Below are 57671 nucleotides of genomic sequence, written 5' to 3'. Positions count from 1 at the left end.
CCGTCGGTGCGCGTTTTCCCATGGGCTACTACAGAAGAGTTTACCCGCGAGTTTTTATCGATGAAACTGGCAGATGACGATATGGCTATTGCCAAAAAGAACCTTTCGAGATCATCAATTGATGGCTTGATCCAAACACTTCCACGCGACGGACAGGAAATTGGCAGCCAGAATTACCGCTATAATTTCGACAGGATGATTAATAAGAACATGGTGCAAACCAATCCGTTGCTTAATCCTTTTGCCTGGGGTAAGCTGATGCAGCAGATCTTCGATGGAGACAAAAGCAGGGGTAATAATTAGTATGTATTCTTAAGTTCGCAGACATGAGTCTTGAGAACTCCAGCTGTGCAATAGTCATTCACAATTTATTTCAGTATCTTGATGGTGGTAGGTTTGTGGAGATACGAACCAGGACGGCCTGTAATTGCAGAAATAAAAAAAGGGAAAAAGTTTCCATTTTCCCTCATACATCTTCCATCAAACCTATCTTTTCTTGCTTTTATTCGGAAACTTCATTTTGTAATCTGTTTTGATATTTCCTTTCGAAATTGCATCCAGTTTACTTTTCAGCATGGTTTTGCGTAATACACTTACTTTATCTGTAAATAATTTGCCTTCGATATGGTCGTATTCGTGCTGAATTACGCGCGCAGGCATTCCGTCAACATCATCGGTATGCTTTACCCAGTTTTCATCGAAATAGGTAATCTTGATGTTCGGTTTACGCATAATGTTTTCCCGGATGTCGGGGATACTTAAACAACCTTCATTAAAAGCCCACGGCTCGCCGCTTTCTTCCAAAATTTCGGCATTGATGAATACTTTTTTATAACCAGGATTTCCGTCTTCATCTTCACCGGTATCAACAATAAATAAGCGGATAGGTAAGCCAATTTGAGGGGCCGCCAGACCAACGCCGCTGGCATTGTACATGGTGTCGAACATATCGCTGATTAATTGATTTAATTCGGGATAATCTTTATCAATTTCAGTTCCTACCTTTTTTAAAACAGGATCTCCGTAAGCTACTATGGGTAATTTCATCGTATTGTATTTTTTCAGATCTGGGTCTGAGCTCATTAATTGTTGCAAAATGTTGTCAGTATAAGCCTGTTGAAGGCCCAGTGTTAAGCCCTTTGACAGGCTCAGGCTGACAAATAAAAATTTAAACTACAAAAATAGCAATTATTCCTCTATTGGACAGAAAGTAAAGATATTCAGTTGTTCAATATCGAGCACTTCATTAACTACATCGGCCATTTGAAGTGGTGTAACCGCATTGATTTTTTCAAAAACGGTGCTTAAAGAATCTATTTTACCGTGATCGATCAGGCTTTTGGCCATCGAAATAACTAAGCCGATCCGGTTCTCTTCGCTTAAGGCGATTTGCCCGATAAATTTGTTTTTGGCCTTTTGTAATTGCAGTTCATTCAGCGGTTTTTCTCTTAGTTTTTTAATCTCTTTAAAGATTAAGGAGAGTGCCCTGGCCTGTTTTTCCCTATCTGTTCCGAAATAAATGGTAAAAATGCCTGTATCGCTTAGGGGAGAAAAATTTGATTCAATGGTATAAGCGATGCCGTATTTTTCCCTGATCTGCAGGTTTAAAACAGAGCTCATGCCATTGCCACCAAAGTAGTTATTGAGCAGCATCAGTGCAGCTTTCTGCGGTTGATGAGTAGAATAAGCCTGCGTACCCAAAATGCAGTGTGCCTGCATAATTGGTTTATAAATGGTGGTATTGCCTGATGCAAGAATGAGGGGTTTAGTCCGGTTTTTCTGCGGGTTGTTCGCCTCAACATCGGCAAAATGTTTGTTCCCTTTGTTGATGATGCTGTTTAATGTATAGTTTCCTAAAACAGCAATTACAATTTCATTTGTGCGATAATTCGCTTTCCTGAAATTGATCACATCCTCGCGGGTAAAAGCCTGAACAGAATCTGTAGTACCCAGGATATTATTACCAAGCGGGTGCCCGGCGAAAAGCATATCTTCGAAATCGTCGTTTATTGCTTCTTCCGGCTGATCGAGATAAGAAGAAATTTCATCCAAAATCACACTTTTTTCCTTCTCCATTTCTTCCTCAGGGAAAGTAGAATGGAATACGATATCGTTAAACAGGTCTAATGTCCGGTCGAGATATGGATTTAAAAAAGAGGCATGAACACAAGTATATTCTTTAGTGGTGTAGGCGTTTAAGTCGGCCCCAACACTTTCTAAACGGTTTAAAATCTGGTTGGTACTGCGTTTTTCGGTCCGCTTAAAAATTAAATGTTCGATGAAATGTGCCAGGCCGGCTTTATTCGCGGGTTCGTCGCGCGATCCGGTATTAATAATGATGCAAGCGTGCGATATGGCGGAAGCCGAAGGCACATGCAGTAAGCGTATGCCGTTTGGCAGGGTGTGAACATTGTATTCCATTGAGGGGCAAAGATAAGGCTAATTGCTTACAAAGCCTCTGTATCGGGGTATTGCAATTGTAAAGCGGAAATCAATTTATCCTTGGTTGGCCTTTTTAAGACTAAAAAGATAAAATTAGCAAGCCCAAAAATCAAAAAGAAGGAATTACGTGTCATGAAAAAGCCTACAATATTAAAAAGTGCTCCTCCTTCTAAAAGCGCCGAACTGATGATGAAGGCACTTTGATACATATTGATCTTGGTATCGGCCGTGGCAGATTTGTCTATTTTAGCAATTAAATTCCTGAAAAAGAAGATGCTTGCAGATATGGTGATCAGCCCCATAATCGGAAATATTGGATTAAAAGGTGAGGTAGTTTGCGGATTGGCATCAAAGAACATGGTTTCGCGGTTAAGGAAAACAGTTACCAATGCAAATAGGAAAACGCCCGAGCATAATGCAAGATGGATAATCTGTAGTGTTTTTAGTTTGGTGTTCATGCTGAATACGAAGTTAATAAAAGTGTCATGTTGAGCCTGTCGAAACATTATCGGAAAGTTATTCGACACAGGCTCAACATGACAGTATAAATAAGAAAACTACTTATCAATCCCCTCCAGCGCAAACAAAAATGCCCATCTTAACGAAACATCTTTGAGGTAATCGAATCGGCCAGAGGCACCCCCATGGCCAAATTCCATGTTTGTTTTAAGCAGCAGCACATTTTTATCAGTTTTGGTTGCCCTTAATTTGGCCACCCATTTTGCCGGCTCGAAGTATTGTACCTGGCTATCATGCAAGCCTGTGGTAACCAATATGTTCGGATAAGCTTTTTTCTCTACGTTTTCGTAAGGCGAATAGCTTTTCATGTAATTGTAAGCCGCTTTTTGTTTCGGGTTCCCCCACTCGTCAAACTCGTTTGTTGTTAACGGAATGCTTTCATCCAGCATGGTGTTTACCACATCTACAAAGGGAACATCGGCAATGACACCGTTCCATAAATCAGGTGCGATGTTTACTATTGCTCCCATCAATAAGCCACCTGCGCTGCCACCATGTGCATATAAATGCCCTTTTGAAGTGTATTTCTGATCTATCAGGTACTCTCCTGCTGCAATGAAATCGGTGAAGGTGTTTTTCTTTTTCATCAGCTTTCCATCTTCATACCATTGACGGCCCATTTCCTGTCCGCCACGGATATTGGCAATGGCAAAAACAAATCCCCTGTTTAATAAACTTAAACGTGGCGAAGAGAAGTATACATCCGAATTTGCGCCATAAGAACCGTAACCATAAAGCAGCAAAGGTGATTCGCCGTTCTTTTTAAATCCTTTTTTGTACACCAGGGCAATAGGTACTTTAGTCCCATCTTTAGCGGTGGCAAAAACACGTTCTGTTACATAATCTTTGGCATTGTAACCTCCCAGAACCTCCTGTTGTTTCATTAGTTTCTGCTCTTGTTTTGCCAGGTCGTAATCGTAGGTAGAACTCGGGGTAGTTAATGAGGTATAACTATAGCGCAATGTGGTGCTGTTATATTCAGGATTGGCGCCTACACCGGCATCATAAACAGGTTCATCAAATTTAATGTAATAATCGCTGCCATCATTTTTTAGTACACGCAGCTCAGTTAAGCCATTTTTACGTTCCGATAAAATGGTATAGTCTTTAAATTCTTCTACACTTTCCAGTAAAACGTTTGCACGGTGCGGAACCACCTCTTTCCAGTTTTCTTTTTCGGTTTTGTCTAAAGGGCACTGCATCAGACGGAAATTCTTGGCATTCCAGTTGGTGAGAATCAAAAACCTGCCATCAACAGGCATTACATCATACAATACATCTTTGGTACGGGCTGCAAAAACTTTAAAGGGGCTTTCGGGATGGTCTGCATCAATTATTTTATATTCTGAGGTAAGTGTTCCTTGTGAGGCGATAAAAATGTACCGGCCGTTTTTCGATTTCCCTACACCAATGTAATTGGTATTATCTTTTTCATCGTAAACCACTGCATCACTTTTGGCATCGGCACCAAGCACGTGTTTCTTTATTTTTTCGCTTAATAAAGTAACCGGATTTTTTGAAGTATAAAAGAAGGTTTTGTTATCGTTGGCCCAGGCCACTGCTCCCTGGGTGTTGGTAATGGCATCTTTTAAAGTCTCGCCTGTTTCTAAGTTTTTCACCTGGATGGTGTACTGGCGACGCGAAACCATATCCACTCCATAAGCCAGCAGTTTATTATCGGGGCTGATACTAAATCCGGTTGCGCTATAATAAGCATGTCCTTTTGCCAATTGATCTACATCCAGCAAGATTTCTTCAGGCGCGGATAAACTTCCTTTTTTACGGCAATATTTAAAGTATTGCTGCCCATCTTCTGTGCGGCTGTAATAATAATAACCGTTTTTAAAAACCGGAACCGATTCGTCTTTTTCTTTAATCCGGCCTTTCATTTCTTTAAACAGATCGGCCTGAAACTTATCGGTACTTTTCATCATGGTATCCAGATAAGCATTTTCGGCTTTCAGGTAATTTACAACCTTAGTACTGTCGGGACCTTTTTTAAAATAATCGATCATCCAATAATAATTGTCTGTCACCGTATCGCCATGAATAACTCTTTGGTGAGGAATAATTTCTGCTATTGGTGCTTTTGCGTTAGGCCATTTAATCGGTTTCATTTCTTTTTTTTGTGGGTTATTACAAGCCATAATTGTACTGAGAACAACTAGGGCGGGTAAGAGATGTTTCATAGCGGGTTGATTTGGGTTCAACCGCAATTTAACGAAATAGTTCATTAGTTCAATAGGCATTGGTTTATTAGTGGCATGGTGGTTAATTGTTCTGGGCAACTAACACTTCTAACTCCGGACTTATGATAAGTTCATTAGTTCAATGGTCATTGGTTCATTAGTTAGCATTGTGCAGGTTTTTACCAATAGAAACAGACTTATGACTTCACCTTAACCATTGCCATTTTCGTAAAAATCCATCAAGCCTATAGATAATTATCCAAATTAGAAAAATTGATGTTAAATTGCCGCATTCAAACTCCTCCAAGGTAATAATGAAAATTGGTTATAAAAAAATTGTTGTTAAAGTTGGTTCGAACGTAATTACGCAGGCGAATGGTTTGCCTGATGAAACAAGGATAAAACACCTTGTAAATCAATTGGCAGACATTAAAAAACAGGATGTTGAAGTTATTTTGGTGTCTTCAGGCGCAGTAGCATCAGGCAGAAGCTTGATCAAAGTATCAGATAAACAAGATGCCGTAACTACCCGACAACTATTGGCGGCCATTGGTCAGGTTAAACTGATCAATACTTATGCTAATTTTTTTGCCTCCCATGAAATTCAGTGCGCACAGGTTTTGGTTACGAAAGAAGATTTTCGTGATCGGGCGCATTATTTAAATATGAAAAATTGCTTACAGATTTTGCTTCAAAATGAGGTAATTCCTGTGGTGAATGAAAATGATGTAGTTTCAGTTACTGAACTGATGTTTACAGATAATGATGAACTGGCAGGGCTAATTGCCTCCATGTTAAATGCTGATGCGTTGATTATTTTATCGAATGTAAATGGCATTTATAATGGCGATCCGAAAGTTGCGGGTTCAGCCGTTATTGAGGAAATTAATGGCTCGGTTGCTAACCTGGCTTCTTTTATACAAACAGGGAAATCGCAATTTGGTCGCGGTGGAATGATTACCAAATCGACCATGGCACAAAAGGTGGCTAAATTGGGCATTTCTGTACATATTGCCAATGGAACCAAAGATAATGTACTGATTTCTTTGTTGAATAATGATCTGGTGCACACCCGTTTTGTACCGGAAAAAAGCAAATCGGGCAAGAAAAAATGGATTGCCCATTCTGAAACTGCGGCAACTGGGGTGGTGAAGTTAAATGATGGCGCAAAAGTGGTATTAACCTCAGGCAAAGCAACCAGTTTATTGCCTGTAGGGGTTATTGAAATCAAGGCCGACTTTTTAAAAGGCGACATTATTAAGATTGTAGACGAACAGGATCAATTAATCGGCTTGGGAATTGCAGAATACGGATCGGATAAGGCCAGGGAACGCATTGGACTGAAAAAGCAAAAAGCCCTGGTGCATTATGATTATTTTTATTCGGCGATTTAAAATGACCAGCTCGTCGCCCTGAACTTGTTTCAGGGTCTTATCGATAGAAGATGCTGAAATAAATTCAGCATGACGATCAAAATGAAGAAAAAATGGATTATAAACAATACTTCGAAAAAGCAAAGCAGGCAAGCCGTACTTTGGTTAGCCTAAGCAAAGAAACAACAGATGCAGTACTGACCGATCTGGCTGAAGCTTTGGTGGCTAATACAACCGAAATTCTTACTGAAAACGCTAAGGATTTGGCTAAAATGCCTATCGAAGACCCCAAATATGACAGGCTGAAGCTTAGTACAGCACGTATTGCGGATATTGCAAATGACCTTAAAAATGTAGCGGATTTAAACAGTCCATTGGGTAAAATTCTTTCCGATAAGACGCTTGATAATCAGCTGTATATACAGAAAGTGAGTGTGCCGCTGGGGGTTGTTGGGGTAATATATGAAGCAAGGCCAAATGTAACTGCCGATGTATTTTCGCTCTGTTTTAAAACGGGAAATGTAGCGGTATTAAAAGGTGGCAGCGATGCCGAATTTTCTAATCTGTCCATTGCAAGAGTAATACACCAGGTATTGGATCGCCATAAAATTAACCGTGATGTTCTAATCCTATTGCCTGCAGAAAGAGCTGCAACAGAAGCTTTATTAAATGCGCGCGGATTTGTTGATGTGCTGATCCCAAGAGGAAGTCAATCGTTGATCAACTATGTACGCGAAAACAGTAAGATACCTGTTATTGAGACAGGGGCTGGCATTGTACATACTTATTTTGACGAAACGGGCGATTTAGAGAAAGGTAAAGCGATTATTTTTAATGCAAAAACAAGAAGGGTAAGCGTTTGCAATGCTTTAGATTGTGTGCTGGTTAACGAAAACAGGCTGCATGATCTGCCAGTACTTTTATCTCCTTTGGCTGATGGAAATGTAGAATTATATGCAGATGAGAAGAGCTTTGAGGTATTAAAATCTTCTTATCCCGCTCACTTATTAAAACAGGCTGCACCAGAGCATTTCGGAACCGAGTTCTTGTCGCTAAAACTGGCTGTTAAAGTGGTTAATGATTTAATAGGTGCTTTAGATCATATTGCCCATTATAGCTCAAAACATAGTGAGGCCATTATTTCTGAAAATGCCGGTAATATTGCTCAGTTTCTGAATGAGGTAGATGCGGCTGCGGTATATGCCAATGCTTCTACAGGTTTTACCGATGGTGCGCAGTTTGGGCTTGGTGCCGAAATAGGCATTAGTACACAAAAACTTCACGCCCGTGGGCCAATGGGTTTGGAGGAATTGACCAGTTATAAATGGGTGGTAAGAGGCGATGGACAAGTAAGGGGATAATCATGGTTGATGTAAGATGTATAATAGGCGAGGACGAATAATAAGCTAAGAATCAATAGCTACTTCTTGTATCTTTTTTGTTGATGGTTTAATAGATCATGGTTGATGGCTTAAGTGTCTGTGAGCTATTAACAAAAAAAATCAACTAAAAGCCACTAATGAACTAATGGCCAATGAACAACTGAACTAAAGCTCAAATACCGCTCCCCTCTCCGGAACTTCAACATTAAAACCATCTTCCTGCAGCGCCATTGATAAACTTTGCAGGCTTTTATCTTCACCATGTACGAGAAAAACTTTTTTAGGCTGACCGGTTTGTTTAATTGTTTTCACTAAATCGTTATGATCGCCGTGTCCGCTTAACAGATCGGTTTGGCGAATGGTTGCATAAACCATCATTTCGCGGTCTTTAATCCTCACAATCGGCGCCCCGCTTAATAGTTTGTAGCCCAATGTTCCTTTTGCGCAATAACCGATAAAAAGAATGGTACAATAATAATTCTGAATGTTATAATACAAATGATCCTGAATCCTCCCGCCTTCTAACATACCCGCAGAAGAAATAATGATGCAGGGGTCAAAATAATTGGAAACATCTTTACTTTCTTTCATGGTTTGCACGTAGGCCAGATGCTCAAACTCGAATTCGTCGCCCATGGTCCGGTAAAAATCTTTTGCTTCCTGATTCACCAGGTTATGGTGTTTGCGGTAAACATCGGTAGCCTGAACGGCCATCGGACTATCCACAAAAATCTGGATTGGTGGTAAAAGTTTTTTGGTGAATATCTGGTTTAAGGCAAATACCAACGATTGTGTTCTGCCGATGCTAAATGCAGGGATGATCAGGCGGCCGGGACTTTTAATGCAGGCTTCTGTAATTTCCTGAACGAGGCGTTGTTCCAGCGTTTGGTCTTTGGTGTGCATCCTGCCTCCATAAGTTGCCTCGCTTACCACGTAATCTACTTCTGGCAGTGGCTCGGGATTAACCAAAACCGGATAATTTTCTCTGCCGATATCGCCGGTAAAAGCTATTTTTTTCTCTATACCATTATCATTTATGGTTAAAATAGCAGCGGCAGCCCCCAACAAATGGCCAACAGGTACAAAGGTTAAGGTAATATCGCCGTTAATTTTAAAAGGTTTGTTAAAGGCAATGGTTACAAAACGATCGATCGTATCCATTACATGCTTATGCAGATACAAAGGTTTTGGTCCGCTAAAATTGCCGTGTTTGGTACGGGGTTTTCTACCCGCTTTTCTTAGAAACAGCTCTACGGAGTCGAACAGCAGTATCGAAGTTAAATCGGCTGTTGGCGGCGTACAAAGCACCTGCCCTTCAAAACCCATCCTAACAAGTGTAGGTAAATTACCAGAATGATCGATATGCGCATGGGTTAAAATGACCAGGTTAATGCTTGACGGATCGAAAGGAAATTGCTGGTTTTCTTCCTGGTAGGTTTCCTTTTCATAGTCTAATCCGCAATCTATCAATATTTTGTAATGCCCGATTTCGAGTAAATGCATACTCCCGGTAACCTGTTGCGCTGCGCCCCAAAACGTTAACTTCATCTTCTTATCTTTCGCGTAAATTCTTTCGCCGTAAAGTAATATAATTGAAGGGATTTTTAAACAATCAGGCGTAATTTTTTAATTATGTTTGATTCACTGACCAAATTACACTCAGCAAAAAGATTTTTATCTTTGCAAAAAATATCAGCTATGCAAGAACCTTTTGATGTACAAATCGGGCCGGTAAATTATTCGGTATTTCCTGAAGGAAATCAAACTTATACAATCTTTAAAGAGGGTAAAGAATATATGCAGATCCAAAAGGATACTTCATCGATCTGGTTAAAGATGGACTATAAAACCGAGCTTCCGATTTTTGAGGAAGATGAAGAGGTAAATGCGGTGGGACAGGCTATTGAAAACTATGTACCTGAAGAGGATGATGAAGAGGAAGAGTTATAAAAATAACCTATACAGGCTTGTTTAGTGAACCTGTATGGGGGATTAAATTTATGCAAGAAGTTTTGAAAGTTCTTCTGCAACTTTTTCTGATGAGGCCGGGTTTTGTCCGGTGATTAACAAACCATCTACTATTGTATAAGGATTCCAATCTCCTGTTTTGCTGTAGTTTGCGCCGTTTTTAACCAGCATATCTTCTACAAGGAAAGGCACTACTGAAGTTAACTGAACCGCCTCTTCTTCGGTATTGGAAAAACCAGTTACATTTTTTCCTTTTACGAGGTACTCTCCATTTACTTTAACATCTTTTAGCACACCCGGTGCATGACATACGAATACCACAGGCTTATTGGCAGTATAAAACGCTGTAATGAGTTGTTGAGAGGTTGTACTTTCAGCTAAATCCCATAGTGGGCCATGCCCACCGGGATAAAATACAGCATCATAATCGTCCATTTTTACATTGGCCAATGGGAGGGTATGCTTTAATTTATCTAAGAGAACAGTATCCTTGTCCATTCTTTGCGTGCTATCGGTTTGGAAAGCAGGATCTTCGCTTTTTGGATCAATTGGCGGCTGACCGCCTTTTGGCGATGCTAATACAATATCAATACCTTTATCAGTTAAGGCATAATAAGGTGCGGCTAATTCTTCTGACCAAAATCCTGTTTTTAAACCTGTGTTTCCCAATTCGTCGTGGCTTGTAAGCACGAATAAAACTTTCTTATTCATATCTTTTATGCTAAGTGTATCACAAAATTAGGCCAATGCTTTTGGGTGGTAAAGGACTTCAATCACAGATTTCATGTGCGTCAAATCACACTTTTGTGGCAAGCCGGCTCAGTGTTTCTCTCGAAATACCCAGATAGGCAGCAAGTATTGTTTTAGAAACGCGTTGCATAAGTTGCGGGTATTGCAGTGCCAGTTGTTCGAAACGCTCTTTAGGACTAGTGCTGAGCAGCGATAAAATTCTTTGTTGCAGGGCTACATAACCAAAATTGCCTTTTACGCGGAAAAAGTGCTCCATTTTATGGCTTTCAAGGCATAACTTATCTAAATTTTCTTTAGAAATATAAAGCAACTCGGAATTTTCGAGACAGGAGATATTGGTAATGGATTTAACATTTGCATAAAAGGCCCGAAAATCTGAAAGCCACCAGTTTTCCATTGCAAACTGGATAATGTATTCTTTACCATTGGCATCAGTAAATGCCGCTTTTAACAAGCCCTTAACCACGAAATAGATGTTGTGTACAAATTCATCTTCCTGGATAAGGTATTGATGTTTTTTGAGGGTTTTAGATTTGAAATGTGAAGCTATATGTTCAAACTCCTGATCGGTAAGGGAAATGATTTCTTCGAGGTGTGTTTTTAGTTCGAAACTCATGCTATAAATTTAGCTAAATAGCATTAAACCCGTTTAATTTTTTGCCTGTAACGAAACAAGGATAAAAAACAAAGGCCCGATTATCAACCGGGCCTTTGTTTTTTTGAAGTATTACCTGGTACAATTTGCCGTCCAGGTTTGCCCGTCTTTTGAGACCAGCATTTTAAGTGTGCTGGCATCAATAGTGATTCCTGTTACACCAGAGCCGACACTTACATAAGTATTATCGCCCGATTTTTCGAACTTTACACCTGTAATATCCGGAATGTTGTTGCCAAAGTAAAAATTATAGGTTTCGCCTATCTTACTTACAGTTACTTTACCGTCGGTGCTGGTAATGGTCGATTCGCCATTACGGTAAGAAACGGAGCCTTTATAGGTGCCTACAAAGAAATCCCTGTCGGCAGGATCTGTATCCTTTTTACACGAAACCATCACGGTTAATGCTATTAAAAGCATGCTTAAAATTTGAACTGTCTTTTTCATCTCTTTCACTTTTTTAGTTTTAAATAGGTAATTAATGTAACAGGTCTATGACAATGACTGTGCCAAAGAGGAACCGATAGAAGCGAAAAGCGATGCTGAAAGACTTTTGGTTTTTGTTTTAAAATATTGATAGATAGTGTTTTATTTGGTGTCTAAAAATAATTTCAATTATTTTGGGAACAGGGAGAACATTCTGGTTTTTTCCGAAAGAATTGTGATTAATGGACAGATTTTTTAAAATTACCCGGCTCATGGTGGTATCGCACTGAAGATGTTTGTGTGGGCTTCTTACCAATGCTTTCACAATGACAGGGAATGTTTATCTGGAGATACAATTGAATAGATCAGTAGTCAAATTTATTGATCTGAAAGCAACCGCGCAGGGAAAAAAATTATGATATCAGACAAATAGTTGTAAAATGCTCGATTTATCAAGATAAAGTTTTGGTAAATTCGTGTTTTAATGCCATTAACCATAATAAATAAGATACCTTCTAACCAAACAAACTTTCATGCACTTAACAAAGAAAATTGTGTTCACAATAACCAGTTTCAGTAAATATCTGGCCCTTATCCTGCTGGTATACACCGCTACGGCTCAAGGACAGGTATTAAACAGGGATAGTTTTGAGCATTATATATCGGAATTTAATAAAGCTGATGATGAACTATACAAGTTCGGCGATTTCCCGAACGAAAAAGCATGGACGTTTCTTAAGACCAATATTCCTTTCTTTGAATGTCCGGACAAACAGCTGGAGAAAACGTATTATTTTAGGTGGTGGACTTACAGGAAGCATATCAGAAATACCCCTGAAGGCCACATCATCACAGAATTTCTGCCGGATGTTTCATGGGCAGGAAAATATAATTCGATTGCCTGCGCGGCTGCGCTTCAGTTTATGGAAGGAAGATGGTTGCACGCGACAAGTTATTTTGAGGAATATGCGAGATTTTGGCTAAAGGGAAGCGGAGCGAAAACGGTGCGAGGCTATTCGTTCTGGATAGCGAATGCGCTGGAGAATTATACAGATGTACATAACAATGATGCCCTGTTGAAGGAACTTTATCCTTATCTGGAGGAAAACTTTAAATCCTGGGAAAAAGATCACAGGGATTCGACGGGATTCTTTTGGCAGACAGATGACAGGGATGGAATGGAAAAGTCAATATCTGGAGCAATTGCAGGCTGCAAAACCAGGGGCTACCGGGCTACCATAAATAGTTACATGTTTGCTGAGGCACAGTCACTCGAAAGACTATCGCTAAAGCTTGGAAATACCTCCAAGGCTGATTACTACCATCGTAAGAGCGAAGAGATGAGGAAGAAAATCAACAATGGGTTGTGGGATAAAAACAGCTCTTTTTTCAAGGTCATTCCCTGGGGAAGCAAAGACATGAGTTTTTCTGATGCTCTTGAACTACACGGCTATACGCCATGGTATTTCAATATACCTCCGCAAAATTACTCTTCAGCCTGGAAATATCTGATGAATGATAAGTATTTCTATGCGAAATACGGGCCAACCACAGCTGCCCAGAACCATCCAAGGTTTGCTATCTCCTACCAAGGTCATGAATGCCAATGGAACGGGCCAAGCTGGCCTTTCTCGACATCAATCACGCTGACCGCGATGGCGAATCTTCTGAATGATTATAATCAGCGTTATGTTTCGGCGCAAGACTACTACAAGCTGCTCAAAATATATAGCAATTCTCATCAGATCACTTTTGCCAATGGCAAGAAACAGCCATGGATCGATGAAAACATTAATCCCTTTAATGGTGATTGGATATCGAGGACGAGATTGAAATCATGGGAGCAAAATACGTGGAGCAAAAACAAAGGTGGTGAAGAGCGGGGTAAGGACTACAACCATTCTACTTTCAATGACCTCATAATAACCGGACTTGTCGGAATCAGAGTTGGAAAAAACAATGAGCTGATTGTCAATCCTCTGGTGCCTCTAAGTGAATGGGATTACTATTGCCTGGATAATCTCCTTTATAAAGGAAAAATTATAACCATTTATTATGATAGAACTGGAAAACGCTATAATAAAAGAAAGGGATATAATATACTGGTTAACGGCAACAGCGTCTTCACGTCCACTAAACCCATAAATGCAAAAGTTCCATTGAGATCATAACATTGAGGAGGGCAAAAATTAAAATGCTAACATTGCTGCTGTTTTAACCCATTGGTATATCTATCGGTAATAAGCGAGGTCGACGCCTCTAAATCAAGGAGTACGGTGTAAAAGCCTTAAGATAGAAGGGATGGAAAAATTGTGTATTGCATCCCTATAACCATAAATTAGACACAGTTCATCTTTTGCATCACTCAATCAGAGGTTTTTGGCGCTTCTAACGTTTTCAGGGATTCTTTCAGGCGTTGGATGATAGTTGGCGCACACAATTCGTGTAAGAGGAGAATTTACCCCGCCCAACCGTCCCTGTCTAAGCTTCTATAATTAATGGATTCGGCCAGGTGTTCGAGTTCTACATTTTCGCTTCCGGCCAGATCGGCAATGGTACGGGCCACTTTTAAAATCCTGTCGTAAGCGCGGGCAGATAAACCCAGACGCTCCATCGCCGTTTTTAAGAGCATAATCCCATCCTCGCTGATCTCGCATACTTTCCGTACCATTTTGGTGCTCATCTGTGCATTATAGTGCAAGTTGGGTTTATCCGCAAAACGTTTATCCTGTATTTCGCGGGCTTTGATTACGCGGCTCCTGATGGTACCGCTTTTTTCAGCATCGACTGACGAAGCGAGCGAAGTAAAATTAACAGGAGTAACCTCTACGTGCAGGTCGATACGGTCTAACAGGGGGCCTGATATTTTGCTCAGGTATTTTTGAACCACACCCGGGGCACACACACAATCCTTTTCGGGATGGTTGTAAAAACCGCAGGGACAAGGGTTCATTGAAGCGACCAGCATGAAACTGGCGGGATATTCTACAGAGAACCTTGCCCGCGCAATGGCCACCTTACGGTCTTCCAGTGGCTGGCGCATTACTTCTAAAACCGTACGCTTAAATTCTGGCAGTTCATCTAAAAACAACACTCCATTGTGGGCAAGTGAGATTTCGCCAGGCTGTGGGTTTATCCCTCCACCTACCAAAGCTACATCGCTTATGGTATGGTGTGGAGAACGGTAGGGCCTTGAGTTCATTAACGAATCGGCGGCAGATAGCTTCCCGGCGACAGAATGAATTTTGGTGGTTTCGAGTGCTTCGCTTAAATTTAATGGTGGCAAAATGGTAGGCAAGCGTTTGGCGAGCATGGTTTTGCCCGCTCCCGGCGGACCAATCAGTATAACATTATGTCCTCCTGCTGCTGCAATTTCGAGTGCACGTTTTATATTCTCCTGTCCCTTAACATCAGCAAAATCGTGTTCATAACTATTGATGTTTTTTAAGAATTCTGCTTTCGTATCGACTTTCACCTGCTCCAAATTTTCGTGCTGATTAAAAAAAGCCGCTACCTGAGCAAGATTTTCTACACCATAAGCCTGCAGGCCATCTACAATGGCGGCTTCACGTACATTCTGCTTGGGCAGGATAAAGCCTTCAAAACCATCTTGTTGGGCTTGTATTGCAATCGGTAAAGCCCCTTTAATGGGCTGAATACTTCCATCGAGGGAGAGCTCGCCCATAATAAAGTATTTTTCGAGTTCGTTGCAGGGGATCTGCCCCGAAGCCGCTAAAATGCCGATGGCAATGGGAAGGTCGTATGAAGAGCCCTCTTTTTTAATGTCGGCAGGGGCTAAATTGACTACTATTTTTTGCTTTGGCATGCGAAAACCAGAAACAGTAATCGCACTGGCTACCCGTTGTAAACTTTCTTTTACTGCATTGTCCGGTAGGCCCACCATATAATATTTGGTGCCGGCACTGATATTCACTTCGATGGTTATGGTTAGTGCATTTACGCCATAAACAGCACTCCCGTATGTTTTTACAAGCATTGATTTTTAATTAAAATAAATTCGGATGTAAATTATTCGGGATGAATATTGATTACTAATATAAAAATTGTTTAGGTAAAGGTCAAGTTTTAGCCTCATTAGTTATAAGTGAGGTGGTTTCACTCACACTCTATTGGCCACCAAATACCGATTCCTGCTTTTCGGCAACAAAGCCAGAACCCTCAAACAAAAAATCCCAACCATTACTGATTGGGATTTTTATTTTTATGAGAAATAAGGCTCTATAGCCCTGGCTTTTACCTTAAACCTTGAGCTACCTCTTGCCAAATGGCATTTTAGGCATACCTTTCATCATGGCTGCTGCGGCCGCAGGGTTAGAAAACTGTTTCATCATTTTACGCATATCTTCGAACTGTTTAATCAGCTTGGTTACTTCCTCTACCTTGCTGCCCGAACCTTTCGCAATACGTAAACGGCGGCTTTGCTGGATGGCATCCGGGTTTTCTTTTTCAAACGGGGTCATCGAATTGATAATGGCTTCGATCGATTTAAAGGCATCGTCCTGGATATCCACATTTTTCATCATTTTACCCACTCCCGGTATCATGCCCATCAAATCTTTCATGTTACCCATTTTCTTGATCTGTTGGATCTGGTTGTAGAAATCGTTGAAGTCGAATTTGTTTTTGCGGATTTTTTTCTGAAGTTCTGCTGCTTCTTTCTCATCAAACTGCATTTGTGCACGTTCAACAAGCGAAACCACGTCACCCATACCCAAAATACGAGATGCCATACGATCAGGATAAAACACATCAAGTGCTTCCATTTTCTCGCCTGTACCAATAAATTTAATCGGTTTATTTACTACCGATTTAATTGAAAGGGCTGCTCCACCGCGTGTATCGCCATCTAATTTCGTTAAAACTACACCGGTAAAGTCTAACCTGTCGTTAAATACCTTTGCTGTATTTACCGCATCTTGCCCGGTCATGGAATCTACTACGAATAAAATTTCGTGCGGATTGGTTTTTGCCTTCACCTCCGAAATTTCATTCATCAACGATTCATCGATCGCTAAACGACCTGCTGTATCGATAATGATTACATTATTTCCGTTTTGTTTACCATGGGCAATACCCTCTAGTGCAATACCCACCGGATCGTTTGATGCGCGGTTAGCATAAACAGAAACGCCAACTGTTGTACCTAAAACCTCTAACTGATCAACAGCGGCTGGGCGGTACATATCGCCGGCAACCAATAAAGGTTTTTTACCTTTGCCTTTTAAATACAGGGCAAGTTTACCTGCAAATGTGGTTTTACCCGCACCGTTTAAACCTGCAATTAAAATAATGGTTGGATTGGCTTTTGTATCTAATTCGGTAGCTTCGCCGCCCATTAAGGCTGCTAGCTCATCGTTCATGATTTTGGTAAGCAACTGGCCTGGCGAAACCGCAGTAAGTACATTCTGTCCTAATGCTTTTTGTCTTACTTCGTCAGTAAATGCTTTTGCTGTTTTATAGTTAACGTCGGCATCCAATAAGGCTTTGCGAATCTCCTTCATGGTTTCTGCCACGTTGATTTCCGTAATGCTGCCCTGTCCTTTTAATACTTTAAATGCCCTGTCTAGCTTGTCCTGTAAATTATCAAACATCTTTTTTTAAGCTAAAAGCTTCATGCCAAAAAGCAAAAAGCTACTTGTTTTTAATAAAAGGCAAATGTATCAAATTTTGCTTGTAAATCGCTGCACCCCAAAGTCAAAAATCTTTTTTTGAAAATGAGTGGTTTGGTTTTCACAGGGGCTGTATTTCAGCCATCTGTTTCAATCTTTTCTGCCTCCACATGACCGCTTAATTTGAGAGCAATGCAACATTCACTTTGAAAGGCTGTCCCTTATTTAAACCGAACATATACAAATGAAAATAATTTTGAATACTTCCCTGTGCCTTATTTTAATGTTAATGGCGCTATTAACAAGGGCCCAGACCTTTAAGGTTAGCGGTAAAGTTATAGAAAACAATAAACAAAAAGGCCTGAATTATGCATCGGTAACACTGGTTCAGCTGCCTGATTCGGCTGTCATAGGCACCCGGTACAGCAATCAGCAGGGAATATTCGAATTTCAAAACATCAAACCAGGAAAATACACAGTTTTAGCCTCTTATTTAGGCTACGAAAGCGCAAAAACCGCAAGTTTTGAGGTTCTTTATGCCGATTTTATGGTGCCTGCCTTAATATTGAGCAGCAGCGCTGGCAGGCTCAAGGAGGTAACTGTAAAAGGAAGCAGGCCATTAATAGAAAGAAAGATAGACAGAATAGTCTTTAACCTCGAAAATTCAATCGCGGCAAAAGGTACCGATCTTACCCAGGCCCTGGCATTAACGCCTATGGTACGGGTTGACGAGAGTGGAATTTCTCTTATAGGAAAAGGTGGTGTGGCGGTAATGATCAACGAGCGGATGATACAGCTTCGTGGTAACGACCTGATTAATTACCTTAAATCGCTGAGATCAGACGATATCGAAAAAATAGAGGTAATTACCACGCCTCCTGCTAAATACGAGGCCCAAGGCAACAGCGGACTGATTAACATTGTGGTTAAAAGCAACCCGAACCTGGGCTGGAGTGGCAATTTTAGTCCTTCGTTTGTGCAAAATACCTATTCATCTTATGCCAATAACCTTAACCTTAATTATCAATCTCAAAAACTGAGTAGCTCTGTAAAGCTGAGGCAATACCACCGTTTATCACATATTGAAGAGCAGACCAATAACATTGGTGTAAATTCTATTTTGAGCAGCGATCCGAGGAAAACTATTTCCGATGGTGTGGGTGTAAATTTGAGCCTGGATTATAAGGTGGGCAAAAAGGCAAACCTGGGCCTGATTTACGATTTGGGCAAAACCAGCTCAGATATGGATATTGACAACTTAACGGTTTACCAGACCAAGGGCCTGACCGATTCGGTACTTCGTACGGTTTCGTACAATGAAAACCCGAACCTCAATCAGACATTTAGTCTTTATTACGACCAGAAACTGGATAGTTTAGGAAAAAAACTGAGCACGGGTTTCAACTTTTTTGCAACACAGCCAGAAATTACCAATAACTTTCAAACCAGCTCAGATCAAACCGGCCAAACCTACCGTGTGCGGAATTTTAATGCTATCAAGAACAATGTATGGTCGGCACAAGCAGATCTGGTATTGCCCTACAAATGGGCCTCGATTGAAACAGGCTTAAAGTTTATTAATTTTGATAATAACGCGGAGATGGCTTATGCCAATTTTATTCAGAATGTACTCCAGGTAGATCCTTTAAAAAGCAATCAGTTCGAGTACAACGAAAAAAACATGGCTGGTTATATCAGCCTGGAAAAAAATCTGAGCAAAAAATGGACTGCAAAAGCCGGACTACGCTATGAATATACCTTGGTTGATGGCTATTCTCCAACCATAGATTTGCGAAGTAAATCTGAATATGGCAAACTTTTTCCCACAATTTATCTTAGTTATAAACCAAACACCAAAAACACCTTTTCTATTAACTATTCAAAGCGGATCAACAGGCCAAGTTTAAGGGCGATTAATCCGGCCAAATTTTATTCTAATCCATACACCTACTATACGGGAAATCCATTTTTAAAACCCTCCTATAATCATAGTATAGAATTGTCGTACTTGCGGGGCAATTTGTCATTTACTGCTTATGGCCAAAAACTGGTTAATGGATCTGGTTATGTTGTAGAGGTTAAAGATGCCTTTAAGGTCGTAAATGCATACAATTACCTTACCCAATACAATGTGGGATTAACGGTAAGCCTCAACCAAAAAATCTTTCCTTGGTGGGAAAACAGCAGTTACGCTTCTTACAGCTTTTCAAGCGCTGAGTCGATCCTCCCCCAGGTACTTACGCAAAACGGATCGGCCTTCTATTACAGCACCAGTAATACGTTTAAAACCAGCAGGCAGACTTCGGCCTTCGTCAATTTCAGGCAGTCTTTATCTTCAAGACAAGGCAATATGTACAACCAAGGCAGGTATGTACTTTCGGCAGGCGCAAGGGTTACGTTTGCCGAAGATAAATTTCAGATCAATGCTTCTATCAACGATATTTTGAAAGGCGATTTAGAGCGGAATAGGTTGTACTTTGCCGATGCAGTTCAATATGGCAGCACCTATTACGATACCCGTTCTTTTAATCTAAATTTCACCTACACTTTTGGCAAATCGAAAGTAAAGGGAAACCAAAAACAAGTTAATTTTAGAGAAACACAAAGAGCCAACTAACAAACCTATTAATAATACACAATGGTGTATAAACATAACAGGCTGGCAATTAAATTTTTTCTTTTGGTGCAACATTTTATTGCAGATATAGTCTTATAGGTAATCAACCTAAACGAATGAAACGCTGTATCCTCCTTTTTTTCATATTTATTTGTGCTTTTTCTCAAGCTCAGGATATTTCAAAACAAAAACAACTGGATGCTAAAAGAACAATACAAGTACCCAAAATTGATGGTGTTTTGGATGATGAGTGCTGGATTAATGTTCCCATTGCGACTGATTTTATTCAGATCAGGCCAAATCCCGGCAAGGTAGAAACCAAAGACCGCCGTACCGAAATGAAGGTACTTTATGATGACGTTGCCATTTATGTTTACGCCCGTATGTACGATCATCCCGACAGTGTTTTGCACGAGCTGGTTTCGAGGGATGACATAGGTAACGCTGATTTTATTTCGATTATTGTTGATCCTTTTTACGATAAAATGAATGGCAACGGCTTTTTTGTTACGGCCGCTGGGGTGCAGTTTGATGCCAAATACTCGCAGGTAGGTGATGAAGACCCTAACTGGAACGCCGTATGGGAAAGTGCAGTTAAAATAGATGATAAAGGCTGGACCTGTGAAATGAAAATCCCTTATTCGGCTTTACGTTTTTCGGGTAAAGATGTGCAAAACTGGGGATTGAACTTTAGCCGCAGGATACAACGCAGCAACACGCAGACTTTTTGGAATTTTGTTGATCCTAAAGTAAATGGCTTTATTAATCAGGAAGGGCTCTGGATGGGAATAAAAGACATTAAACCGCCTTTAAGGTTATCTTTTTCGCCCTATATTTCAGGTTATATCAATCATTATCCCGTTAATTTGCCTGGGGTAAAAAACACCACCTCGAGGTTTAATGGTGGTATGGATGTGAAGTACGGGATCAACAACAGCTTCACCCTCGACATGACGTTGGTACCAGATTTCGGTCAGGTACAATCAGATAACAGGATCCTTAACCTTACCCCTTTTGAAGTAAAATTTAACGAAAACCGTCAGTTTTTTACCGAAGGAACAGAGCTTTTCAACAAAGGTGACCTGTTTTATTCGAAACGCATCGGTTCCATTCCATCTTATTACGATTACAGCGGGGTGGGTAACGATAAAATTATAAAAGATCAGAAAGAGGCCAAGGTATTAAATGCCACTAAAATTTCGGGTCGGACGGCAAAAGGTCTGGGCATCGGGATTTTTAATGCAGTTACCAATAGTATGGAAACTGAAGTGGAAGATGCGCAGGGCAATACCCGCCTGATAGAAACCCAACCGCTTACCAATTACAACATCCTGGTTTTCGATCAATCGTTAAAAAACAACAGTTCGGCTACTTTTATTAATACCAACGTATTAAGGCAAGGGAGTGCCTACGATGCCAATGTAAGTGCGCTGCTTTTTAATTTAAATAACAAAAGCAATAGATACTTTGTAAATGGTGGTGCTAAAATGAGCTATTTACGAGGCGAAGAAACCAGCACAGGGTATAGCTATACCTTTCGGTTTGGAAAACAGAGCGGCAATTTTACATGGAGTTATAACCAGGTATACGCCGATAACAAATTCGATCCGTCTGATTTAGGATTTTTTACCAATAACAATTTTTTAGATCAGCGGATTGGTGTTGGGTATAATGTATATAAACCCGGTAAATGGTATAACCAATTTGAAAGCTGGTTTAATTTAACCTATTCGCGCAGGGCGATTCCGGCGGCTTACCAGAAAACGGGTCTTAATGGTGGTTACTGGGTCAGGTTTAAAAACCTATGGTCGGCAGAGCTGGATGTAAGCTGGGATAGAAAAAGCAACGACTTTTACGAAGCACGGAACGGGCAGCTTTACCATGCTCCAGAAAATTATGGTATAAGCTTGTATATTAACCCTAACCGTGCCAAAGCCTATAATTTTGGCGGAAATATCCGCTTTTTTGAACAGGAGCTTTTTAAAGGGAAAATGTATAATTTTTACTTTTTCCAGAACCTGAGGCTGAATGATAAAGTGGCGTTTGGACTGGATTTAAACTTTAATCCCAGTTACAATTACGTAAACTGGGTAACAGCGCAGGGCGATAAGGCCATCTTTTCTAAATACGACCGCCGGACGGTTGAAAACTCTTTTGATGCGAAATACACTTTTACGAATTTAATGGGGGTTACGGTGGTTTTGAGGCATTATTGGAGCGACAGAAGGAACAAAGAATTTTTTATACTTAAACCTGATGGCAATTTAACAGATTATGCCGGGGCGCCATTAAGTGGATTGGATAGAAATTATAATGTATTCAATATCGATTTAATTTATACCTGGCAGTTTGCCCCAGGGAGCACACTTTCTGTTTCTTACAAGGATGCTGCAGAGACCTATGATACTTTTTATACACAGCGTTATGGTAAAAACCTGGGGAATATTTTAAATTCTCCGCAAAATAATAGCCTTTCGGTTAAGGTTCTGTATTATGTAGATTATCTTGACCTGAAGAAAAAAAGAAAGAGGATTTAATTCATGGCCAGGGAAAAAGGAACACCAAATTTTGTACTCCTAACTAATTTACCTCGCTTTGCCTGGGCTTACCCCAAATTTTTTGCTAAAAGCAGTACTGAAATGCTGTACCGAAGAATAACCCAGTTCGTCTGAAATGTTTTTGATGTCTTTACTGTTATCAGCTAATAATTCTTTGGCTTTCATGAGTTTATAATCACTTAGATAGCCAAAAACAGTATTTTTAAATACTTCCTTAAAACCATGCTTTAATTTAAACTCGTTTATGCCAGCGATTTTTGCCAGTTCAGCTAAAGAAGGCGGATGGTTTGCATTGGCCAGCAGGTATTCGCGGGCATAATAAATCCTTTCCTTATCGTAAGCCTTTAGTGCGGGTCGCTCTGTTTTTTTTGCTGCTTCTTCAAAAGCCTGGGCTTGTAAAGCCAGTAATTCCAGGCATTTAGACTGAAGAAACAATAATTTTAAGCCACCTGTAAAATGACAGTTCATAATATCATTAATGCAGCTATGCATGGCGAGGGTAATGGGCAGGTTTTCTGATGAAATTTCTACCGAACGGCCATTCATGATATTTTCTGCAAAATTCTTTAACAGTATGCTGCTTTCGCTTGTTAGGTCAATAAAACGCGACCTTTCGAAATTTATCTCAAAAAATTTGTGCTGGTTGCGGGTATCAAATTCGGCCGTGCCGTCAAAGTCCGGACTGTAAATAATGTTATGCTGATTAGCTTTAATATCCAGGCGCTTGTTGGTGAGGTAGTTTTCCATAATGCCGCCGCCCGTAAGCGAAAAATGCAGCTCAACCATATCCGGTTCATCAAAGGATTTAACGCGAAGGCGGCTCTGTCTTACCATCACATCGCCATAAACAATGAAAATACCCGAAAAAGCGATCTGTACAATTTCTGCATCGCCAAAAGGAAAACTGTATTTTTCCCTCTTTTCAGTTACCATTGGCTGATTAAACTGAGAAATGTCGAACTTACTTCCTACAACATAGTATTTATTATCGTTATCGTAAATGTTTAAGGCCATAAAATCCTTTTGATATAAACTTTAATCCTTTTAATATAAAAAGACCGGTTTATTAGACAATTAATTTTGTTCAAAGTTACTAAACAAAAGAATATGATGCCTAAATCACCTTCATGGCTGAACAATACAATGGAAACCGTAATCAGCAATAAAACATTTCATGTAGAAGTTGCAGAAATCAAAATGTTAAGCAGCAACTTAAAGTGCGTTACCTTTAGAGGCGATTTTTTTAATGCCGGATTTATACCGGGAAACTCGGTACTTTTTAAGGTAAATGCCAACGACTACCGCCATTATACTTTATCGGCTTTTGATCAGGCAAAAGATACCTGCGAGGTTATTTTTTATTTAAACCAGCAGGGGCCAGGGTATAATTTTGCAGCCAATATTCAAAAAGGAGATCATTTAGAACTGATCGCCGACTGTGCAAGGGTAAAATACAACGAAGCATCCAACCAGCATTTCTTCTTTGGCGATGAAACCAGCATGGGGCTTTACGAATCGTTAGGGAAAAAAGCAGTTGATGAGGAGGTAGAATATTTTGGCATATTGGAATTGCAGGAAGAAAACTTTGATTCGGTTAATCACCTGAACCTATTAATTGATGTAGTGCCATCAGATTTGAATGCTCCAGCAAAAAATGCCATCACCTGGATGGACAATATGCATCCCCTTTGCTGGAAGATGTGGCAAAATGCAACGTTTTATTTAACCGGAAGGGCAAAATCGGTACAGCAGTTTAAACGCTACCTCAAACAAAGGGGCGTAAGCTTCAGGCAGATTGTTACTATGGCCTATTGGGAAATCGGGAAAGTTGGCGGTGGTTAAAGCTACCTTGGGAAAGTAAAACCAAAACCCAGTGCTAAAGTTTGATTCGCCTGTATTTTATTCGTATCCATATCGGTATCGAACAACAATACACCCGTTAAGCTTGTGTTCATAAAGCGGTTGATTTTTGCCGTTAGTGCAATATCCAGCCTGTGGTCAATTTTACTCGGCTTAAAATCTTCATAAGGTATAAACATGGCATACCTCGCTTTTAGGTTAGTATTGGTAAAAATATCTTTATCAATTGCACTTACAATCTGAAAAGCCAGTTCATTTTTGATTTTTTTGCCTTTGTCTACCGCGTATGCTTGAGTTTTACCTTTTTCGTAAACTGCGGTATCGAGTACAAAAGTCTGCCTAGCGGTACCTGTACCAATTCGAGTAGAGAAGTACTTAACAGGTTTATACTCAAAACCGATTGATTCAGTTAAGTAACCCGGGGCCATAAATTTGGAAATCAGAACCTGCTGTTCGTCCCCGTTTCCATCTCTGTAATACCTGAAACCTTTGTCAAATTGCGATTCGAAACTCACAGATCCAAAGAAGAACCAGCTTTTCGATAATTGAAAAGAGCCCTTGTTATCCCAAAAAATACGGTCGTTGGTTTTCTTTTGCAGCTGGTCTTTGTTTTTGATTTTTCCATACTGTAAAACCACTTCGCTAACATAACTATAACTGTTTTTGCTATATTCTGCTTTCCAGTTAACCAAACCGCCAACAGCTACCGAGTTGGTACCCCCGCCTTTCCAGTTATTGCTAAACTGTGCCTGGTTAACATTTACGCCAATACTGGTTTTGGTTTTCCAGTAATTGATTTTTGCATTAACTACCAAAGGTTTGATTTTTACAGGCTCAAAGTTTAACGGACCCTGCCTGCTCGGCAGCGGGCTGCGTTTTAACTTAATGTTCATGTTTTTGGTATTGATCGGAATAGTATCAATCTCCTGTGCATGTAATTGGTTAGAGCAGAAAGTTAGAATCAGGATGATGGCAGCTAAACAGTTCTTCATTGTTACAAAGAAAAAGAAAAATTTTAGAGATAAAAAGCATTTAACAAAATGATTACCAGATTGACAATAGAAATGGTGCTGAAGATAATACTGTTAGATCTTTCCTATCCATCCATACCAATGTCCGTTTTTGAGGTAATTAAGATCGGTTTCATGATCGTAGGCTTCTTTTTCAAAAATAATGTTGCGATAGGCCCTGTCGTGGTTTTGGTATCTGAAAAGGTTGATGAGGTAGTTAAAAAAATAGAAGATGTAAAAGGGGAAAACAAGCAGTTCTAATTGCTGGCGCAGGTGGATTTTTTCGTGGTTAATCATTTCCATATCATTTTTAAACCTTTCCGATTTTAGCAATATAAAAGGGAATATAGCCATACCGGCCGCCGGAAGTTTTTTTATGATGATAATCGGTGTTCTCACAGTTTATCGATGGTTATTTTGGGCAGTTTAGGTAATTGCAGTGCCTTCGGGTTTAACTTGTAACTTTTATAAGCATTCCGGATAAACTGGTTGAAAGAATAATCTGTCGCATCGAGCACAAACTGGTAAGTTGGACGGTACTGCTGCATAAAATCGGTCAGTTCATCGCCTTGTATGCCCAATACCTGCCGCACCAGGTTGGCGTTGAAACGGTAATCGATCAAATCTTCACGGTAATCTTTTTCGAGGATTTTTTGCAGGTGACGGGCATTTCTTCCCTGACGGCTCAACAGGTTGTAAATGGCATCGATACCCAAACCTACCCCACCATTGCCAAGGTTTAATAAATCTTTGCTGCTTCCTTTCATGGTTTGATAACGGTATTCCTGCACATTTTTTTCATAAAGCTGCTGCGGGGTTAACCTTTTCTGCTGGATTACCACATCGCGCAACCTGATCCCTAGTGTTTTAAGCTGAAAATACATCGCGGTTTGCCCCTTAAATACCATCGTATCTACCCCATAGCCCGATAAAGCGGCAACCAAAGTATCGCCCGGAATGGCAAAGGTGCTAAACTCTCCTTTTGTATTGTTATATAATCCATCGCCGGTGCGGATATTGTAAATATAAACCTTGGCCAGGCGTTGTTTGGTTTCTTTTTCAATAACAATTCCCTGCACAGGTTTTGTTTGTGCATATAACAGCTTAGAGAGCCCCGTAAGAAGAATAAAGGTGAAAATAAATCTCATTAGGCTACAAAACTACAAATATCTGGCAGGCAATGTTTCTACTTAACATTATTTAACCTTAAGTACCTGACCTAATTTAATCCCGTCTGTAGTTATTCCGTTCAGCATTTTTAACTGATCGACTGTTAAGTTAAAACGCTTTGAAATATTATATAAAGTATCGCCTTTAACAACGGTATAAGTACCATCGGCAACAACGGGTTTTGCACCAGGGGGAGGTGTATCAACCGGTGTAAATTTTGCTTTTTCCTGAGGGATATTCTGGTTGATTTCGGTAAAAACGCGGTCTTCTCTTGCAATCTTCTGTTTTTCACTTTCAGGTTGATCATATTTATAAAGCTGGTATTTCTCGATGGTACTGATCAGCAGATCAGGATATTTGGGGTTAGTGGCGTATCCTGCCGTTTTTAAGCCCTGTGCCCAACTTTTATAGTCGTTTTTATCCAGCTGGAAAAGAAAACTGTAGCGTTTGCGTTTTAGAAAATCAGAATGATCCCTGAACGATTCGCGGGCATCTTTATAAACCCTGAAACAGTCGTTTTTTTGGTCATCGTCACGGAAATAGTTTTTTCCTTTCCAATCTGATGTACACTTAATACCGAAGTGGTTGTTGGCATACTTGGCCAGATCGCTATTTCCGCTGCCCGATTCCAAAATCCCCTGCGCCAGCGTAATGCTTGCCGGTATGCCATAGGCGTTCATTTCTTCTATTGCCACGCCTTTAAATTCGTCGATATAACTTAAAGTATTATAGCTTTTGTAATTGTTGTTGTTTGCTTTATTGGCTTCTTTTTCAATCTGTTTATTGTTTCTCGAAAATTTTCTGGTGCCACATGAGCTTAAAAAAACAAGGACAGCTGCGATTAGAAGGTAATGATGGTATGAACGCATATAGGGTTAATTGTTAATCGGTTAACTGGTTAATTGTGAACTGCAAACTACACTAGTCTCAGAACTTCAACTTTTGTCCTGGTTTTAAATTTGCTTTTTTAATGCCGTTTTTCTGCATTAGTTTTTTAACTGTTGTACCTTTCTTTTTGGCAATAATACTGAGGTTATCTCCAGATTTTACGGTATAAGTTTTTGTTATTCTTTTGCTCCTGCTATGGCGGCTTGCCGGCGAAGCATAAACCGGTTCTTCATAGCCTTCGGGTCTTTCATCATATTGGTAAAGCTCATATTTTTTGATGAGCCCGATTACCTGGTTGGCCCACGTCCTGCTACGGGCATAACCACAGCTCCTGATGCCATAAGCCCAACCCCTATAATCGTATTGATCATATTTTTTAAAAAGGTTATTGAAGGGCTCGCGGGTTTCCATGATTTCTACAAAATGACTGTAAGACTCGTCGGCATTTAAATAATCACGGTATGAAGAACGGATTTCTGCACTATTATTGGGCCCTTTTATCCCGAAATGATTGTTAAGGTGTTGTGCAATTTTACTGTTTCCAGAAGCCGATTCGTGTATGGCAACCGCTAAGATAATGCTTGCCGGAATTTTGTGATCGCGCATTAAACCCTGTGCATATTCTACATGTTCTGCAATATATTCGTCTGTATCCTGTGCTTTTACAGCAATTCCTTTTAAAAGGAACAGACAAAAAATTAAGATTTTTTTAGTCATGGTTAACTATACAAATTGTTTAATTGGTTAACTGCACGATTAACCGATTAAAACAGTTAACCGATTAACCACTATATTAAGCTTTCTTCCTGATCACAAACAAACCATCCCTAACGGGTAATATTAATTTCTCAACGCGTTCATCTGCAGCGATTTTATCATTAAAACTAGTAATATTTCTAGTGTCTTTGTCTTGTTTCTCCTGAAGTACTTTTCCACTCCATAACACATTATCCACAATAATTATCCCTCCCGGACGCACGCGCTCAAAAATAAGGTCGTAATACGTGCCGTTGTTTTTCTTATCAGCATCGATAAAAACGAGGTCGAAAACATCATCCAAATCATTTAAAGTAGTGCTGGCATCACCTAAAATGTACTTAATCTGGCTGTTATAGGCTGATTTCGCAAAATTGCTGCGCACCATATCTTCCAGTTCTACATTAATATCCAATGTGTATAAAATTCCGTCAGGGGTTAAGCCTTCGGCGAGGCAAAGGGTAGCATAACCGGTAAAAGTGCCGATTTCTAAAATCCTTTTGGGCGAAACCATTTTACTCAGCAGGCTAAGTACCCGGCCCTGATAGTGGCCGGAAAGCATGCGTGGCATTAAAACTTTCAGGTTGGTTTCGCGGTCGATATGCTGCAGCAGGTCACTTTCAGGCTCGCAATAGGTTAGCAGTAAATCTTGTAAATCGTCGTTTATCAGGCTCATTTGTTGGTTATAAACGGTTACTTTCCATAAAATATTGTAAAATGATGGTTGCGGCAATGGTATCTACCCTTTCCTTGTCCCGCCGGTCGTGCTTTTTCAATCCGCTTTGCATAATGGCTTCATGTGCCATTTTGGAGGTGAAACGCTCATCAACCCAATGCCGTGGAATATCGGGGAACGATTTTTTTAAAAGTGTGGCAAAACCTTTTACATGTTGTGCCGAATCGGAAGGCGTGCCGTCCATTTGTTTGGGATCGCCAATAACAAAAGCTTCAACCTGCTCTTTAAGCAGGTATTTTTTGAGGTACTCGATCACATCTTTGGGGTGCACCGTATCCAGACCGGTTGCAATAATCTGCAAAGGATCTGTTACCGCCATACCGATGCGTTTGGTACCGTAATCAAAAGCTAAAATCCTGGCCATAAGTTAAGCGTTGGGCGTTTGGTGTGAAGTGTCGACCCATCTTTAAATTTTAAAAGCCCAAAGGTAAGGTTTTTTAGGAAATGGGTTTTGAAGCAAAAACGCTTTCTCAGCGCCAATCTAAATCCTATTGCAGCAGCATCCCTAAATTACTTTAATTTGGGATATAGCGGAATAGGGAACACAGCAAAAGCCTTACCGGAACCTGCTTTTCTAAAAATTAAAATGTCGTTTTAATCTAAAAAATGCGGCTTCTGAAACAAGTTCAGAATGGCGAGGCTGTGAATCTCATATCTATTTCTTATTTTGCACCAAATGCAGTTTAAAGAAATCATAGGACAGGAAAGAGTGAAGCAACAATTGGTGCAAACGGTTAAGGAAAACCGCATTAGCCATGCACAATTGTTTTTATCGCCTGCAGGTTCCGGTGCTTTGCCACTGGCTATTGCCTACGCACAGTACATTAATTGCCTGGACAGGCGAGAAACGGACAGTTGCGGGGAGTGCTCAAGCTGTAGGAAATATGAACGTTTAATTCACCCCGATCTGCATTTTTCCTATCCTTTTTTTGCTTCAGCCAGCGTGAAAACTGCAGTTGATGTGCTGGATGAATGGCGCAATATGGTATTGGGCGATCCTTATTTTGATATGGATATCTGGCGCTCTAAACTCGATGCGGCCAATAAACAGGCCAATATTAACATAGCAGAGTGCCATGATATTATTAAAAAACTGAGTTTTAAAGCTTTCGAGGCCGGAACCAAGGTTTTAATTATGTGGCTGCCCGAATATTTGGACAAAGCCGGCAATGCGCTGCTGAAATTAATCGAAGAACCACCTGCCAATACTTTATTTATTTTAATTGCCCAAAGCCAGGATCAGATTTTAAATACGATCTTATCCAGGACACAGATTGTGAAGATCCCAAAACTGTCATCCGAAGAGGTGACGGGATTTTTATTAAACAACAGTGGGTTAACTGAAAACCAGGCCATAGATTATTCATTTTTGGCTGATGGAAATTTAATTGAGGCAAAAGCTTTGGCGGCAGATACGCAGAGCGATAGTTCGGGTACATTTACAGCCTGGCTGCGGATGGGATTTGGCAATAAAGTGCCCGATCTGATCGAGTTTACTGATGAGGTGGCGAAGTGGGGGAGAGAAAATCAGAAGAATTTTTTAAAATATGGCGTAAATTATTTACGCGAATGCTGTTTAATTTTAAGTGGTGCCGAAGAATTGGTAAAATTACCCCCTCTTACCTTCGAAACGGCGAAAAAACTGAGTACTCACGTACTTACATTGCCTATGGCAGAAGCCATAATCGGCGAACTGGAAAGGGCACATTATCACATTGAAAGAAACGCGAACCCGAAAATTCTGTTTTTAGATGTATCTTTACAATTGGTAAAAATTATCAAGTTTAAAACGCTCCCTGCGGGGACTCAATATATATATAATTAATTATGGGATGTGGAAGTTGTTCAACAGGTGGTGGTTGCACCCCTAATGGATGCAAAAGTAATGGCTCATGCGGCACCGGTGGTTGCCAAACAATGGAAGTTCACGATTGGCTATCTAATTTGGATATGCCTTCTAATTATAAACCTTTTCAGGTTACCGAAATCAAATTTAAAGGCTCACGTAAAGAGTTTTTCCTGAATAACGATAACATTTATCTCGAAATCGGGGAACTTGTTGCTGTTGAGGGGCCAACGGGTGGTTTTGATGTTGGTCATGTTTCGCTTACGGGCGAACTGGTAAGGATCCAGATGAAACGCCGTAAAACAACGCTTGATCAGGTAACCAAAAAAATCTACCGTAAAGCTACTGAAGCTGACGTAGAAAAATGGAATGCTGCCAAAGGGATGGAATGGGAAACCATGCACAAAGCCCGAAAACTGGCATTGGATTTACGTTTGCAAATGAAAATAAGCGACGTGGATTACCAGGCCGATAAAACCAAAGCCACTTTCTTTTATACTGCTGACGGACGTGTAGATTTCCGCGAACTGATCAAAAAAATGGCCGAGAGTTTCCGGATCAGGATCGAAATGCGGCAGATCGGGATGCGCCAGGAAGCTGGTCGTTTGGGCGGAATCGGCTCTTGTGGCCGCGAGTTATGCTGCTCTACCTGGTTAACCAATTTCAAAACCGTATCTACGGCTGCGGCACGTTATCAAAACTTATCACTAAATACTTTGAAACTTGCCGGGCAATGCGGTAAATTGAAATGTTGCCTGAACTATGAGCTCGATACCTATTTAGATGCCCTGAAAGATATTCCGGATAAAATCGAAAATTTAGATACTGAGGCAGGTTATGCACGTCACCAAAAAACCGACATTTTTAAAAAAGTAATGTGGTTTAGCTACCAGGGTGATGAAAACTGGATCCCGGTGAAAGCTGCACGTGTTAAAGAAATCATGGCCATGAATAAGGCTGGTAAAAAAGCGCCAAACCTTAAAGAAGATGCCATTCAGGTTGCTGCTCCGTTAGTGGTTGAAAAATCTTTCGATTACGAAAACGTGGTTGGTCAGGATAGTTTAACCCGTTTGGACGAGCGTTCGCGCGGTAAAAACAACCGTAATAATCAGAAAAATAATCGCAATAGCCAGAAAAACAATCGCGATAGAGCATCTGCAGGCGAGAAAAATGGCCAGCATAATAATAACAGACAGCAGCAGCAGGGCGGTCAGAAGCAACAGGGCGGAAAGCAGCAGCAGAAACAGCAACAAAATACTGTAGCACCTAAAGGTCAGCAGCAAGCCGTGCCAAAACCTGCCCATGTTAATGGACCAAAACCTCAAAACAATAAACCCAAGCAACAACCGCAGCACCAGGGGCAAAAACCAGTTGTTAAAGCGGAGGGAAATGTAGTGCAGGGTGAAAAACCAGAACAGGGCAAAAATAAAAGCAGAAATAACCGTAGGAAAAACAATAACCGCCGAAACAATAACAATGGTTCAGAAAATAAACCTGCAGCTGAATAAAAGACAAGTATTTTTGATCGGTTTTTTATTCATTACTTTGCTATTTACTGGCTGTACATCCAGCATAATTGATAGTAATATAGGAATTGCCAACCGCAGGTGGACCTACCGTAACCATATTTTGGCACCGTTTGAAATTAAGGATAATACCAAAGCCTACAATATTTATTTTAAGTTAAGGCATACTGCTGATTATAAATATGCCAACATATTTATCCTGGCCCATTTTAAAGATGGCAAAAAGATGGTAACACGGCGTTATCAATATAAGTTGGCTAAAAATGATGGCGAATGGCTGGGTAGCGGCTCTGGAAATGTATTCAGTTATACTTTACCCATGCTTACCAACTATCATTTTCCTCATAATGGCAAATTTGAGATCGAAATTGAGCAGAATATGCGCGATAATCCACTTTTGGAAGTGAGTGATGTAGGTGTTTTGGTTGATTTGGCTCAATAATTTGTTTATTTTTCTGTTTGCAGGTTAATTTTCGCATTATTTGAGTTTTTTGTCTTTAATTGTTTACAGAAAAAGCGTATTTATTTATATTTTGCTCTTTTTCAGGTTGTTATGATGTGAAAATGTGTAATAAATTTGTTATTATTGTTTATAAACCTATAAACTATGATAAGAATTTTATTCAAAAACACCCTCGTTATTCTCCTTATTCTAACCTCAGCCCAGTTATTTGCGCAGGGCTTAAAAGGTAAAGTTACTGATTCGGCCGGCCTGGCAATACCAGGCGCTACGGTTCAGGTGGTTGGCTCAAAAATTGGGACATCTTCAGATGGAAACGGACTCTATGCTTTAAAATTTCCTTCAGCCGGAGCTTATAAAATCCGGATTTCTTTTACCGGTTACCAAACTTCGGAGGTAGCTGTTCAGATTGACAATACCGTAAAAACAATGGATTTCGCGCTGCAGGATACCAAAGAATTATTAAGTGATGTAGTGGTGGTGGGGTCAAGGTCAACGCCGAGAACGAATATCGAAAGTGTGGTTCCTGTTGATTTGATTTCTGCAAAAGATGTTAAAGTATTTGCTCAGACAGATTTAACACAGATTTTAAACTTTGTGGCACCTTCTTTTAGCTCTAACCGGCAAACGGTTTCGGATGGAACGGATCACATTGATCCGGCATCTTTACGTGGTTTAGGGCCAGATCAGGTTTTAGTGCTGGTAAACGGAAAACGCCGGCATACTACCGCGTTGGTAAACATTAATGGTACTTTTGGTCGAGGTTCTGTTGGAACTGATTTAAATTCCATTCCGGTTTCGGCAATCGAACGCATTGAGGTACTACGCGATGGTGCTGCCGCGCAATATGGTTCTGATGCCATTGCAGGAGTGATCAACATTGTGTTAAAGAAAGTAACACCATACAGTTTCTCCACTTCCTTTGGTCAATCTTCTTCAAGTACCCTGGGGCGCGATTTTAGCGATGGCCGGACTTTTCAGTTTGATTTTAGCAAGGGCTGGGCATTTAAAAACGATAAAGGTTTTATCAATTTTGCAGCCCAGTATCTTCAACGTGGTTATACCAACCGGGGCGGTTTAGATACCCGCCCGTTATTGTATTCGGCAAGCCCAACTAAAGGTGCGACAGAAACGGAAGCCGCCTTTCAGGTCCGTTTTGCCAGTTTGAAAGCTGCTGACGATGCCAGGGCTGCTGCCAATGGTTTAGATAGAAACAACATGCGTGTAGGTAATTCCGACTCTAAAAACGGGGGCGGATTTTTAAATGGGCAGTTTAATTTTGGAAAAACCACCCAGCTGTATTATGCAGCAGGTTTTACCCATAAAACGGGCAGTGCAGCGGGGTTTTATCGCCTGCCAACGCAGACCACCCAGATAGATTTGTCGATCTACCCTAACGGATTTTTACCATTTATAGATACTAAAATCAATGATTATTCATTTTCTGCCGGTTTAAGAGGTAAACTAGGAACCTGGGATTATGACCTGAGCAACACAAGTGGAGAAAATACCATTAAATTTAATATCGATCACACGGTTAATGCTTCTCTACCCACCGGAACAAGCCCGACTTCATTTTACGCCGGGGAATTGCTTTTCAGACAAAATACCAGCAACCTCGATTTAAACCGAAAATTCGCTTTTGATGGCGGATTTTTAACTTCATTAAATGCTGCCTTTGGCGGAGAATTTAGGATTGATAACTATCAGATCAAAGAAGGTGAGCTTTTATCCTATTCAAATGGCGGAAGGTTGATCGGGACCTCCCCTACTGCATCAGGTGCACAGGTATTTCCAGGTTTTAAGCCGAGTAATGCACTCGATAAATCGAGGCACAATGTTGGCGCCTATGCCGATTTTGAAGCTGAATTTGGGCCGAGGGTAACGCTGGGGGCTGCGGGCAGATATGAAAATTACAGCGATTTTGGTTCGAACTTTTCTTACAAGTTTACGGGTAAGGTTAAACTTTTTGGTGATGTTGCCTTACGGGGGGCTTATGCCACCGGGTTTAGGGCACCATCTTTACACCAACAATATTTTAATAATGAAAGCACGCAGTTTGTGGGTACCAATGCCACGCAGGTTTTAACGGTAAATAATGCAAATCCTATTGTTGCCCAATTTGGTGTTGGAGCATTAAAACCTGAAATTTCTAAATCAGGAAGTTTAGGTTTGGCCGGTAAAATTGCCCAAACCTTTACTTTTACCATCGATGCTTATAACATTGATATCAGAGACCGTATTGTATTCTCGAGCCAGTATGCTCGCGAACGTTCTGGTGGCGTTTTGGTTCCGACTGGTGTGGTGAATCAGATTTTAAATACAGTAGATCCATCGGCACAGATTAACAGTGTGCAGTTTTTTACTAATGCCATTAATACCAATACTGCCGGAATAGATGTGGTTTTAACAAACAGGTTCAATCTGGGCGTAAAAAGCAACTTAATTTTGAGTGTTGCCGGAAATTTAAACAAAACCGTGGTGAGAAGTATACAGGGGTCTGATAAAATTGAAAGTGACCCAAGTTTGAAGGCGAAATTATTCGATCGTTTGGAACGCTCCCGTTTCGAAAGTTCTGTGCCAAAAAATAAATTGAATATTACCGCAACCTATAATGTGAGTAAATTATCATTCGTGGCAAGAACAGTGCGTTTCGGAGAGGTTACTTATTTAAATGCTATCGACCCTAATATACCTTCAAATGGTTTGCCTGTCCAGTTAGATCAGATTTTTGCCCCGAAATGGATAACTGATCTGTCTGTAAGTTACGCCGCTAGCAAAACCTGGTCGGTAACTGTGGGTGCCAATAATATTTTTGATATATATCCCGATAGATTATATATCGATCCGCGTAACAATGAAAATAACTTCAGTGGTAATGCCAGCAGTAATTATTCTGGCGGATTGGACAATACTTCAAATGGTCGGTTCCTGTATTCGAGGGCTGTTAGCCAGTTTGGTTTTAATGGCAGGTATGTGTATGGCAAAATTGCCTGTACTTTTTAATTCTGTTAAGCTTTTTAGCCACCAGATGCACACAGATAAATATGGATTTTGTATCTGTGTGCATCATTTATATCGGGATTAAGTATACCTGGGGCTTAATTCATTTTAAGTCAAGAGACTCGAAGCTACAAATACTGTAATAAACTTTCCAGTTTCATTCCCCTCGATCCTTTTAGCAATACTAAATGATCATGAACCTGGTTTTCCTGTAGGTAAGACGCAGCCTCTGCAGGAGTTTCGAAAAATATGCCATCAAAATCGTCTTTAAATGCATAGAAATCCTTCCCGATAAAAATGAGTTGGTCTAAATGACTTTCATTCGCTTGTTTTACAATGAGTTCGTGCTGATTACGGGATTCTGGTCCTAATTCGAACATATCGCCCAAAATAGCGGTTTTTTTATCGGCCGATAGCACGGCGATGTTTTTCAGGGCTGCCGCCATGCTACTGGGATTGGCATTATAGAAATCGCAGATGACAGTATTTTTTTCTGTTTTTGTGAGCTGCGACCGGTTGTTTTTTGGCTGATAGTTGGATAAACCCGTATTAATTTCTTCAGGGCTCATGTCGAAAAAATCTCCGATGCAGATTGCAGCAAGGATATTTTCAAAATTATAGCTGCCGGTTAAATTGGTTTTAACAGAAGAAGAAACATCATGGTTGGTCCAGTCTACTTCAATAAAAGGATCGCTGCTTTTTAGCGCGCCTTTTATGGTATTACCATTTTCTGTTCCATAATAAATGAGCTTGTTTAAGCCTGCGGCAATGCTCATTTCGAGTAAATTAGGGTTATCTCTATTTATAAAGGTGTATCCATTGGTCTGTTTAAGGTAAGCGTAAAGTTCTGCCTTGCCTTTTTTTACACCTTCAAAACCACCAAAACCATCTAAATGTGCCATTCCTACATTGGTAATAATGCCATGTGTAGGCTGGGCAATGGTACAGAGCAGTTCTATCTCTTTTTGGTGGTTGGCTCCCATTTCAATTACGGCAACCTCCACTTCATTTGTGATGGATAATATGGATAAAGGAACACCAATGTGGTTGTTTAAATTGCCAAACGTGGCAAAAGTTTTATAACGTTCGGCCAGTACAGCATTTACCAGTTCTTTACTTGTGGTTTTTCCGTTACTGCCGGTTAAACCGATCACCGGGATATTGAGTTGTTTGCGGTGATGGCGTGCCAGATCCTGTAAAGTGCTCAAAACATCCCTTACCAATAAGCATTTATCGTTTTGGGCGTATTTTTCTTCGTCGATTACCGCATAGGCTGCACCTTTCTCTATGGCCTGGGCAGCAAATTCATTTGCATTGAAAAGGTCTCCCTTAAGGGCAAAAAAGATGCAACCCGGAATAATGTTCCTGGTATCGGTAGAAATAATGTTGTGCTTTAAGTAATGCTGATAAAGGGTTTCTGTATTTGTCATTTCAAATGAATTGCGAAGGTAAAATTACGAATCGGGCTCAAATAAAACACTCTTTTTCCAATCTTCACTATTTCTTCATGAATTTCCTTGAGAAAGGCTCTACATTCATTGTTTATTAAGAAAATGCGCTTGTTTTTCGCATCGCTTTTCGATCATTATTAACTAAACTAATTCATATCATGAAGAAACTACTACAAAGTTTGTTCACCCTGTTGCTATTTGCCTCTATCGCGATGGCACAAGAGAGAACCATTACAGGGACGGTTATCGCTAAAGAAGATGGCGCTCCAATTCCCGGGGTAAGTATCAAGGTAATTGGTACCAATGCAGGTGTATCAACTGGTGCAGATGGGAAGTTTTCTGTGAAAATTTCGTCATCGGCAAAGAGCTTACAATTTTCATCAATCGGATTTTCCACACAAACCATTAACATTGGTACTTCTAATGTAATTAATGCCGTGCTGGTTACCGACTCTAAGATTTTAGGCGATGTGGTTGTTACGGCTTTGGGCATAAAAAGAGAGAAACGCACACTGACCTACTCTACACAGGAGGTTAGTGGAGGTGCACTGGTTGACGCAAAAGAAAATAACCTGGTGAATGCCCTGGCAGGTAAGGTTGCTGGTGTGCAGATTACCAATTCAAGTGGTGCAGCCGGAGGTTCTTCAAAAATTGTAATTCGGGGAAATACTTCCTTAACAGGAGAAAATGGGGCACTTTTTATTTTGGATGGTGTACCGATTGATAATTCAGAAGCAGGTAATCCTGATGGGGCTTTAAGTGCGGGAGGAACATCCAATCGTGCTATTGATATTGATCCGAACATAATTGAAAGCGTAACGATATTAAAAGGGGCTGCAGCAAGTGCATTGTATGGCGCAGCGGCTGCTAGAGGTGTTGTAATTATCACCACTAAAACAGGAAAGGGAAAGCCTTCTGTAACCTTAAGCTCCGGTGTGACCTTTGACAATCCTATTTTACCTGAGTTTCAGGATAAGTACGCCCAGGGTAGCCATGGTGTTTACGTTGATGGAAACAATGGTCAGTTAAGTTCATCTTCATGGGGTCCGCCAATTGATGGTTTAATGGTAAATGGTCAGCCTGTACAGAAGCACGATCCCAGGAAAGAATTTTTCAAAACAGGTTTTACAACGGATAATACCCTGGCTGTAAATGGTGCAACAGATAATTCTACTTACCTGGTTTCCTATTCCTATTTAAAAACGAATGGAACGGTGCCATCTACAGATTTTGGAAGACATTCATTGTTTACCAAGTTTTCGAATAAAGTTACAAAAGACATTACACTTACCGGTCAGTTTAACTATGTTAATTCGGTAAACGATCGTTTGGCAGAAGGTAACGGATTGGCCAGCCCGTATTGGACGGTGTATGCAGCCCCTATATCATGGAATCCATTCCCTACAACAAATCCTGACGGTTCTCAGCGGGTATACCGGGCGGCCAGAAATAATCCATACTGGTTGGTAGATAATACCAAGTTTGTTTCGGTTGTTAATCGCTTTTTACCGGTACTTACGGTTAGTTATAACCCATTGCCTTGGTTAACCATAACCGAACGTGGCGGGGCTGATATTTATAATGATGGCAGTAACTACCATGAAGCACCAGGTATAGTAGGTGGAGAATCTGCTGACGGTAAAGTGTATAATCGCGAAATAAACTACAAACAGTTTAACAATGATGTTATTGTAGAGGCGAAAAAGAATTTTAATGAAGATTGGTTTGGTAGCATACTTGTTGGTAACAACATTCTGAGCAACTCTCAGCGGATTGTATTTGATAAAGGGATAGGCTTATCAGTTAATGATTTTTACAACATTAATAATGCTTCTACTCAAATATCTTCTATAAACAATTATACGAAAAGAAAGGTTGGGTACTACGCGCAGCTAACAACTGAATATAAAAGGATGGTCTCTTTATCTTTAACGGGGCGTTATGACGGTACTTCGGTTCTGAGCCAGGATAAAAACTATTATCCTTATGGTTCGGCATCGGCCGCCTTTATTTTTACCGAGCCCCTCCATCTTGAGGATAATGCCATATTAAATTTCGGTAAAATCAGACTATCCTATTCTTATGTAGGTAACGATAATGTGGGTCCATATGCGCTAAGCACTACATACCTGCACCCTGTAATTTCAAATATAGAGTTTCCTTATCAAGGCCAAAATGGATTTTTGCTTACCAACACTTATGGCGATCCAAATCTTAAAAATGAGGGATTAAAAGAGTTTGAAACTGGAATAGAATTAAAGATGTTCAGAAGCCGGTTGAGTTTAGAAGCCACCTATTTTGATAAGAAAAGTGTCGATTTAATCACTACAACTCCGATTACACCTTCATCAGGTTTTAATGCAGCCACCATAAATGCGGCAAGCATGTACAATAAAGGTATAGAATTAATCTTGAACGGTACACCTGTTAAAACCAAAGATATTACCTGGAATATTGGTCTTAACTTCTCTAAAATTAAGAATGAGGTTACAGAAATTGGTCAGGGCCTGGAAAACATACAGTTTGCCGGCTTTACAAACCCGGGTATTTTTGCCTATAAAAACCAGCCTTACGGGGTAATATATGGTTCAAGGTATAAAAGGAATAGCGATGGTAAATTATTGATCGATGATAATGGCTATCCGATTATTGATGATCAGCTTGGCGTAATCGGAAACACCACGCCGAAGTGGAATGCCGGTTTAACCACTAGCTTTACTTATAAGTCATTTAGCTTGTCGGCTGTATTTGATGTGCGCTATGGTGGCGACGTATATAATTTAGATGGCCATTATTTAGATTTTTATGGTACTACCAAAAAGACCGAAGACAGAACAGCAACTAAAATCTTCGACGGGATTAGAGAGAGTGATGGCAAGGTAAATACAACCGTTGCCAAGCTTGATCAAGCGTATTATCAAAATAACGAGAGTGCGGTAGATGAAACCGGTGTTGAAGATGGTACTTATTATAAGTTAAGGCAGGTAACCTTATCTTATAATTTTAATCCATCGCTTTTAAAAAGAACGCCATTTAAAGGATTAAGTATAGCCGCCACCGGAAGAAACTTATGGATTTATGCGCCACATTATACGGGTTCAGATCCAGAGGTAAGTTTGTATGGAACTGGTAATGGTGCTAGTTTTACCAATTTTGTTACCCCAACAAACAGGAGTTATAATTTTGCAATAAAAGCAACCTTTTAATCTAGAAAACATGAAAATTATATATTATTCAATAGCTACTGTATTGCTGCTTTCTTTTACAGGATGTAAAAAATTCTTGGATATCAATCAGGATCCCAATAACCCTACTACGGTGCAGGAATCTTTAATTTTGTCTCCAATTGAGCTTTATACTACAACGCAAATTGCCGCCGGTTATCCATCCGTTACCACAGCTTATTGGACACAGCAGCTGGCACTAAATCAAGAATCGCCTAATATTGATACCTATCGCATTACACCAACAGATGTAAACAATACCTGGAGCTTCGATCTTTATCCTGCCATCTTTTACAATTTACGCAAACTGATCAGTAATGCAGATCAGAAAGGCAATACTGCTTATTCGGGTGTTGGTAAAGTATTGCTGGCTTATAACTTGGCTGTATGCACCGATTTATGGGGCGACATTCCATACTCACAGGCATTTCAGGCGTTGAATGGAACAAAACCAACATACGATTCTCAAGAAAGTATTTATAAGGTTATTCAAAGTACACTTGATGAGGCTATTGCTAAACTAAGCACTACATCATCTGGAAAGGCTATTGGTTCTGACGATTTTATTTATGGCGGGAATCTAGCTGCCTGGAAGAAATTTGCTTACACACTTAAGGCCAGATATTATTTACGTTTAAGCAAGGCGGCGGGCTATAATGCAGCTACCCAAGCTGATTTGGCACTTGCAGCACTTCAGAATGGTTTCACTTCAAATGCAGATAATGCTTCCATCACTTACGCTGGAACGGCAAAAGCAGAGAATCCATGGTATCAAAATACCTTGCCGGGCGCTGGTGGCGTTGTTTTGTCTTCTTATCTGGTTAATATTTTAAAAGCAAATAATGACCCAAGATTACCAGTTTTGGCAAACCCAGGTTCTGGCAATGATTATATAGGAAGAACTAGCGGTACCACTGCAGCCACAGACCCAAGCATTTATGCTACTGTAGGAACATTTTATGGCGGATATATTGATGGGAATGGCGGTGGATCAGCAGCACCTGTATTCTTGGCTACCTATGCCGAAGCATTATTTATTAAAGCAGAGGCTACGCTTTATAAATCAGGAGCTGCTGCAGCAACGCCGATATATAATAGTGCCATTGGAGCACACATGGATCTGTTGAAGGTTGCGGCTGCGGATAAGGCTGTTTATCTTGCTGCTCATGCCACACTTGATCCGTCGGTTCCTTTAAAAACCATTATAGGTGAGAAATATGTTGCCGATTTCTTATCCCTTGAAGTGTATAACGATTGGCGGAGAACAGGGTACCCTGCCTTATCTGTGGTTCAAAATGCCTTTAAACCTTATATTCCACAGCGTTTTCCTTATCCTTCGCAAGAAATTACTTCAAATCCCCAGCCACAGCAAAGTATTGCGACCTCTGCTAAGGTTTGGTGGGCGAATTAAACCTTTTTTGATCTTTTTTAGAGGCAATCCATTTTTTGGGTTGCCTTTTTTTTTCAAGATTTGCTTATGTGGGGATTAACCACAAAAATGATATAAAATCACTGCTTCAAATAAAATTTATTTTATGTATTATTGATTAAACTATTAATTTTCATGAAATACCACCTGTTTTACGTTGCTCTATTCATTAGTATAAGCAGTTTTGCCCAAATACAAACCCCTGATCAGTTTTTAGGTTACTCCCTCGGTTCGCACTTTACCCCTCACCACAAAGTAGCCGATTATTTCAGGCAAACCGCTGCGGCTTCCGCAACGAACACAAAGCTTATAGAATATGGTAAAACCAATGAGGGCAGGCCATTAATGGTAGCAGTTGTTTCTTCGCCTGAAAACATCGCCAAACTGGAACAGATCAGAAGTAATAATTTAGTTTTGGCAACAGGTACGAACAATAGTATCGATTTAGCAAATCAACCTGCTATACTTTGGTTAAGCTATAATGTACATGGCAATGAGGCAAACTCAACTGAAACTGCCATGAAAATGCTTTATACTTTGGTGTCAGGCTCGAATAAACCAGCTACCGAGTGGTTAAAAAATACAGTGGTGATAATTGATCCCTGCTTAAACCCGGATGGAAGAGACCGTTATGTTAATTATTTTAATAGCGTAGTGGGTAAAACACCAAATTCTGATCCGCTGTCAAGAGAACATATAGAGCCATGGCCAGGCGGTAGACCAAATCATTATTATTTCGACTTAAACCGCGACTGGGCCTGGCAAACCCAGGTTGAAAGCCAGCAACGGTTAGCCCTGTATAACCAATGGATGCCCCAGGTACATGTAGATTTTCATGAGCAAAGCTATAATGAGCCATACTATTTTGCACCGGCAGCAGAACCTGTTCACCAGGATATTACCCCTTGGCAAAAAAGTTTTCAGGTAGTTGTGGGTAAAAACAATGCCAAATATTTTGATGCCGAAGGCTGGCAATATTTTACCAAAGAACGTTTCGACCTGCTTTACCCTTCTTATGGCGATACTTATCCTTTATATAACGGATCAATCGGGATGACTTACGAGCAGGGCGGTATCAGGGCCGGATTATCGGTCGTAACCAACGATGGTGATACCTTAACGTTAAAAGACCGCATTGCACATCACTTTACAACAGGGATGTCGACCCTTGAAATAACCTCCTTAAACCATCAGAAATTACTGGAAGAATATAAAAAGTATTTTCAGCAAGAGTTAGCCAATAGTCCGGGCATTTATAAAAGTTACGTTATAAAAGCAACTAATCTATCCCGGTTAAAGAAATTGGCTGAACTGTTAACCAAAAATAAAATCGAGTTTGCCTTTGGTGGGGATAAAACGGGAAGAGGTTATGATTATGATACGCAAAAAGAAGAAAATTTCAGCATCTCCCGTAACGATTTAATTGTTAATATTCAGCAGCCTAGGGCAGTTTTGGCTAATGTTTTATTAGAGCCCCAAACTTTCGTAACCGACTCTAATACGTATGATATTACGGCCTGGGCCCTACCCTACGTTTACGGATTAAAAGGTTATGCCAGTAAAGAAAGCATCAGAGGTAAATTTCCGGCGATTGATGAGCCTAAAATAATCAATACTGTAGTCGAGAAACCCCTGGCATGGCTGTTTAGCTGGGGAACAAGAGAAGACGCTCAGGTTTTAACGGCGCTACAAAAGGAAAATATAAAAGTAAGGCAGGCCGATCAGCCATTCTCGGTAAACGGGAAAGATTACCCCGCAGGAACGCTTATTGTATTACGGGCTGAAAATGAAAAAACAATAAAGGGGATGAACGATAAAATTGCCTTTATTACAAAAATGTTTGATAAACCTATTCAGGCAGTAAGCAGTGGTTTTGTAGAAAAAGGTAAGGACTTCGGATCTAATGTTTATCCCTTATTAAAACAACCAAAAATCGCTATAGTATCTGGTATGGAGGTTTCTTCCCTCGCTTTTGGCGAAGCCTGGTTCTTTCTTGAGCACGATTTAAATCTTTCGCCGAGTATTATTAATGCCAAAGATCTTAATAACCTGGATATTAATAAAGTAAACACCTTGATTTTACCTGATGGAACTTACAGTGCTTTTATAGGTGATGGCTTAACTGCATGGCTAAATAAAGGGGGAAGGTTGATCTTAATGGAAGATGCCATAGAAAGTGTAATCGAGAAAAAAGGATTTGATATTAAAAAGAAAGAAGTTGCGGTAAAAAAAGACGAGAAGCCTGAAGCGAACAAACTACTATTTAAAGATAAGGATAAAGATGATTTCGAAACCACCATACCGGGAGCCATTTACAAGATCAACCTGGATGCTACACACCCTTTCTCATACGGACTGGGTAAATTTTACTACACTTTAAAAACAGACAGGAAGATTTATGAGCCTTTTGTTAAAGGCTGGAACGTGGGATTAATTAACGATAAAAGCTTAATGGCCGGTATAGTAGGCAAAAAAGCCAGGGAAGAACTTAAAGCCGGTCTTTTAATTGGCGTACAGGATTTTGGCCGTGGCCAGGTAGTTTATTTAGCCAGCGATCCGCTTTTTAGGAATTTCTGGGAGAGTGGAAAAACCTTATTCGGAAATGTAATCTTTTGTGGGTATTAACAGGGATGTTAAAATCAATCGTGACTACTGTTTTTTTAGTTAAGGGGTTTTTATCAGCAAAAAAACTGCGCTTCAAAAAAGGCCTTAGGAGGCATTTAGGACAGGTTTAGTTAAAAAACGTTAAAAATAATTTGCTTAAAGGTATAACTAACTCTACTTTAGCATATTATTTATACACATTAACTAACATACTTCTACTATGAAAAAACTTCTACAGAGTTTGTTCATCCTACTGTTTATTGCGGTAAACGCAATGGCACAGGAGCGAACAATCACAGGAACAGTTACGTCTGCAGATGACAAACTGCCGATTCCTGGAGTAAGCGTAAAAATTCAGGGAGCCGCTGGGGGTACCTCCACCGATTCAAATGGAAAATTCTCCATTAAAGTTTCCGCTGATGCCAAAGCACTTGAATTTTCATCAATTGGTTTTGCAAGTCAAACCAAGCCAATTGGCAGCTCAAATGTGATCAACGTGATTTTAACTACCGATTCAAAAGCCCTGGGTGAGGTAGTTGTTACCGCATTGGGTGTTAACAAGGCCACTAAAACTTTAGGCTACTCTCAAAGTACGTTAAAATCGGCTGAGGTGAATGCTTCAGCACCAGCAAGTTTATTTGGTGGTTTGCAGGGTAAAGTGGCCGGGGTAAACATATCCAACACCTCTGGCGCACCAGGTGGATCGACAAAAGTTATTTTAAGAGGGTTTTCATCAATAACAGGCAGTAATCAGCCTTTATACGTTATAGATGGTGTGCCTTTAGATAACTCAACCGCAGGTTCTGATAATAACTACGATTTTGGTAATAATGCCAACGATATTGATCCGAATAACATCGAGAGCATCAGTATCTTAAAAGGATCGGCTGCAACGGCTTTATATGGCTCGAGAGGATCGAACGGTGTTTTAATCGTAACCACTAAAAAAGGAGCCGCCGGTAAATTAAAAGTTGATCTTTCTACGTCAACTACTTTAACCAATGTTGCTTCTATTTACAAACTTCAAGATCAGTTTGGTCAAGGTTGGGACGGCACTTATATCCCTTCTGAAAACGGTAACTGGGGCCCGAAATATGATGGGCAGTTAAGGTCATGGGGTGCTATCGTAGATAATTCACAATTGTTAAAACCTTATTCATTTATTAAGAACAATGTAAGGGATGCCTTAACAACTGGTATTGAGTTAAACAACAACATTGCTTTAAGCGGTGGTAACGAGAATAGCACAGCCTATTTTTCTTATGGTAATATTTACAGTAATGGTTACCTACCCTCTGATAACGATTCTTATAAAAGAAATAACTTTACCTTAAAGGGATCGACTAAGTATGGTAACTTCTCTGCCGATGCCTCTTTAAACTACGTAGGTAAAACAACTAAGTTTATCAATCAGGGTGGTGCCAATTCAGGTATTGGTTCTTCGTTTTACGAAGATATTCTTCAGATCCCTGGAGATATTCCGATTAAAGACCTTCGGGATTACAAAAACAAGTTCTTTAACGTAGATAATTATTTTACACCATATGCTGAAAACCCTTACTACTCTATTTACGAAAATGGGAGTAGATATAAAAGTGATCGTGTGTATGGAAATATTAATTTAAACTATAAAGCAACCAACTGGTTAAGTTTCCAATTCCAGCAAGGTGCGGATGTTGATAATGCGATTAGCAAAATATGGCACAACAAAAATGCACCTAGCCCTGGTAGTTATAATGCAGGAGGAAATATTGAAGGATCTTCAAGGGCTGCTGATGCAGGAGATGTAATTGACGGATCGGTGAAAACCTTTGAGTACGATTCAAAATTAAACGCGCTTTTTAACAAGGTGTTTAATGATCACTTTGATTTAGATGGATTAATCGGTGTTAACTACAACGATCGTGGATCGAGAGTTTTAACAACCGGTATTGAGGATTTAGCAATCCCAGGTTTTTATCAGATCAATAACTCGGCAAATAAACCAACCTCAACAAGCGCAGAGTCGCACCGTCGTTTGTTTGGTGCTTATGCCTCAGCAACCCTGGGCTACAATAAATATTTGTATTTAACCGTAACAGGTAGAAATGACTGGTCATCAACCTTACCACAAGATAATAACAGCTATTTTTATCCAGCGTCAAGTTTGGCATTCATTGCTTCGCAGGCAATAGATTTCAGTAAAACACCAATCAGTTTCTTAAAATTAAGAGCAAGTTACGGTGAAACGGGTAGTGATACAGATCCTTATCGCGTATTTAACAGTGCTACCCGAACATCAGTTCCATTGGGCTTCGGTACCTTAACTTTCCCTATTTTTGGTGTTCCGGGTTATTCGATTTCTAATCAGTTAAACAGCAATAACTTTAAACCGGAGCGTGTTAAAGAGGTAGAGTTAGGTGCTGAGATCAGATTTTTACAAGACCGCATCGGTATCGACGCAACTTACTACAACAAATTAAGAAAGGATCAGATTATTCCATTGCCTATTGATCCTGCAACAGGTTACTCGTCGTACATTGTAAATTTTGGTTCGGTTCGTAATAAGGGAGTAGAAATTGCAGTCAATATTAAACCAATAAAAACGACTGATATTGACTGGGCTTTGAATTACACATTCACAAAAGAGAACAGTAAAGTAACCGAATTGCCAGCGGGATTAGACAAGGTAGTTTTAAATTCAGCCTATGATGCACAGTTTGTTGCGCGTGTAGGTCAGCCATTGGGTATTATAGAAGCACCTACCCGTACTTACAGCCCAACCGGCAAGGTGATTGTAGACTCAAATGGCTATCCTGTATATTCATCTGAAAACGTAAGTTTTGGTACAACCGTTCCGGATTTTGTAATGGGTTTAAACAACCAGTTCCGTTATAAGAACTTTTCACTTTCATTTACGTTGGATTGGCATAAAGGCGGTGTTTTTTATTCAGGAACTGCTGATTTGTTAAATTTTGTGGGAGCTGATGCCAAAACAACTTATAACGATCGTCGTCCTTTTATTGTGCCTAACTCAGTACAAAAACTGGCAGATGGTACTTACGTAGAAAACACTACACCAATAACAGAAGCCAATATTGATGACTTCTACTACCACACTTCGAACAAGGCAGATGCTTATGCCAATCGTATTTTAGATCGCTCTTTCCTAAAATTAAGAGAGGCAACTTTAAGTTACAGTCTTCCAAAATCTGTTGTTGGCAAAATAGGTGCTCAAAAAGCAAGTATTTCTGTGTTTGGAAGAAACTTGGTAACCTGGTTAGCGAAAAACAATAATACAATCGATCCGGAAGTTTCAAACTTCGGAAATGATTTAGGAAGTGAATTTGGTGAGTTTAGAACTGCACCTCCGGTTAGGTTCTTTGGTGCATCGTTAAAAGTTTCATTTTAATCTATCTCGCAATGAAAAATAATTATATAAAATATAAAGCGCTGATGTTTTCAGCAATGGTGTTCCTTGCTTTTGGATGTAAGAAAACATTAGATATCAATGTAAGTCCAAATAACCCCTTAATAGAAACCACTACACCCGAGGTATTGTTCCCATCGGCTGTAGCTTCTACGGCAGGGCGTGTTGGCGGCGATTTAACCATTCTGGGTGGTATTTGGTCGCAGTATTATACGCAGGCAAATGCTTCAAACCAGTACAAAACCATTGATTCGTATGCATTAACCCGCAACGATTTTAATGGTAGTTACAATGAACTGTTTTCCGGAGCACTTGCTGATTATCAATTGGCCATCAACCTGGCTAAAGCTAAGAGCGATTGGCGTTATAACCTGATGGCTACGGTAATGAAAGCCTATACATACCAGGTATTGGTTGACTTGTATGACAAAGTTCCATATACCGAGGCACTAAAAGGTGTAGATAATTTACAGCCTAAATTTGACGATGGTTATACCATTTATGTAGGTTTACTTGCTGAAATTAATGACGCACTAGCTAAAGATTACACCAGTGTTGCTTTAAGTAGCGATCAGAAAAAAACTGATTTTCTTTTTGGCGGCGATATGAGCCTTTGGACCAAGTTTGCTAACACCTTGAAATTAAAAATGTATCTAAGGATGGTGAATGCAAAACCTGCAGAAGCACAGGCGGGTATTACTAAATTGTATACTGACGGAGCAAACTTCTTAACCACGAATGCAGGTTTTGCCACGTTTGAGGGAACACCAGATAACAGTAATCCATTTTATGAATACAACATTCGTCGTTTAAATACTACCACTAACTTAAGAGCAAGTAAAACATTTACTTCTTGGTTAACGACTAATAACGACCCAAGGGTTAATTATTATTTTGGAACATCTAATCCTACCCCGATGAATCAGGGCGATTATACGGCTACAGCTACCCAACAGCCAACTTATGCTAGTGCTACTGTTTTTGCACAAACGGCTAAAGACCCGGTGTGGTTCATCTCTGCCGCTGAATCTTATCTGATGCAAGCAGAGGCTCTTGAGCGCTACTACGGCGGAACAGGGGCTCAAGCAATGTACCAGAATGGTGTGCGTGCGGCCTTTACGCAAGTTGGGTTGGCCACCACTTCTGTTCCTGCAGCCTATTTGGTTTATACCGGAACCTTTGACCAGAAATTAGAAAAGATTATCGTTCAAAAATGGGCTTCATTTGCTGGATCACATAGTTTAGAGGGCTTTTTCGAGCAGGAACGTACAGGGTATCCTAAAACAAGCGCAGTATATTCAACTGATGCAAGTTACATTCCTGGACAATGGGTATACTCTAAAAATGGTGTTACTTCTGGTTTGTTTCCTAAGCGTTTGGTTTTCCCGGCATCATCAAGGGATAGGAATAGTAATACACCTGCTGAGGTGCCAATTACAACTAAAGTTTGGTGGGGTAAATAACATTTAATTGATAAAGAGATGAAAAGATATTTAACAATAATCATATTAGGGGTTATAAGCTTGGTTTATAGCTCTTGCAAGAAACAATCGTTTGATTATCCGGAAGGCTATGTCGGTATTTCTAAGATAACAGTGTTTCCAGTATTAACGATGAAGGGCGATAAGTATGTGGCTGTAGCAAAAGGTGCAACCTATACTGATGCCGGAGCAACCGCGGTAGCCGGAACGAGTACTATTGAAGTAAAAACTACAGGTTTACCCAATACCGCTACGGCAGGGGTATATTTAATTACCTATTCGGCTACAAATACTGATGGTTTTTCTGCAACAGCAACAAGATCCGTTGTGGTATATGATACCAAAGCTGATGCTTTAGCTAACGATTTTTCTGGCAATTACCTTCGGGCGGCTACCGGAGCCATTTCAAAGTGGACAAAGCTTGCTCCTGGTGCTTATCTGGTTAATAATCCTGGCGGTGCAGCAACGGGAACTACGGTTAACGTAATTGCAATCAATCCTACGGGTAGTGTAATTGATATTCCACAACAAAATACCGATAGTGGCCCCTGGGGATCAAATACAGAAAGTAAAGATCTAATTACAGGTAACTATTCGTGGGCTGTTGAAAACCCAGGCTATGGTACTGCTGTAAGAACCTTTGTTAAACAATAAATAATAGAACAATGAAAAAATATTTTTATATACTAACACTTTTTATCTTAAGCATTTCTGCTTGTAAAAAGGAAGAACCTGTAGGTGGCACAGCTGTGCAGGACCTGTCGGGTGAATGGTGGGTACAGATTGATGGTACCGGCGATTACTATGGAATTTCTACATATAATACTGCTGATAACTCATCAACCCAGATGTGGCTGAACCTTACCAACTTCTGGGGAAATTCAAGCAACACAGTTTTTGGTAAAGTAAACGTAAATAGCAAAACCTTTACCGGCCAAAAAATTGTAAATGCAGGTACTTACGCAGGTGGACTAACCTTTACCGTAACCAATGGTAAAATAACCCCGAATGGCGCTGTTGGGCCGTCGTCAAAAGCGGTAACAGATGCCATTACCCTCGATGTGGAATTTTCTGATGATCCTGGAACAGTTTATCACCTAAAAGGATATCACAGAACCAAATTTGTTGGTGACGATCATTAAAGCCTAGCAAAAATGATAATAAAGCCTTCCGAACAATTTCGGAGGGCTTTGTTATTTTATGAATAGAGGAACGGTTTGAACTTAATTAACTTTTCTGCCGGGACAAGTGTTAAATTATTACATTTTGAAGAAATGTGATTATAGATGTTTCAAGAACGGCAAAATTTTGGCATGATTTTTTTAATTCTTGTTAAACTATTTTTTTAGTCATATGCATAGCTTTAAGTATAAAATGTCCAAAATATTCCACATATTCTTGATTATTCAATAAAATAGTCTTTTTAATAATACAAATTTATTGTCACAACAAGGTCATAAAGAATTTTGATTTGTTAAATTTTGTTAAACTATTGTTTAACTATTTTATATTTAGCACGTCAAATAAACTAATCATTAACTAACTTAAATTTCATGAAAAAACTTCTACAAAGTTTGTTCATTCTTGTGCTGTGCGCATTTTCTGCCTTCGCTCAAGAAAGAACGGTTACTGGAACGGTTACAGCACAGGAAGATGGACTACCAATTCCGGGTGTATCTGTTAAAATTAAAGAAGCGCCAAGCTTTGGTACTCAAACAAGTGGCGACGGAAAATTCACGCTAAAGGTACCATCAAATGGAAAAACTCTAGTATTTTCTTACTTAGGGTATGCAACTAAGGAAATTGCAATTACTTCAGCCAAAATTTCGGTAGCTTTAGAATCAGATGCTAAATCGTTAAACGAGGTTGTAGTTACCGCCGGAGGTTTAACAGCTACAAAAGCACAGTTAGGTACAGCATCAACAACAGTTAAGGCAGAGCAATTAACACAAGCAAAACCAACGAATGTTGCTGCTGCGTTAACTGGTAAAGTTGCAGGTTTGCAATTAAATGTTGTAGGAAGTGGTGTTAATCCTTCTTATCGCTTAGTATTACGTGGTAACCGTTCATTATTGGGTAATAACCAGGCGTTGGTTGTTGTCGATAATGTTATTGTTCCAAGTAGTATCTTAGGAAATCTTAATCCTGATGATATTGAGGATTTACAAGTGCTGAATGGTGGTGGTGCAGCTGCACTTTACGGCTCTGAGGCTTCAAACGGAGCTTTAATCATCACAACTAAAAAAGGTAAGAGGGGTTCTACTAGTTACAAAATCGGACAGACGACCAATGCAGAATGGGTAAGTTTTTATCCTAAATTGCAGAATAGATTCGGATCTGGTGCAGATTCTGATTTACAGATCTATACTGCCCATGAAAACCAACAGTATGGTCCGGCATTTGATGGTTTGCCTCGTGTAATAGGTGATCCATTGGAAAATGGAGCCATCCAAACTGTACCATATGCTTATAATGATTCAAAATATAAGTTTTGGGATACTGGTGTTACGAACATGACAGATTTCTCAATGTCTACCGGTGACGAAAAATCGTTAACATTCTTATCTGCTCAATATTTAGATGCAGCAGGAACAACTCCTAAAGATGCCTTTAACCGTTTTACTTTGCGCTTAAACGGAGATAGAGATTTTGGTAAAGGAGTAAGCATGTCGTTTAATGCAAATTATGTTCAAAACAGGTATAACATTACCACAGCGACTTCAAGTATTTATGATCAGTTGATGCAAACTCCAGGTAACATCGTTGTAACAGATTATAAAGATTGGCAGAATAATCCATTTGCTAATCCAGATGGATATTATAATGCTTATTACCAAAACCCTTATTATACTATAGACAGTCAGCGTCAGAATGTAAGAAATGATTATTTGACGGGTAATGTTGATTTAAAATACAAACCTTTAAACTGGCTAAGATTTTTATATCGTGTAAACATTACTACACAAAATGCATCAAACAAAAACTGGGTTGATAAATTTGTGAGATCTGCTTACACTAAAGGATTAGGATTGTCATCATTAAAAAATAATGATATTGCAGGTAGCGTTTCTGATGGAGAATCATTTTCGAATCAATTATTAACTGAATTTCAAACTAACGTTAATAAGAAGTTAACAAAAGATCTGTTATTGGATTTAACTCTAGGTGCTAGTTTAAGAAACAACACTGCGAAAAGTATCGGTGTTGCTGCTTCGGGTTTAACTTTCCAAGGCTTATTTAACATTGCGGCCAGGACAGCAGCAAATATTACAGGTTCTGAGAGTAACTCTACTGTACGTCAACAAGCTGTATATGCAGACATGAGGTTGAGTTTCAAGGATTACTTGTACTTACACGCAACTGCACGTAATGATTGGTTCTCTACATTACCAACAGCAAACAGATCTTTATTCTACCCTTCAGTAGATGCATCATTTATTGCTACTAATGCGATTGACGCTTTAAAAGACAATAAATTCTTAAATGTATTGAAATTCAGAGCTGGTTATACTACTGTGGGTAACGTAAACTTAGGGGCTTATCAATTGTTAACTACTTTTGGTCAAACTGGTGGTTATCCATATAATAATAACCCAGGTTACGCAATAGGTACCCAAACTGTTAATCCTAATTTAAAACCTGAAAAAACTCAAGGTGTTGAAGGTGGTATTGATGCAGAGTTCTGGGACAATAGGATTAGCTTAAGCAGTACATTATATTATACAAGCACTACTGACCAAATTGTTCCTGTTAGTATTTCTTCAGCTTCAGGTTTCTCTACTTACTTAACCAATACAGGTGAAGTAACCAACTTTGGATCGGAGAATACGTTAAATGTTGTTGCTTTCCGCAATACAAACTGGGAAGCTTCAGTTGGGCTAAACTACAGTTACTATGATAATAAAGTAAAATCTATCAGTGATGCGGTAACACGATTAAACTTATCGACTGGTGGCAATGCTCAGGTTGTTGCAGAAGCCGGACAAACTTATCCAATGTTGAGAGGTACAGACTATAAACGTGATCCTCAGGGCCGTGTTATTGTTGATCCTAGAACAGGTTACCCTTCTGCTACAGAATCTGGTGTTATTTTAGGTAATACAAGTCCTAAGCACATTTTAGGAGTTAACCTTGCTGTTAAATATAAATCAGTAAGATTGGCTGCTGTTGCTGAATACAGAGGTGGTTATATTGCTAACTCATCAAGTGCTGGTGATAGTTTCGATTTTTCTGGTTCAGGAGAAAGAACGGTTACCTACAATAGAGAGCGTTTTGTGTTCCCAAATTCTTCATATTTAGATCCTGTTACAAACCAATATGTTGCCAATACAAATATTACAGTTAGAGACGGTGGTGCAGGGTTCTGGCCATCAGCTGCCTATAATAGAGGAATTGCATCTAACTACACTTATAATGGTGCATACTGGAAAATTCGCGAGATAAGCTTATCATGGGATCTTCCTAAACAATGGTTAGGTAACATGAAAGTGATTAAAGGAATCAATGTTGCTGCTCAGGGAAGAAACTTGTTCTTGTTTGTTCCAAAGGAAAATATCTATACAGATCCAGATTATATCTTAGGAAATAATGCTATTGGTATCAACACTTTAAGTCAAACGCCTCCTACCCGTTTCTTCGGTGGTTCAGTTTCGGTAACATTCTAATAGAAAAAAACATGAGAAAATTATTTAAAATATTTATTCTTGGAACAATAATTTTATCAGGCTCGTCTTGTAAAAAATTCCTTGATGTAAACACAAATCCAAATAGCCCAACATCAGCAACCCCTAATCTTGTTTTGCCGCAGGCAATAGTTACTTCTGCATCGGCAATGAATTCTTACGATAACTTTGGTGCATGGACAGGTGGTTATAAAGCAAACGCAGGTGGTTATGGCGGTTGGGGAACTGTTTGGACCTACAACTTTACAACAGGTGATTATGCTGGTATATTTTCTGATACCTTTTCAGGTATAAATCAGCTGAACTTTGTAATTAATAACACAACTGCAGACGGTCCATTAAAATATTACAATGCGATGGCCCGTATCATGAAAAGTTTCCTGTATACAAAACTTGTAGATCAATATGGTGATGTACCTTATTCTGATGCAGGTAAAGGCTTAAATAATCTTAGTCCAAAGTACGATAACTATGCCAGTGTATATACAGCTTGTTTCTCTGAGCTAAATAACGCTATCGCAATTATGAATACAGCTCCTGTTACCAATGTAACCACTGCCGTAACAGCAGCACAAGACCCATTATTTGGTGGAAGTGCAACAGCAAATCTTGTTAAATGGAAACAATTTGCAAATACAATCAAATTAAAAATGATAGTACGCGCTAGAAATGTAGCCGCTTTATCATCATTTGTTTCATCATCTATTGCTTCATTGCCTACAACAACAAGTGATTATGTAAATGATGATGTAATTGTTCAGCCAGGTTACTCAGCTTCTACAGCAAGCCAATTTAACCCTAGATGGTCAACCTATGCTTGGGACATCAACGGTACAGCTACTGGTAGCGGATTGTCTAGCTTACCAACCCCGTGGATTGTTTCTTTTTATAACGGAACAAAATTAAGCGATAATGTTCGTGGTACTGCGGTTTACGCATCTTTTGGTACAAGCGTTTCACAATCTATCAATGGTAATACAATCACATTCACAGGACCTTCTTCAAATCAATTAGGTTTTGATACGGAGCCTGTTAAACGTAGTCAGAATGGATCTTACTGGTATTCTGGAGTAGGTAGATCATCAAGACCTACAGGTACTACAGCAAACGCTGCAGCAGATGTGGGCGGTGTACTAAAAGGCGCATCAATGGGTACTGTATTAATGTTAGCCTCAGAATCTTACTTCCTACAGGCAGAAGCATCTCTGGCAACAGTAAATATCTTGCCTGCATTAAACGCAAGTGGACAGACATTGTTCGAAAACGGAATTACTGCTTCGTATAATTATTTATATAAAAATGCTGCCAATGTTTATTTCAATACAACCCCTGCAGCGACATTAAAAGATAACTATAAAACTGCTAATGCTACAAGTGCGCTTGTTAACTGGCCATTAGCGCTTAGCGATGCAGATAAATTAGAAGCAATTATTACACAAAAGTATATCGCAGTAAACTTGATCAACAGCGAAGAAGGTTTTAACGAGTACAGAAGAACAGGTTATCCAAGAATATCTGCTGGATCTACATCTGCTACCGCTACTTTCGCTTCACTTAAATCAGGTGCACCAGCTGCAGATAAATTACCAACTAGAATCCTTTATCCTGCGGTGGAGTTTCAAGTTAACTCTGAGAATGTACCTAAAGGAGTTAGTCCGTACACGACTAAAATCTGGTATGCCAAATAGTAACAATATTAAATTGCAAAGAAATGAAAATATTTAAATTATTAATAACTGGTGCAATTTTGACAACGGTAATGTCATCTTGCCTGAAAAATAAATTCGACACGATCAATCCTAGTGGTAGCCCTTCTGTAGTTGAATTTAAAAATCCTGTAGCACCATCGTCAGAAACTCCAGAAGGTTCACTTTACACGGTGTTCCCAGTAGCTTACGAAGTAGGTGCAAGTGTTGAGGTATCTTATACCGTACAATTAACCGGCCCAGATCCGGCACCGCAAGATGTTACGGTAAACATTGGTACTAAAAGTGCCGCAATAACAGAACTGAATGCTGACAAATCAATCATTGCTTCATACGTTCCTTATGTTGAGTTACCGGCATCATTGTACACGATAACCACGCCAACTGTAACAATTCCAGCTGGTCAGCGCGCAGCCACTGTAAAGGTTGCTTATAAAACTGCAAATTTTGATTTTTCCAAAAAATATGCCTTGCCAATATCCGTTACTTCAACCAATTATGGCGGAGTAAGCAAGAATTTTGGAACTATTCTGTTAAATGTTTCTGCAAAAAATGCATATGATGGCATTTATGCAATGCAGACAGGAAGCTTTGTACAAAGGTATTCGAATCCAACAACTCCGACTACAGGAGATGCATTGAATGGAAATACCTCTACGAATCCAAATGTGACATTAACAACTGTTGGTGCAACAACTCTTGAAATCACAAATTTGAGATGGGCAGGTGGAACTTCAGGTGTTGCTGGTATCGACAATCTTCGTTTAACAGTAGATCCTGCAACAAACTTGGTTACAATGAGTTCTTTGGGCAATCCTACGCTTGCTAATGTTCCTGGTTCGGTAAACAAATACGACCCCGCAACCCGTACATTTACATTAAATTTTGACTGGAACCAAACAGCTGCAAAACGTGTTTATGGTTTAAATATCAAATACAGTGGTGTTAGGTAAAATAATATTTTAGTTTATTAAAGGTGTTCATTATATTAGTGAACACCTTTTTTTATATTCATGAAAACCACATATTTAATGCTGATATTTCTTGTCGTATCAAGAATGTCTTACGCTCAAAACATCCGTCAGCAGAAAATGGATTTGCCTGATGGCTCTAAATTAACCTATCAAACTATAAACAATGAACTCAATGGGATTTATTTGATTGATAAGGAAGGTTTAACAGTTTTAAGGGGTAATTACGTTAACGAAAAACGGGTTGGAAATTGGTATTTCTTCAATAAAGACAAAAGCCTTTTTGCAAGGTATAATTACGATGCCAAGAAATTGTTATCGGTTGATACGAAGATGTTGGCTTTAGCTACTGTAAATGTTAAATCAGGAAATGAAGATATTAATGCTAAAGCCTCTGTAAGCCTTCCATTGATCTCATTAGAACAATACTTTCCTTTGGTAACCAGATTGGCAGAATCTACAATCCCTTTAAATGACATTTATAAATTAGACCAGAATTCTGTATACATTAAAGCTAAGGTTGACGACCAAGGAAAAGCAGAATATTTTGTTAACTACGAGATAAAAGGGAAAAAGCAAGAATATAAACTTAAAGTTGATAAGGATCCATTTTTTATCGATTGGGTTGTTGCGTCGTATGAAGGTAAAACATATCCTTCAGAGTTTATTATTAAGACCAAACTCAATGCTCCCACGCAGGAAGGAAATCATAAAAGAATAAATTGGTTATAATTATAAACTTTAAGTCAATTTTAAAGGAGCTTGTAAAACAAGCTCCTTTTTATTTATGTCTGTTTCTGCAATTACACAAAACCTGACAACTCCAAATACTCTGTAGTAACCGCTTATGGTACAATAGGATTTTCCAAAATTAATTGAAAAATAGTGTAACCTGATAATTAACTACTGCATCAGCTGTCTCTTTGGAATGAACTTTTGCTGCAGGTTAT

General features: G+C 39.7%; 42 protein-coding genes (1 of these 42 cut by a window edge). 23 read left to right on the top strand and 19 right to left on the bottom strand.

Features of this window, described 5'->3' with window-relative positions; genetic code table 11:
- Positions 1 to 303: the end of a peptidase associated/transthyretin-like domain-containing protein gene (locus tag ACFSR6_RS21105; protein WP_379082678.1), read on the top strand. It extends 336 nt beyond the left edge of the window; the window shows 303 of its 639 coding nt (coding positions 337-639); its start codon lies beyond the left edge, outside the window; it ends in the stop codon at positions 301 to 303.
- Positions 304 to 486: 183 nt separating this feature from the next.
- Here ACFSR6_RS21105 and def read toward each other — a convergent pair whose 3' ends face one another.
- The 4 genes from def to ACFSR6_RS21085 form a co-directional block, all read right to left on the bottom strand.
- Positions 487 to 1047 (bottom strand): peptide deformylase, encoded by a 561-nt coding sequence (def, locus tag ACFSR6_RS21100; RefSeq protein ID WP_379082676.1) that lies wholly within the window; start codon positions 1045 to 1047, stop codon positions 487 to 489.
- 141 nt (positions 1048 to 1188) lie between these two features.
- Positions 1189 to 2421 (bottom strand): M16 family metallopeptidase, encoded by a 1233-nt coding sequence (locus ACFSR6_RS21095; RefSeq protein ID WP_379082674.1) that lies wholly within the window; start codon positions 2419 to 2421, stop codon positions 1189 to 1191.
- 26 nt (positions 2422 to 2447) lie between these two features.
- Positions 2448 to 2900: a hypothetical protein gene (locus tag ACFSR6_RS21090; RefSeq protein WP_379082673.1), complete on the bottom strand. Its 453-nt coding sequence runs from the start codon at positions 2898 to 2900 to the stop codon at positions 2448 to 2450.
- 99 nt (positions 2901 to 2999) lie between these two features.
- Positions 3000 to 5150: a S9 family peptidase gene (locus tag ACFSR6_RS21085; RefSeq protein ID WP_379082671.1), complete on the bottom strand. Its 2151-nt coding sequence runs from the start codon at positions 5148 to 5150 to the stop codon at positions 3000 to 3002.
- A 314-nt stretch (positions 5151 to 5464) separates the two neighbouring features.
- Between ACFSR6_RS21085 and proB the strand changes: the two genes are divergently transcribed.
- Both proB and ACFSR6_RS21075 read left to right on the top strand, forming a co-directional pair.
- Positions 5465 to 6544: a glutamate 5-kinase gene (gene proB, locus ACFSR6_RS21080; protein ID WP_379082669.1), complete on the top strand. Its 1080-nt coding sequence runs from the start codon at positions 5465 to 5467 to the stop codon at positions 6542 to 6544.
- 92 nt (positions 6545 to 6636) lie between these two features.
- Positions 6637 to 7884: a glutamate-5-semialdehyde dehydrogenase gene (locus tag ACFSR6_RS21075; protein ID WP_379082667.1), complete on the top strand. Its 1248-nt coding sequence runs from the start codon at positions 6637 to 6639 to the stop codon at positions 7882 to 7884.
- 186 nt (positions 7885 to 8070) lie between these two features.
- Here the strand turns inward: ACFSR6_RS21075 and ACFSR6_RS21070 are convergent, their stop codons facing one another.
- Positions 8071 to 9453 carry an MBL fold metallo-hydrolase RNA specificity domain-containing protein gene (locus tag ACFSR6_RS21070; RefSeq protein ID WP_379082664.1) on the bottom strand — a complete coding sequence of 461 codons (1383 nt, stop codon included), beginning with the start codon at positions 9451 to 9453 and terminating at the stop codon, positions 8071 to 8073.
- A gap of 150 nt (positions 9454 to 9603) precedes the next feature.
- Between ACFSR6_RS21070 and ACFSR6_RS21065 the strand changes: the two genes are divergently transcribed.
- Positions 9604 to 9855: a hypothetical protein gene (locus ACFSR6_RS21065; RefSeq protein WP_379082661.1), complete on the top strand. Its 252-nt coding sequence runs from the start codon at positions 9604 to 9606 to the stop codon at positions 9853 to 9855.
- A gap of 48 nt (positions 9856 to 9903) precedes the next feature.
- On the opposite strand, the gene ACFSR6_RS21060 is transcribed toward ACFSR6_RS21065, so the two are convergent.
- The 3 genes from ACFSR6_RS21060 to ACFSR6_RS21050 all read right to left on the bottom strand — a co-directional run bounded on the left by ACFSR6_RS21060 (position 9904) and on the right by ACFSR6_RS21050 (position 11725).
- Positions 9904 to 10584, bottom strand: a complete 681-nt coding sequence (locus ACFSR6_RS21060; protein ID WP_379082659.1) for a type 1 glutamine amidotransferase domain-containing protein — start codon at positions 10582 to 10584, stop codon at positions 9904 to 9906.
- 85 nt (positions 10585 to 10669) lie between these two features.
- A complete protein-coding gene (locus tag ACFSR6_RS21055; protein WP_379082657.1) occupies positions 10670 to 11239 on the bottom strand; it encodes a Crp/Fnr family transcriptional regulator in 570 nt (189 codons plus the stop codon).
- 111 nt (positions 11240 to 11350) lie between these two features.
- On the bottom strand, positions 11351 to 11725 hold the full coding sequence (locus tag ACFSR6_RS21050) for a hypothetical protein (RefSeq protein WP_379082655.1): 375 nt from the start codon (positions 11723 to 11725) through the stop codon (positions 11351 to 11353).
- A gap of 533 nt (positions 11726 to 12258) precedes the next feature.
- Here ACFSR6_RS21050 and ACFSR6_RS21045 point away from each other — a divergent pair.
- Positions 12259 to 13875, top strand: a complete 1617-nt coding sequence (locus ACFSR6_RS21045) for an MGH1-like glycoside hydrolase domain-containing protein (RefSeq protein WP_379082653.1) — start codon at positions 12259 to 12261, stop codon at positions 13873 to 13875.
- Positions 13876 to 14162: 287 nt separating this feature from the next.
- On the opposite strand, the gene ACFSR6_RS21040 is transcribed toward ACFSR6_RS21045, so the two are convergent.
- Both ACFSR6_RS21040 and ffh read right to left on the bottom strand, forming a co-directional pair.
- Positions 14163 to 15701 (bottom strand): YifB family Mg chelatase-like AAA ATPase, encoded by a 1539-nt coding sequence (locus tag ACFSR6_RS21040; RefSeq protein ID WP_379082651.1) that lies wholly within the window; start codon positions 15699 to 15701, stop codon positions 14163 to 14165.
- Positions 15702 to 15975: 274 nt separating this feature from the next.
- Positions 15976 to 17316 (bottom strand): signal recognition particle protein, encoded by a 1341-nt coding sequence (ffh, locus tag ACFSR6_RS21035; protein WP_183766708.1) that lies wholly within the window; start codon positions 17314 to 17316, stop codon positions 15976 to 15978.
- A gap of 307 nt (positions 17317 to 17623) precedes the next feature.
- Between ffh and ACFSR6_RS21030 the strand changes: the two genes are divergently transcribed.
- Together ACFSR6_RS21030 and ACFSR6_RS21025 are read left to right on the top strand one after the other, a co-directional pair.
- Complete coding sequence (locus ACFSR6_RS21030; protein WP_379082648.1) at positions 17624 to 19951, top strand: TonB-dependent receptor domain-containing protein; 2328 nt, start codon at positions 17624 to 17626, stop codon at positions 19949 to 19951.
- 116 nt (positions 19952 to 20067) lie between these two features.
- Positions 20068 to 22488 carry a DUF5916 domain-containing protein gene (locus ACFSR6_RS21025; protein WP_379082645.1) on the top strand — a complete coding sequence of 807 codons (2421 nt, stop codon included), beginning with the start codon at positions 20068 to 20070 and terminating at the stop codon, positions 22486 to 22488.
- Between the two features lie 48 nt (positions 22489 to 22536).
- Here the strand turns inward: ACFSR6_RS21025 and ACFSR6_RS21020 are convergent, their stop codons facing one another.
- The gene (locus ACFSR6_RS21020; protein ID WP_379082643.1) at positions 22537 to 23523 is read right to left on the bottom strand and encodes a helix-turn-helix domain-containing protein; all 987 of its coding nucleotides are present in this window, start codon (positions 23521 to 23523) and stop codon (positions 22537 to 22539) included.
- Positions 23524 to 23616: 93 nt separating this feature from the next.
- On the opposite strand from ACFSR6_RS21020, the gene ACFSR6_RS21015 reads away from it, so the two are divergent.
- Positions 23617 to 24351 carry an SIP domain-containing protein gene (locus ACFSR6_RS21015; protein ID WP_379082641.1) on the top strand — a complete coding sequence of 245 codons (735 nt, stop codon included), beginning with the start codon at positions 23617 to 23619 and terminating at the stop codon, positions 24349 to 24351.
- A gap of 2 nt (positions 24352 to 24353) precedes the next feature.
- Here the strand turns inward: ACFSR6_RS21015 and ACFSR6_RS21010 are convergent, their stop codons facing one another.
- The 7 genes from ACFSR6_RS21010 to ruvX all read right to left on the bottom strand — a co-directional run bounded on the left by ACFSR6_RS21010 (position 24354) and on the right by ruvX (position 29293).
- The gene (locus ACFSR6_RS21010; RefSeq protein ID WP_379082638.1) at positions 24354 to 25361 is read right to left on the bottom strand and encodes a DUF3078 domain-containing protein; all 1008 of its coding nucleotides are present in this window, start codon (positions 25359 to 25361) and stop codon (positions 24354 to 24356) included.
- A gap of 93 nt (positions 25362 to 25454) precedes the next feature.
- The gene (locus tag ACFSR6_RS21005) at positions 25455 to 25778 is read right to left on the bottom strand and encodes a hypothetical protein (protein WP_379082636.1); all 324 of its coding nucleotides are present in this window, start codon (positions 25776 to 25778) and stop codon (positions 25455 to 25457) included.
- The gene (locus ACFSR6_RS21000; protein WP_379082635.1) at positions 25775 to 26527 is read right to left on the bottom strand and encodes a hypothetical protein; all 753 of its coding nucleotides are present in this window, start codon (positions 26525 to 26527) and stop codon (positions 25775 to 25777) included. Before ACFSR6_RS21000 ends, ACFSR6_RS21005 begins: the two co-directional genes overlap by 4 nt.
- 48 nt (positions 26528 to 26575) lie before the next feature.
- Complete coding sequence (locus ACFSR6_RS20995) at positions 26576 to 27418, bottom strand: glucosaminidase domain-containing protein (RefSeq protein WP_379082633.1); 843 nt, start codon at positions 27416 to 27418, stop codon at positions 26576 to 26578.
- Between the two features lie 58 nt (positions 27419 to 27476).
- Entirely contained in the window at positions 27477 to 28154 is a 678-nt protein-coding gene (locus ACFSR6_RS20990) for a glucosaminidase domain and LysM peptidoglycan-binding domain-containing protein (protein ID WP_379082631.1), read from the bottom strand.
- 76 nt (positions 28155 to 28230) lie between these two features.
- On the bottom strand, positions 28231 to 28869 hold the full coding sequence (locus ACFSR6_RS20985) for an O-methyltransferase (RefSeq protein WP_379082629.1): 639 nt from the start codon (positions 28867 to 28869) through the stop codon (positions 28231 to 28233).
- 7 nt (positions 28870 to 28876) lie between these two features.
- Positions 28877 to 29293 (bottom strand): Holliday junction resolvase RuvX, encoded by a 417-nt coding sequence (ruvX, locus tag ACFSR6_RS20980; RefSeq protein WP_343522651.1) that lies wholly within the window; start codon positions 29291 to 29293, stop codon positions 28877 to 28879.
- A 312-nt stretch (positions 29294 to 29605) separates the two neighbouring features.
- Here ruvX and ACFSR6_RS20975 point away from each other — a divergent pair, with 312 nt between their 5' ends.
- The 4 genes from ACFSR6_RS20975 (at position 29606) to ACFSR6_RS20960 (ending at position 35767) form a co-directional block, all read left to right on the top strand.
- Positions 29606 to 30754 carry a DNA polymerase III subunit gene (locus ACFSR6_RS20975; RefSeq protein WP_379082627.1) on the top strand — a complete coding sequence of 383 codons (1149 nt, stop codon included), beginning with the start codon at positions 29606 to 29608 and terminating at the stop codon, positions 30752 to 30754.
- A gap of 2 nt (positions 30755 to 30756) precedes the next feature.
- Positions 30757 to 32283 (top strand): PSP1 domain-containing protein, encoded by a 1527-nt coding sequence (locus ACFSR6_RS20970; protein WP_379082625.1) that lies wholly within the window; start codon positions 30757 to 30759, stop codon positions 32281 to 32283.
- A complete protein-coding gene (locus ACFSR6_RS20965) occupies positions 32252 to 32743 on the top strand; it encodes a gliding motility lipoprotein GldH (RefSeq protein WP_379082623.1) in 492 nt (163 codons plus the stop codon). The genes ACFSR6_RS20970 and ACFSR6_RS20965 overlap by 32 nt, the downstream gene beginning before the upstream one ends.
- Before the next feature lie 165 nt (positions 32744 to 32908).
- Complete coding sequence (locus tag ACFSR6_RS20960; protein ID WP_379082621.1) at positions 32909 to 35767, top strand: TonB-dependent receptor; 2859 nt, start codon at positions 32909 to 32911, stop codon at positions 35765 to 35767.
- 125 nt (positions 35768 to 35892) lie between these two features.
- On the opposite strand, the gene ACFSR6_RS20955 is transcribed toward ACFSR6_RS20960, so the two are convergent.
- Complete coding sequence (locus ACFSR6_RS20955) at positions 35893 to 37194, bottom strand: UDP-N-acetylmuramoyl-tripeptide--D-alanyl-D-alanine ligase (protein ID WP_379082619.1); 1302 nt, start codon at positions 37192 to 37194, stop codon at positions 35893 to 35895.
- A gap of 179 nt (positions 37195 to 37373) precedes the next feature.
- On the opposite strand from ACFSR6_RS20955, the gene ACFSR6_RS20950 reads away from it, so the two are divergent.
- The 11 genes from ACFSR6_RS20950 to ACFSR6_RS20900 all read left to right on the top strand — a co-directional run bounded on the left by ACFSR6_RS20950 (position 37374) and on the right by ACFSR6_RS20900 (position 57453).
- On the top strand, positions 37374 to 40421 hold the full coding sequence (locus ACFSR6_RS20950; protein WP_379082617.1) for a SusC/RagA family TonB-linked outer membrane protein: 3048 nt from the start codon (positions 37374 to 37376) through the stop codon (positions 40419 to 40421).
- Between the two features lie 10 nt (positions 40422 to 40431).
- Positions 40432 to 41850, top strand: coding sequence for a SusD/RagB family nutrient-binding outer membrane lipoprotein (locus ACFSR6_RS20945; protein WP_379082614.1), 1419 nt, complete (start codon positions 40432 to 40434; stop codon positions 41848 to 41850).
- Between the two features lie 153 nt (positions 41851 to 42003).
- The gene (locus ACFSR6_RS20940) at positions 42004 to 44493 is read left to right on the top strand and encodes a M14 family metallopeptidase (RefSeq protein WP_379082612.1); all 2490 of its coding nucleotides are present in this window, start codon (positions 42004 to 42006) and stop codon (positions 44491 to 44493) included.
- Positions 44494 to 44692: 199 nt separating this feature from the next.
- Positions 44693 to 47863, top strand: a complete 3171-nt coding sequence (locus ACFSR6_RS20935) for a SusC/RagA family TonB-linked outer membrane protein (RefSeq protein ID WP_379082610.1) — start codon at positions 44693 to 44695, stop codon at positions 47861 to 47863.
- Between the two features lie 11 nt (positions 47864 to 47874).
- Positions 47875 to 49344 carry a SusD/RagB family nutrient-binding outer membrane lipoprotein gene (locus ACFSR6_RS20930; protein WP_379082608.1) on the top strand — a complete coding sequence of 490 codons (1470 nt, stop codon included), beginning with the start codon at positions 47875 to 47877 and terminating at the stop codon, positions 49342 to 49344.
- Between the two features lie 18 nt (positions 49345 to 49362).
- Positions 49363 to 50016, top strand: a complete 654-nt coding sequence (locus tag ACFSR6_RS20925; protein ID WP_379082606.1) for an immunoglobulin-like domain-containing protein — start codon at positions 49363 to 49365, stop codon at positions 50014 to 50016.
- A gap of 11 nt (positions 50017 to 50027) precedes the next feature.
- Positions 50028 to 50504, top strand: coding sequence for a lipid-binding protein (locus ACFSR6_RS20920; protein ID WP_379082604.1), 477 nt, complete (start codon positions 50028 to 50030; stop codon positions 50502 to 50504).
- Positions 50505 to 50915: 411 nt separating this feature from the next.
- Positions 50916 to 54026, top strand: a complete 3111-nt coding sequence (locus ACFSR6_RS20915) for a SusC/RagA family TonB-linked outer membrane protein (protein WP_379082602.1) — start codon at positions 50916 to 50918, stop codon at positions 54024 to 54026.
- An 11-nt stretch (positions 54027 to 54037) separates the two neighbouring features.
- A complete protein-coding gene (locus tag ACFSR6_RS20910) occupies positions 54038 to 55732 on the top strand; it encodes a SusD/RagB family nutrient-binding outer membrane lipoprotein (protein WP_379082599.1) in 1695 nt (564 codons plus the stop codon).
- Positions 55733 to 55755: 23 nt separating this feature from the next.
- On the top strand, positions 55756 to 56703 hold the full coding sequence (locus ACFSR6_RS20905; RefSeq protein WP_379082597.1) for a DUF1735 domain-containing protein: 948 nt from the start codon (positions 55756 to 55758) through the stop codon (positions 56701 to 56703).
- Positions 56704 to 56763: 60 nt separating this feature from the next.
- Positions 56764 to 57453: a hypothetical protein gene (locus ACFSR6_RS20900; protein ID WP_379082595.1), complete on the top strand. Its 690-nt coding sequence runs from the start codon at positions 56764 to 56766 to the stop codon at positions 57451 to 57453.
- The last annotated feature ends 218 nt before the right edge of the window (positions 57454 to 57671 follow it).

The organism is Pedobacter vanadiisoli, from assembly GCF_042684385.1.
Classification (GTDB): domain Bacteria; phylum Bacteroidota; class Bacteroidia; order Sphingobacteriales; family Sphingobacteriaceae; genus Pedobacter; species Pedobacter vanadiisoli.
The sequence above is the reverse complement of the archived record's forward strand: the minus strand, read 5'-3'. Positions and strand labels throughout refer to the sequence as shown.

Coding starts and splice junctions, on each gene's coding strand:
- ffh (WP_183766708.1), bottom strand. CDS start 17,316: ATGTTTGATAATTTACAGGACAAGCTAGACAGGGCATTTAAAGTATTA.
- ACFSR6_RS20955 (WP_379082619.1), bottom strand. CDS start 37,194: ATGACAAATACAGAAACCCTTTATCAGCATTACTTAAAGCACAACATT.
- ACFSR6_RS20915 (WP_379082602.1), top strand. CDS start 50,916: ATGAAAAAACTTCTACAAAGTTTGTTCATTCTTGTGCTGTGCGCATTT.
- ACFSR6_RS21000 (WP_379082635.1), bottom strand. CDS start 26,527: ATGAGATTTATTTTCACCTTTATTCTTCTTACGGGGCTCTCTAAGCTG.
- ACFSR6_RS20930 (WP_379082608.1), top strand. CDS start 47,875: ATGAAAAATAATTATATAAAATATAAAGCGCTGATGTTTTCAGCAATG.
- def (WP_379082676.1), bottom strand. CDS start 1,047: ATGAAATTACCCATAGTAGCTTACGGAGATCCTGTTTTAAAAAAGGTA.
- ACFSR6_RS21030 (WP_379082648.1), top strand. CDS start 17,624: ATGGCGCTATTAACAAGGGCCCAGACCTTTAAGGTTAGCGGTAAAGTT.
- ACFSR6_RS20910 (WP_379082599.1), top strand. CDS start 54,038: ATGAGAAAATTATTTAAAATATTTATTCTTGGAACAATAATTTTATCA.
- ACFSR6_RS20905 (WP_379082597.1), top strand. CDS start 55,756: ATGAAAATATTTAAATTATTAATAACTGGTGCAATTTTGACAACGGTA.
- ACFSR6_RS21050 (WP_379082655.1), bottom strand. CDS start 11,725: ATGAAAAAGACAGTTCAAATTTTAAGCATGCTTTTAATAGCATTAACC.
- ACFSR6_RS21095 (WP_379082674.1), bottom strand. CDS start 2,421: ATGGAATACAATGTTCACACCCTGCCAAACGGCATACGCTTACTGCAT.
- ACFSR6_RS21060 (WP_379082659.1), bottom strand. CDS start 10,584: ATGAATAAGAAAGTTTTATTCGTGCTTACAAGCCACGACGAATTGGGA.
- ACFSR6_RS20920 (WP_379082604.1), top strand. CDS start 50,028: ATGAAAAAATATTTTTATATACTAACACTTTTTATCTTAAGCATTTCT.
- ACFSR6_RS20985 (WP_379082629.1), bottom strand. CDS start 28,869: ATGAGCCTGATAAACGACGATTTACAAGATTTACTGCTAACCTATTGC.
- ACFSR6_RS20990 (WP_379082631.1), bottom strand. CDS start 28,154: ATGACTAAAAAAATCTTAATTTTTTGTCTGTTCCTTTTAAAAGGAATT.
- ACFSR6_RS21040 (WP_379082651.1), bottom strand. CDS start 15,701: ATGCTTGTAAAAACATACGGGAGTGCTGTTTATGGCGTAAATGCACTA.
- ACFSR6_RS20950 (WP_379082617.1), top strand. CDS start 37,374: ATGAAGAAACTACTACAAAGTTTGTTCACCCTGTTGCTATTTGCCTCT.
- ACFSR6_RS21085 (WP_379082671.1), bottom strand. CDS start 5,150: ATGAAACATCTCTTACCCGCCCTAGTTGTTCTCAGTACAATTATGGCT.
- ACFSR6_RS21065 (WP_379082661.1), top strand. CDS start 9,604: ATGCAAGAACCTTTTGATGTACAAATCGGGCCGGTAAATTATTCGGTA.
- ACFSR6_RS20965 (WP_379082623.1), top strand. CDS start 32,252: ATGGTTCAGAAAATAAACCTGCAGCTGAATAAAAGACAAGTATTTTTG.
- ACFSR6_RS21020 (WP_379082643.1), bottom strand. CDS start 23,523: ATGGCCTTAAACATTTACGATAACGATAATAAATACTATGTTGTAGGA.
- ACFSR6_RS20935 (WP_379082610.1), top strand. CDS start 44,693: ATGAAAAAACTTCTACAGAGTTTGTTCATCCTACTGTTTATTGCGGTA.
- ACFSR6_RS20925 (WP_379082606.1), top strand. CDS start 49,363: ATGAAAAGATATTTAACAATAATCATATTAGGGGTTATAAGCTTGGTT.
- ACFSR6_RS21010 (WP_379082638.1), bottom strand. CDS start 25,361: ATGAAGAACTGTTTAGCTGCCATCATCCTGATTCTAACTTTCTGCTCT.
- ACFSR6_RS20975 (WP_379082627.1), top strand. CDS start 29,606: ATGCAGTTTAAAGAAATCATAGGACAGGAAAGAGTGAAGCAACAATTG.
- ACFSR6_RS21090 (WP_379082673.1), bottom strand. CDS start 2,900: ATGAACACCAAACTAAAAACACTACAGATTATCCATCTTGCATTATGC.
- ACFSR6_RS21025 (WP_379082645.1), top strand. CDS start 20,068: ATGAAACGCTGTATCCTCCTTTTTTTCATATTTATTTGTGCTTTTTCT.
- ACFSR6_RS21055 (WP_379082657.1), bottom strand. CDS start 11,239: ATGAGTTTCGAACTAAAAACACACCTCGAAGAAATCATTTCCCTTACC.
- ACFSR6_RS20900 (WP_379082595.1), top strand. CDS start 56,764: ATGAAAACCACATATTTAATGCTGATATTTCTTGTCGTATCAAGAATG.
- proB (WP_379082669.1), top strand. CDS start 5,465: ATGAAAATTGGTTATAAAAAAATTGTTGTTAAAGTTGGTTCGAACGTA.
- ACFSR6_RS21075 (WP_379082667.1), top strand. CDS start 6,637: ATGGATTATAAACAATACTTCGAAAAAGCAAAGCAGGCAAGCCGTACT.
- ACFSR6_RS20970 (WP_379082625.1), top strand. CDS start 30,757: ATGGGATGTGGAAGTTGTTCAACAGGTGGTGGTTGCACCCCTAATGGA.
- ruvX (WP_343522651.1), bottom strand. CDS start 29,293: ATGGCCAGGATTTTAGCTTTTGATTACGGTACCAAACGCATCGGTATG.
- ACFSR6_RS21015 (WP_379082641.1), top strand. CDS start 23,617: ATGATGCCTAAATCACCTTCATGGCTGAACAATACAATGGAAACCGTA.
- ACFSR6_RS20945 (WP_379082614.1), top strand. CDS start 40,432: ATGAAAATTATATATTATTCAATAGCTACTGTATTGCTGCTTTCTTTT.
- ACFSR6_RS20940 (WP_379082612.1), top strand. CDS start 42,004: ATGAAATACCACCTGTTTTACGTTGCTCTATTCATTAGTATAAGCAGT.
- ACFSR6_RS20995 (WP_379082633.1), bottom strand. CDS start 27,418: ATGCGTTCATACCATCATTACCTTCTAATCGCAGCTGTCCTTGTTTTT.
- ACFSR6_RS21070 (WP_379082664.1), bottom strand. CDS start 9,453: ATGAAGTTAACGTTTTGGGGCGCAGCGCAACAGGTTACCGGGAGTATG.
- ACFSR6_RS20960 (WP_379082621.1), top strand. CDS start 32,909: ATGATAAGAATTTTATTCAAAAACACCCTCGTTATTCTCCTTATTCTA.